Source organism: Burkholderia cepacia ATCC 25416, from assembly GCF_001411495.1.
Classification (GTDB): domain Bacteria; phylum Pseudomonadota; class Gammaproteobacteria; order Burkholderiales; family Burkholderiaceae; genus Burkholderia; species Burkholderia cepacia.
Genome location: NZ_CP012981.1, coordinates 1122299 through 1179969, shown reverse-complemented (window position 1 = coordinate 1179969; position 57671 = coordinate 1122299). Strand labels below are relative to the sequence as shown.

The following is a 57671-nucleotide window of genomic DNA, read 5'->3' as shown; positions in this document are numbered from 1 at the left end:
TGCGCACCCCCATGCCGGGGATATGGCGCAGGTCGTCGATCGTCTCCGGCGCGTTGCGTGCGATCTCGGCGAGCGTCGCGTCGTGGAAGATCACGTAGGCCGGCACGCCGTCCGTCTTCGCCGTTTCCGCGCGCCACGCGCGCAGCGCATCCCACCTTGCGCGCTCGCGCGTGCCCATGCCGGCCGTCGGGTCGACGCGCGTGCCGCTGCGGCCCGACGACTGGCGCGTGCGCTGCGGCTTCACGTAGCGGCGCAGCGTGACCTTCTCCTCGTTCTTCAACACCGGCTTCGCGGCCTCGGTCAGCACGAGTGCACCGAAGCCGCCGTGATCGACGGCCAGGTAGCCGTACGCGACGAGCTGCCGAAATATCGCGCGCCACTCGGGCTCCGACAGCGACGCGCCGATCCCGAACGTCGTCAGCTGGTCGTGGCCCCGCTGCAACACCTTCTCGGTGCGCCCGCCGCGCAGGATCTCGATCAGGTGGCTCGAGCCGAAATTGAAGCCGCTCGCGCGCTGCGCGCGGAACACGCACGACAGCGCCATCTGCGCCTCACGCGTCGCGTCCCACGAAGCGGGCGGCTCGAGGCACGTATCGCAGTTGCCGCACGGCTTGCTCTCCTCGCCGAAGTAGTTCAGCAGCCGCACGCGGCGGCACGAGATCGTCTCGCACAGCCCGAGCAGCGCGTCGAGCTTCGACGTCTGGACGCGCTTGTGTGCGTCGTCGGCATCCGATTCGTCGATCATCTTGCGCTGCTGGACGACGTCGCCGAGCCCGTACGCCATCCACGCATTCGCGGGCATCCCGTCGCGGCCGGCACGGCCCGTTTCCTGGTAGTAGCCTTCGACGCTCTTCGGCAGATCCAGGTGCGCGACGAAGCGCACGTCCGGCTTGTCGATGCCCATGCCGAACGCGATCGTCGCGCACATCACGATGCCTTCCTCGCGCTGGAACATTTCCTGGTGCTTCTGCCGCACCTCGAACTCCATCCCCGCGTGATACGGCAGCGCACGCACGCCTTGCGCCTTCAGCCATTCGGCCGTTTCCTCGACCTTGCGACGCGACAGGCAATAGACGACACCCGCATCCGTCGTGCCGTCGGCATTCGTGTGTTCGGCGCGGATGAAATCGAGCAGCTGCGATCGCGCGTTGTCCTTTTCGACGATCCGGTAGCGGATGTTCGGGCGGTCGAAGCTCGACACGAACACGCGTGCGTCGTCGAGCGCGAGACGGTGGATGATCTCGTCGCGCGTGATCGCATCGGCCGTCGCGGTCAATGCGATGCGCGGCACCGACGGAAATCGCTCGTGCAGCACCGACAGCTGGATGTATTCCGGGCGGAAATCGTGCCCCCATTGCGACACGCAGTGCGCTTCGTCGATCGCGAACAGGCCGATCTTCGCGCGCTCGAGCAGGTCGAGGAAGCGCCCCGTCATCAGCCGTTCGGGCGCGACATACAGCAGGTCGATTTCGCCTTCGCGCAGCGCCCGCTCGGTCGCCGCGGCCTCGGCGCCCGACAGTGTCGAGTTCAGGTACGCCGCGCGCACGCCCACTTCGCTCAGTGCGGCGACCTGGTCCTGCATCAGCGCGATCAGCGGCGACACGACGATACCGGCACCCTGCCCGGCCTCGCGACGCAGCAGCGCCGGAATCTGGTAGCACAGCGACTTGCCGCCACCGGTCGGCATCAGCACGAGACAATCGCCGCCGCCGGCGACGTGTTCGACGATTTCGCCCTGCTGGCCGCGAAAAGCGGGATAACCAAATACTTCGTCGAGGATTTCGAGGGCGCGGGACATGAAAGAGGACGGGGACGGCTGGACGATGACCGCAATTTTAACAACCCGCTCGCGGGACGCGGGGCGAATCGTGCGGTTTTGGCCGATCGGCCAGGGTTCGTTCGCGTGCATGACGAGCCTGCCACGACCGCGCCGCAAGTGATTGCAACGGCTTCGGCGGCGCTTGCAGTCGGGCCGCACTTCCGTCGCGAGCAAGCGAGGCCGGCACAGCACAGGCGCGTCATGCACGCGAACGACAGATGAAAAAAAACCGCCCGGCAAAACCGGGCGGTCTCGGTGACAGCGTGGTGAGGCAAGGCGGCTCGCGCCGCCCGCGCTTACTCGGCTGCCGGGTGCTGTTGCGGCTCTTCCGCAGCAGGCGTGCTCGGCGTGCCGAAATCGAACGCTTCTTCCGCTGCGATCTGGTCGAAACGCTCGCGATCCGACGATTCCTTCGCCTTGCGTGCCTTGTGGAACGCGAGACCCGTACCGGCCGGAATCAGACGGCCGACGATCACGTTTTCCTTCAGGCCGCGCAGATCGTCGCGCTTGCCCATGATCGCCGCTTCGGTCAGCACGCGGGTCGTTTCCTGGAACGATGCCGCGGAGATGAACGAGTCGGTCGACAGCGATGCCTTCGTGATACCGAGGAGCACGTTGTCGTACGAAGCCGGACGCTTGTCCTCGGCGATCATGCGATCGTTCTCGTCCAGCATGTCGGAACGCTCGACCTGTTCGCCCGGGATGAAGCGCGTATCGCCGTTGTCGGTGATCTGCACACGACGCAGCATCTGGCGAACGATCACCTCGATGTGCTTGTCGTTGATCTTCACGCCCTGCAGACGATACACGTCCTGCACTTCGTCGACGATGTAGCGCGACAGCGCCTCGATACCCTGCAGACGCAGGATGTCGTGCGGATCGGCCGGACCGTCCACGATCATTTCGCCCTTGTTGACGACCTGGGCATCGTGAACCAGAACCTGCTTTTCCTTCGCGATCAGGAACTCGTGCTGGTTGCCCTCGAGATCCGTGATGACGAGACGCTGCTTGCCCTTCGTGTCCTTACCGAACGACGTCGTACCGGTGACTTCCGCGAGAATGCCGGCATCCTTCGGCGAACGCGCTTCGAACAGTTCCGCCACCCGCGGCAGACCGCCGGTAATGTCACGTGTCTTCTGCGCTTCCGTCGGGATACGTGCGAGCACTTCACCGACCTGCACTTGCTGACCATCCTTCACGGTGATCAGTGCGCCGACCTGGAAGCCGATCTGCACCGCGTGCTCCGTGCCCGGAATCTTCACTTCGTCGCCGTTCGCGTCGAGCAGCTTGACCTGCGGACGCACGCTCTTCGAAGCCTGCGAACCACGGCGCTTCACGTCGATCACGACCAGCGTCGACAGGCCGGTCACGTCGTCGATCTGCTTCGCGACGGTCACGCCTTCCTCGACGTTCTCGAACTTCACCGTACCACCGTACTCGGTGATGATCGGACGCGTCAGCGGATCCCACGTGGCGAGCTGCGTGCCTGCCTTGATCGTCGCGCCGTCGAGCTGCAGCAGCGTCGCGCCGTACGGCACTTTGTGACGCTCGCGCTCGCGACCGAAATCGTCGGTGATCATCGCTTCGCCCGAACGGGAAATGACGATCTGCTCGCCCTTCGCGTTCGTGACGTAACGCATCGTCGCCGTGAAGCGGACGATACCGTTGCTCTTCGCTTCGACCGACGAAGCCACTGCCGCACGCGATGCCGCACCACCGATGTGGAACGTACGCATCGTCAGCTGCGTGCCCGGTTCACCGATCGACTGTGCAGCGATCACACCGACTGCTTCGCCGACGTTCACGAGCGAGCCGCGGCCGAGGTCACGGCCGTAGCACGACGCACACAGACCGTAGCGCGTTTCGCAGGTCAGCGGCGTGCGCACGCGCACTTCGTCGATGCCGAGGCGTTCGATTTCCTCGACCGCCGTTTCATCGAGCAGCGTGCCCGATTCGTACACCGTTTCCTGCGTTTCCGGGTTCACGACGTCCGCAACCGCAACGCGGCCGAGGATACGGTCGCGCAGCGCCTCGACGACTTCACCGCCTTCGACGAGTGCCTTCATCGCCACGCCGTTCGACGTGCCGCAATCGTCTTCCACGACGACCAGATCCTGCGTGACGTCGACGAGACGACGCGTCAGGTAACCCGAGTTCGCGGTCTTCAGTGCCGTATCAGCCAGACCCTTACGTGCACCGTGGGTCGAGATGAAGTACTGCAACACGTTCAGACCTTCGCGGAAGTTCGCGGTAATCGGCGTCTCGATAATCGAGCCGTCCGGCTTCGCCATCAGGCCACGCATACCGGCCAGCTGACGAATCTGAACCGCCGAACCCCGGGCGCCCGAGTCGGCCATCATGTAGATCGAGTTGAACGACTCCTGGCGCGTCTCGTTGCCGTCGCGGTCCGTCACCGGCTCCGTCGACAGCTGCTCCATCATCGCCTTGCCGACCGCTTCCGACGTTGCCGACCAGATGTCGACCACGTTGTTGTAGCGTTCCTGCGCGGTGACGAGACCCGACATGTACTGGCGGTCGTACTCCTTCACCTTCTTCGCGGCGTCGCCGACGATCGTTTCCTTCTGCGGCGGCACGAGCATGTCGTCCACGCAGATCGAAATACCGGCGCGCGTCGCGAGACGGAAACCCGACTGCATCAGCTGGTCGGCAAACACCACCGTCGCGCGCAGACCGCACTTGCGGAACGCCGTGTTGATCAGGCGCGAGATTTCCTTCTTCTTCAGCGGCTTGTTCAGCACCGAGAACGGCAGGCCGTGCGGCAGGATCTCCGACAGGATCGCGCGGCCGACGGTCGTCGCGTACAGCGAAATCTTCGGCACGAACGGCGGCGCGCCTTCCGACGTGTCCTCGTTGTGGACCATTTCGGTGATCCGCACGTTGACGCGCGATGCGAGCTCGACTTCCTTGTTCTCGTACGCGCGGATCACTTCCGACACGCCCGTGAACGACAGGCCTTCGCCCTTGCCGTTGACCGCTTCGCGGGTCGCGTAGTACAGACCCAGCACGATATCCTGCGACGGCACGATCGACGGATCGCCGTTGGCCGGGAACAGCACGTTGTTCGACGCCAGCATCAGCGTACGCGCTTCCATCTGCGCTTCGAGCGACAGCGGCACGTGAACGGCCATCTGGTCACCGTCGAAGTCGGCGTTGAACGCCGCGCAGACGAGCGGGTGCAGCTGAATTGCCTTGCCTTCGATCAGCACCGGCTCGAACGCCTGGATACCGAGACGGTGCAGCGTCGGCGCACGGTTCAGCATCACCGGGTGCTCACGGATCACCTCTTCGAGGATGTCCCACACCACCGGCGTCTGGTTCTCGACTTCCTTCTTCGCAGCCTTGATGGTCGTCGCGACGCCCATCACTTCCAGCTTGTTGAAGATGAACGGCTTGAACAGCTCGAGCGCCATCAGCTTCGGCAGACCGCACTGGTGCAGCTTCAGCGTCGGGCCGACCACGATGACCGAACGGCCCGAGTAGTCGACGCGCTTGCCCAGCAGGTTCTGACGGAAACGACCGCCCTTACCCTTGATCATGTCGGCGAGCGACTTCAGCGGACGCTTGTTCGCACCCGTCATCGCCTTGCCGCGACGGCCGTTGTCGAGCAGCGAGTCGACGGCTTCCTGCAGCATCCGCTTTTCGTTGCGGACGATGATTTCAGGTGCCTTCAGCTCGAGCAGGCGCTTCAACCGGTTGTTACGGTTGATCACGCGGCGGTACAGGTCGTTCAGGTCCGACGTCGCGAAACGGCCGCCGTCCAGCGGCACGAGCGGACGCAGTTCCGGCGGCAGCACCGGCAGCACTTCGAGGATCATCCACTCGGGCTTGATGCCCGAGCGCTGGAATGCCTCGAGGACCTTCAGGCGCTTCGCGTACTTCTTGATCTTCGCTTCCGAGCCAGTGTTCTTCAGCTCGGTGCGCAGCGTCTCGACCTGCTCGTCGATGTTGATCGCGCGCAGCAGTTCACGCACGCCTTCCGCGCCCATTTCGGCACGGAATTCGTCGCCGTATTCCTCGACCTTGTTGTAGTAATCCTCTTCGGTCATGATCTGCCGCGCCTTCAGCGGCGTCATGCCCGGTTCGATCACCACGTACGCTTCGAAGTACAGCACGCGTTCGATGTCGCGCAGCGTCATGTCGAGCACCATGCCCAGACGCGACGGCAGCGACTTCAGGAACCAGATGTGCGCGACCGGCGAGGCCAGTTCGATGTGGCCCATCCGTTCGCGACGCACCTTCGCCAGCGTCACTTCGACGCCGCACTTCTCGCAGATCACGCCGCGGTGCTTCAGACGCTTGTACTTGCCGCACAGGCACTCGTAGTCCTTGATCGGCCCGAAGATCTTCGCGCAGAAGAGACCATCGCGTTCCGGCTTGAACGTACGGTAGTTGATGGTCTCCGGCTTCTTCACTTCGCCGAACGACCACGAACGGATCTTGTCAGGCGAAGCCAGACCGATCTTGATCGCGTCGAAAACTTCTTCCTGTTGGACTTGCTTGAATAGATCGAGCAGAGCTTTCATTGCTTTCTCTCCGTAGTCCGATTAATTGCGGTCGAGATCGATATCGATACCGAGCGAGCGGATTTCCTTCACGAGCACGTTGAAGGATTCCGGCATGCCTGCATCGATCACGTGGTCGCCCTTGACGAGGTTTTCGTACACTTTCGTCCGGCCGGTCACGTCGTCCGACTTCACCGTCAGCATTTCCTGCAGCACGTAGGACGCGCCGTACGCTTCGAGTGCCCACACTTCCATTTCACCGAAACGCTGGCCACCGAACTGCGCCTTACCACCCAGCGGCTGCTGCGTGACGAGCGAGTACGGGCCGGTCGAACGCGCGTGCATCTTGTCGTCGACCAAGTGGTGCAGCTTCAGGTAGTGCATGTAGCCCAGCGTCACGCGACGTTCGAACATTTCACCCGTGCGGCCGTCGTACAGACGGACCTGGTTCTTCGACGGGTTCATGCCGAGTTGTTCAGCGATGTCGTCCGGGAACGCGAGGTCGAGCATCTTGCCCATTTCTTCCTCGGTCGCACCGTCGAACACCGGCGTCGCGAACGGCACGCCTTCGCGCAGGTTCTTCGCGAGTTCGAGGATCTCGTCGTCGGTGAAGCTTTCCAGGTCTTCCTGGCGGCCCGACTCGTTGTAGATCTTCGTCAGGAACACGCGCAGTTCCTCGATCTTCGCCTGACGCTGCAGCATTTCGCCGATACGCCAGCCGAGGCCCTTCGCAGCCCAGCCGAGGTGCACTTCCAGAACCTGACCCACGTTCATCCGCGACGGAACGCCCAGCGGGTTCAGCACGACGTCTGCCGGACGGCCGTCGGCCATGTACGGCATGTCTTCGATCGGAACGATCTTCGACACGACACCCTTGTTACCGTGACGGCCTGCCATCTTGTCGCCAGGCTGCAGACGGCGCTTCACCGCGAGGTACACCTTGACCATCTTCAGCACGCCCGGCGGCAGTTCGTCGCCTTGCGTGAGCTTCTTGCGCTTCTCTTCGAACGCGAGGTCGAACTGGTGACGCTTCTCTTCGATCGAGTTCTTGATCGCTTCGAGCGATGCCGCTGCTTCGTCGTCCGCGAGGCGGATGTCGAACCAGTGGTAGTGGTCGAGGTCTTCCAGGTAAGCCTGGTCGATCTTCGTGCCCTTCGCGAGCTTCTTCGGACCGCCGTTCGCGACCTTGCCCACCAGCATGCGTGCGAGACGCTGGAACGCGTCGCCTTCCACGATGCGCAGCTGGTCGTTCAGGTCGAGACGGTAGCGCTTCAGTTCGTCGTCGATGATCTGTTGCGCACGCTTGTCGCGCTGGATGCCTTCACGCGTGAACACCTGGACGTCGATCACGGTGCCGCTCATGCCCGACGGCACGCGCAGCGACGTGTCCTTCACGTCCGAAGCCTTCTCGCCGAAGATCGCGCGCAGCAGCTTCTCTTCCGGCGTCAGCTGGGTCTCGCCCTTCGGCGTGACCTTGCCGACCAGCACGTCGCCTGCTTCGACTTCAGCACCGATGTACACGATGCCCGATTCGTCGAGACGGCCGAGCTGGACTTCCGCCAGGTTCGAGATGTCGCGCGTGATTTCTTCCGGCCCGAGCTTCGTGTCGCGTGCAACGACGTTCAGCTCTTCGATGTGGATCGACGTGTAGCGATCGTCCGCAACCACCTTCTCCGAGATCAGGATCGAGTCTTCGAAGTTGTAGCCGTTCCACGGCATGAACGCGATCAGCATGTTCTGGCCGAGCGCGAGCTCGCCCAGGTCCGTCGAGGCGCCGTCGGCCAGCACGTCGCCGCGCGAGACCTTGTCGCCCATCTTCACGATCGGACGCTGGTTGATGTTCGTGTTCTGGTTCGAACGCGTGTACTTGATCAGGTTGTAGATGTCGACACCGACTTCACCTGCGACCGCTTCGTCGTCGTTCACGCGAATCACGATACGGCCTGCGTCGACATAGTCGACGACGCCGCCGCGGAACGCCTGAACCGTCGTACCCGAGTCGACCGCGCAGGTGCGCTCGATACCCGTCCCGACGACCGGCTTTTCCGGACGCAGACACGGCACGGCCTGACGCTGCATGTTCGAACCCATCAGTGCACGGTTCGCATCGTCGTGCTCGAGGAACGGAATCAGCGAGGCTGCAACCGACACGATCTGCGACGGCGCGACGTCCATGTACTGGATACGGTCCGGCGTGACCATCATCGTTTCGCCGGCTTCACGCGACGACACGAGTTCGTCGATCAGCGTGCCGTTCTCGTCGATCGCGGCGTTCGCCTGAGCGATCATGTAGCGGCCTTCCTCGATCGCCGACAGGTAGTCGATCTGGTCGGTCACCTTGCTGTCCACGACCTTGCGGTACGGCGTCTCGAGGAAGCCGTACTCGTTCAGGTGCGCGTACAGTGCGAGCGAGTTGATCAGACCGATGTTCGGACCTTCCGGCGTTTCGATCGGGCACACGCGGCCATAGTGGGTCGGGTGCACGTCACGAACTTCGAAGCCTGCCCGTTCGCGCGTCAGACCGCCCGGGCCCAGTGCGGAAACACGGCGCTTGTGCGTGATTTCCGACAGCGGGTTGGTCTGGTCCATGAACTGCGACAGCTGCGACGAACCGAAGAACTCGCGGATCGCCGACGAAATCGGCTTCGAGTTGATCAGGTCGTGCGGCATCAGGTTTTCGCTTTCGGCCTGGCCGAGGCGTTCCTTGACCGCGCGCTCGACACGCACGAGACCGGCGCGGAACTGGTTTTCCGCCAGTTCGCCGACGCAACGCACGCGACGGTTGCCGAGGTGGTCGATGTCGTCCACTTCGCCCTTGCCGTTGCGCAGCTCGACGAGGATCTTGATCGTCGCGAGGATGTCGTCGTCCTGCAGCGTCATCGGGCCGGTGATCTCGTCACGGCTGACGCGGCGGTTGAACTTCATGCGACCGACCTTCGACAGGTCATACGCTTCTTCGCTGTAGAACAGACGATTGAACAGGGCCTCGACCGCTTCTTCGGTCGGCGGCTCGCCCGGACGCATCATGCGGTAGATCGCGATGCGCGCGGCCGTCTTGTCGGTCGTTTCGTCGACACGCAGCGTCGACGAGATGTACGGGCCCTGGTCCAGGTCGTTCGTGTAGAGCGTCTGGATGTCCTTGATGCCCGCTTCGCGCAGCTTCTCGAGCACGCTTTCCGTGACTTCGTCGTTCGCGCTCGCGATCACTTCGCCGGTGTCGCCGTCGACGACGTTCTTCGCCAGCACGCGGCCGAGCAGATAGTCTTCCGGCACCGAGATGAACTTGGTCTTCGCGGCTTCGAGATCGCGAATGTGCTTCGCGTTGATCCGCTTGTCCTTCTGGACGATGACCTTGCCATCACGATCCGTGATGTCGAAACGCGCGACTTCACCACGCAGGCGCTCGGGCACGAACTCGAGTTGTGCGCCTTCGTCCATCAGCGTGAAGTTGTCGAACACGAAGAAGTTCGCGAGGATCTGTTCCGGCGTCAGGCCGATGGCCTTCAGCAGGATCGTGACCGGCATCTTGCGGCGACGGTCGACGCGGAAGTACAGGATGTCCTTCGGATCGAATTCGAAGTCGAGCCACGAACCGCGGTACGGAATGATCCGTGCCGAGAACAGCAGCTTGCCCGAGCTGTGCGTCTTGCCCTTGTCGTGTTCGAAGAACACGCCCGGCGAACGGTGCAGCTGCGAGACGATGACACGCTCGGTGCCGTTGATGACGAACGAGCCCGTCGGCGTCATGAGCGGAATTTCGCCCATGTACACTTCCTGCTCTTTCACTTCCTTGACGACCGGCTTGTTCGGCGATTCCTTGTCGAGGATGACAAGGCGGACCTTCGCGCGCAGCGCGGAGCAGTACGTCAGGCCGCGCTGCTGGCATTCCTTGATGTTGAATGCCGGCGCGGACAACGCGTAGCTCACGAACTCGAGGCGCGCGAAGCCGTTGTGCGAAACAATGGGAAATACCGATGTGAACGCGGCCTGCAAACCTTCAGGCTTGCGTTGCGTGGCCGGCACATCGGCTTGCAGAAACGTGCTGAATGATTCAAGCTGGGTAGCCAGCAAGAAAGGAACTTGGTGAACGATGGGGCGCTTCGCGAAACTCTTGCGAATGCGCTTCTTCTCGGTGAAGGAATATTGCATACGATCTCCGAATCACGGCGGGTGCTATCGAGGCGGAATACCTGGACGTTTCAAACCCGAGTGTTCACCGACTGAGACCCGATGGCCGTCCGACGGCTTGAACGAGCCGAGAAGCTTGGTGGTTGGCCGCTACCAACCGCTGGCTGACGGCAGCGGATGCCTGTGTTGCCCGCTACCCGACCAAACTTGCCTTCTGCAGTCGCTTCAGAAGACAAAGAGAACCGCCATTCGTGACCAATCACAACGATCAGGCGGTTTTCTTTGGCTTCTGGGGCCGATTATTCGGGCTCCCGAATGAGTGCCAGAATAACGTCCCCACAAAGCACAAAAAGGCCGGCGGTGAAAATACCGCCAGCCTTCGCACAGCGCGCCGAAACTTACTTGACTTCGACCTTCGCGCCAGCTTCTTCCAGCTTCTTCTTGGCTTCTTCAGCAGCAGCCTTGTCGACGCCTTCCTTGACAGCCTTCGGTGCGCCGTCAACGACGTCCTTCGCTTCCTTCAGGCCCAGGCCCGTCAGTTCGCGAACTGCCTTGATGACTGCAACCTTGTTGCTGCCTGCTTCAGCCAGAACGACCGTGAATTCGGTCTTCTCTTCAGCAGCAGCAGCAGCGCCGCCGCCTGCCGGGCCAGCGACTGCCACTGCAGCTGCCGACACGCCAAACTTCTCTTCGAACGCCTTGACCAGTTCGTTCAGTTCCAGAACGGTCATCCCTTCGACTGCTGCCAGGATGTCTTCTTTTGCGATTGCCATTTGAAATACTCCTAAATTGAATTCGGATACAGCCAGCGATCAATGACGCTGATGCACGTTCGATTACGCAGCTTCCGCTTGCTTCTTCTCTGCCAGCGCGGCCAGGGCACGCGCGAAGCCCGAAACAGGCGATTGCATAACGAACAGCAGCTTCGAGAGCAGTTCTTCGCGGCTCGGGATGCTTGCCAGCGCTTGCACGCCAGCCTTGTCCATCACCTTGCCATCGAACGAACCAGCCTTGATGACCAACTTGTCATTGCTCTTGCTGAAGTCGTTGACGACCTTAGCAGCAGCAATTGCATCTTCCGAGATGCCGTAGATCAACGGGCCAGTCATCTGCTCTGCCAGCGGAGCAAACGGCGTACCTTCAACGGCGCGGCGCGCCAGCGTGTTCTTCAACACGCGCAGGTAAACCTGTTGCTCACGCGCTTGCGCGCGCAGCTTGGTCAGATCGCCAACCGCAATTCCACGATACTCAGCCAGCACAACGGTCTGGGCCTTCGCGACTTGCGCGGAAACCTCAGCGACGACGGCTTGCTTGTCTTCTCTATTAAGCGGCACGGTTAGCCTCCAGAAACGATACGTTCGGCACGAAACCTCACGTACCTCGTTCAACAACGGCGTCCGACCTCGTTAGGAGTATTTCCACCTCATGCCGCGAATCGCTTCACGGCCTGCGGCTTCACCACTGCAAAACTTTTTCGGGTTCGCCATCTGCGTTGGCTTGAATTAAGGGATCACCTGACTGCTGCGCCCCACCAACGGTCTTTGATAACCGGTTGCCCGCCCTGCTGCACGAACAACCGCCCAAAGCCCATGTAGGCCGCTTCGCGAACGAAGCGGCCCGAAATCTTGCTTACTGTGCTGCCAGCGTAGCCTGGTCGACACGCACGCCGACGCCCATCGTGCTCGACAGTGCGATCTTGCGCAGGTAGACGCCCTTGCTCGTTGCCGGCTTTGCCTTCTGCAGCGCTTCGATCAGCGCCGACAGGTTCGAACGCAGTGCGGTCGGCTCGAACGATGCACGGCCGATGGTCGCGTGGATGATACCGGCCTTGTCGACACGGAATTGCACCTGACCAGCCTTCGCGTTCTTGACGGCGGTTGCGACGTCCGGCGTGACCGTACCGACCTTCGGGTTCGGCATCAGGCCGCGCGGGCCGAGGATCTGACCCAGCGTACCGACGATACGCATCGTGTCCGGCGAAGCGATCACGATGTCGAAGTCCATCTGGCCAGCCTTGATCTGCTCAGCCAGGTCTTCCATACCGACGATTTCCGCGCCTGCTGCACGAGCTTGCTCAGCCTTCTCGCCTTGCGCGAACACTGCAACGCGAACCGACTTGCCCGTACCTGCCGGCAGAACGACCGAACCGCGAACGACCTGGTCCGACTTCTTCGCATCGATGCCGAGTTGGACTGCTACGTCGATCGACTCGTCGAACTTCGCGCTCGCGCATTCCTTCACGAGGCTCAGTGCGTCTTCGATCGCGTACAGCTTCTGACGATCAACCTTGGCGGCAAATGCCTGACGGCGCTTGGAGATCTTAGCCATTTACACGCCCTCCACAGTGATGCCCATCGAGCGTGCGCTACCAGCGATGGTGCGAACGGCTGCGTCCAGATCAGCTGCCGTAAGGTCCGGCATCTTGGTCTTCGCGATTTCTTCGGCTTGAGCGCGCGTGATCGAACCGACCTTGTCGGTGTGCGGCTTGCTCGAGCCCTTGTCCACCTTCGCCGCCTTCTTGATCAGGACGGTCGCCGGCGGCGTCTTCATCACGAACGTGAAGCTCTTGTCAGCGAATGCCGTGATGACCACCGGCACCGGCAGACCCGGCTCCATGCCTTGAGTCTGCGCGTTGAACGCCTTGCAGAACTCCATGATGTTCAGGCCGCGCTGGCCCAGTGCCGGACCGACCGGCGGCGACGGGTTGGCTTTACCTGCAGGGATCTGCAGCTTGATAAAGCCGATAATCTTCTTTGCCATTTGTGAACCTCATTGGAACGCCGGAAGGGCGTTCGGTGAGTGATAACGCGCTTTCGCCTCTGGCTACTGACGCTCCTCAACGGCCATGACGCGGGCCGTAAGCGCGAAGGTGGGCAGCCGAGGCTGCCCACCGAATCGGGATCAAACTTTTTCGACCTGGCCGAACTCGAGTTCGACCGGGGTGGATCGACCAAAGATGGTGACCGACACACGCACGCGCGATTTTTCGTAGTTGACTTCTTCGACGGTGCCGTTGAAGTCCGTGAACGGGCCTTCCTTCACACGCACCATCTCGCCGACTTCGAACAGGGTCTTCGGGCGCGGCTTCTCGACGCCTTCCTGCATCTGCGACATGATCTTCTCGACTTCCTTCGGGGAAATCGGGGTCGGGCGGTTACGTGCACCGCCGACGAAACCGGTAACCTTCGCGGTGTTCTTCACGAGGTGCCACGTTTCGTCCGTCATTTCCATCTCCACCAGCACGTAGCCGGGGAAGAATCGACGCTCGGTTACTGCCTTGTGGCCGCCTTTGACTTCGACCACTTCTTCGGTCGGAACCAGGATCTGACCGAATTTGTCCTGCATGCCAGCACGTTCGATGCGCTCCTGAAGCGCACGTTGCACGCTCTTCTCCATACCGGAGTAGGCGTGCACGACGTACCAACGTTTTCCGCTCGGGGATGCCGGAGTATCGCTCATATCATTTCCAACCCAGAATCGCCGAGAAAATCACCCATTCGATCGATTTGTCACTCAACCAGAGGAAAATCGCCATCACGAGCACGAAACCGAACACGACGAGTGTGGTTTGCGTTGCTTCTTTGCGGGTGGGCCAAACGACCTTCCGGACTTCCTTGTACGAATCCTTGGCAAAGGCGATGAGGCTCTTACCAGGGGCGGACATCAGCCCGACGGCCACGCCGGCGATGATCCCTACCGCCAACGCGGCACCGCGGACATACCACTGCTGATTGGCCAGCCAGAAGAAGCCCACGAATCCGGCCAAGACCAACAATACGCCCAGGGCCAGCATCAGCTTATCGCCGGAGGTATTTACAGTTTCGACGGATGGATTCGCCATAACACCTTAAAACAAATGCCACGTAGAACACGTGGCTATTTTTTGGCAGGGGCAGAGGGAATCGAACCCCCAACCTTCGGTTTTGGAGACCGACGCTCTGCCAGTTGAGCTATACCCCTAAACCATACTGGGGCTGGCTGTTGCCAGCCCCAAAACTGTCGATCAACGAATAACTGGCTTACTCGATGATCTTGGCGACGACGCCGGCGCCGACCGTACGGCCACCTTCGCGGATTGCGAAGCGCAGACCTTCTTCCATCGCGATCGGTGCAATCAGCTTCACCGTGATCGACACGTTGTCGCCCGGCATCACCATTTCCTTGTCCTTCGGCAGCTCGATCGAGCCCGTCACGTCCGTCGTACGGAAGTAGAACTGCGGACGGTAGTTGTTGAAGAACGGCGTGTGACGGCCGCCTTCGTCCTTGCTCAGCACGTACACTTCAGCCGTGAAGTGCGTGTGCGGCGTGATCGAACCCGGCTTCGCCAGAACCTGGCCACGCTCCACGTCTTCACGCTTCGTGCCGCGCAGCAGGATACCAACGTTGTCGCCTGCCTGACCTTGGTCCAGCAGCTTGCGGAACATTTCAACGCCCGTGCAGGTCGTCTTCACCGTCGGCTTGATACCGACGATTTCGATTTCTTCGCCGACCTTCACGATGCCGCGCTCGACACGACCCGTCACCACCGTACCACGGCCCGAGATCGAAAACACGTCTTCCACCGGCATCAGGAACGCGCCATCAACTGCACGCTCCGGCGTCGGGATGTACGTGTCCAGCGCGTCTGCCAGGCTCATGATCGCCACTTCGCCCAGCTCGCCCGTGTCGCCTTCCAGCGCCAGCTTTGCCGAACCCTTCACGATCGGCGTGTCGTCGCCCGGGAAGTCGTACTTCGACAGGAGTTCGCGAACTTCCATCTCGACCAGCTCGAGCAGTTCAGCGTCGTCCACCATGTCGCACTTGTTCAGGAACACGATGATGTACGGAACGCCAACCTGACGCGCCAGCAGGATGTGCTCACGCGTTTGCGGCATCGGGCCGTCTGCTGCCGAGCAAACCAGGATCGCGCCGTCCATCTGCGCTGCGCCCGTGATCATGTTCTTCACATAGTCAGCGTGGCCCGGGCAGTCGACGTGTGCGTAGTGGCGGTTAGCCGTTTCGTACTCGACGTGCGCCGTGTTGATCGTGATGCCGCGCGCCTTTTCTTCCGGTGCCGCGTCGATCTGGTCGTACGCCTTCGCTTCGCCGCCGAACTTCTTCGTCAGAACCGTCGTGATCGCTGCCGTCAGCGTCGTCTTGCCGTGGTCAACGTGACCAATCGTACCAACGTTCACGTGCGGCTTGGTCCGCTCAAACTTTTCCTTGGCCATTTTCAACTCCCAAAAGGAATTTCACAGGTTGCGCCGCGCGCAAACAACAAGACACTGACTTTTTACTGCTGGTGCCCATGGGCAGGATCGAACTGCCGACCTCTCCCTTACCAAGGGAGTGCTCTACCACTGAGCCACATGGGCGCTTTACGCTTCAACTTCGCGGTCTGGAGCGGGTGAAGGGAATCGAACCCTCGTCGTAAGCTTGGAAGGCTTCTGCTCTACCATTGAGCTACACCCGCACGGGCCACAAACGATTCCTTACCGCTCACTGCGCTGATATCTTGGTGGAGGAGGTTGGATTCGAACCAACGTAGGCGTAAGCCAACAGATTTACAGTCTGCCCCCTTTAGCCACTCGGGCACCCCTCCGTAGAGAACTGACGATTATGGGGGTACATCGCGCCCCTGTCAAGCACATCCGGAAGATTATTTTCACTCTCTTCCCGATGCCTGCCTGACCACCGATCTCCCGCCCTTGCCCGGCTAAGGCAAGCATGGGTGCTACCGATCAGTGCCATATCTTCGTCAGACTCCGCTTTCAGCGTCGATCTTCATCTGCGCTGAAAACGAAAGACCGCCATCATACGATCTCTTGAGCACTCTGCCAAGCGGGTAGATGCAAAATTTCCGCAAATTTCGTGCCGGGCGGATGCCATGATCTGTTTTAGATACCCCCTGGGAGTCCATAGCTGGTTTCTCGGGTTGCCTGGCCCGACCCGCCAGCGATTGACGTGACACGACTTTCGAACGCTTTCCAGCAATCGCATCATGAGTTTGGGCAACGCTTCCAACCAGAAATCGTGATGGCGACACTGGACTTTGCCAACGTCAGCGACAGGAACAATACCGTCCCGGGCCACCTGCCCGCCCTGGTTCGGAACTTCATGCGTCTGCTTGCTCTTTTTCCGGCCTTCATGATTTTGACCGCACACGCCGCTGGACCGGCAGACGCCCGTGTCGCCCGAGCACGATCACCCGGATCCGTTAGGAGGCTAGCTGATAGCCACGCCCCGGGATGCCCTGGCAGCCGCCGCATCGCTCGTCGCATATGACAGGTTGAAGTCCTCGCGCAATGCCGGGGGCCTAAGTTCGGTATACATCGGGTAGGCCGGGGACCCTCGTGGAGTCAGGATGCGGTCACCCATGCATGGCTGATCAACGATGCACCATGGACGCCATGACCGCCGGCGCCGGTGATAACGCGTCGGCAGACGAATCCTGCAGCCCAGCCTGCATCGACACATTGCAGCCATTTCTTGGCGATGACACACGGCCGTGCCTGGAGCTGCCGCGCAGGTTTGTCCCTGCAATCTCTGCGAACGGTCTGCAGTGCACGGCCCACTGCACTTCGCCGCCGTGCGAACCGACCAACGTCGGCATCTGGCCGACCTATCGCGGCAAATACACGAGCTCCCCCATGCACGTACGATGTTCGCCTCGTGCAGCTGAACACCGATACCTGGGCAGGATTCGGCGCCTGCGCGTTTTCCGCATCGCATTCATCCGAAGACGCGGGAAAGCAGGCCCACGACCTCCACACTTCCACGACCGCTGCGAGCTGCCCGGCATTTCTCGCATCGACCGGGGATCAAGGCCTGAATACGACGCGCCGGTTTACGCCGGGCAATGGCTCCGCACCGATCCGGATACCGCATGCTGGGCGCGATCGACTGACGTCGATGCGGGGGCACGCCCTTCACGTCGATAGGTGAAAGGCGGGACTGCTTTGGCGGCGCCGCCCATTCGCTCATCGAAGAAGTCTACGTGTTTCGGGACGGGCAGCCAGCGCTCACCAAAAGAACCGGCGCGAATTTCTGATGGCATCTGGTTGAGGAATTTGCGTATGTCCGGTTCGCGCTATGCGTCAACGACTTCCGTGTGGCACGCCGGAAGCGTCAATTTTTTTGAACGGGTCGATTTGAGAGAAGATGCGACGAGTTGAGAAACAAACAATCCAAGATCACTACGAGATGTCATCTTGGGCAAAATCCGACTTTGTGCGCTCGATTGGCAGCAGTCACCTGGAGCTTTCGGCAAAAGGACGCCAAACGGCGGATTTGCGCCACTCGTTGCCCAGGTCATCCTGATGGCTCATGTCGGGAACCGCCAGGCGCGACCCTCTGATACGAAATGGCAACAACGATTGTGGGCGGAGAAGTGCTCAATACGCCGAGGAACCGCGCACGATAACCGGCATTCGCGCAGCGGGCCATGCCACTCCAGGTCGTAACCAGCAACGCACGAATCTGCGGCGAGAAGTGGTCAGAAATGCGGCAGAGTCGCGACTCGATCCGATCCCCTCTCCGTGAACAGCAAGTGGATGGATGTTTGGATGGTAGGTCTTGGCCGGCGCCAGCTAGCGGTGCAAGGCCAACCCGATCGGTCGGTCTGATCGCCTTTTGCGTCAGTCTCGCAGAGGCAATCCTGGAGAATCGGCACCCCGGCCCCAGCTCGAGCAGCGTCCTGGCCACCGATCCCGATCACTCGCGCATTTCCATCGCCGGAATGCAAAAACCCCCGCCTTTCGGGCGGGGGTTCTTGGCTTAGGGAGCCTGACGATTACCTACTTTCACACGGGAATCCGCACTATCATCGGCGTAGAGTCGTTTCACGGTCCTGTTCGGGATGGGAAGGGGTGGGACCGACTCGCTATGGTCATCAGGCAAAGAGGGTTGTCCTGCTGGCGTGGCCAACAGAACCAATCTGGGAAGAAGCAGTAATTAGGTTGTGTGTATCACACACGAGAATCCAACATGTCGCTCTGGATCTTGCGGCCGGTGCTTTCACACGGCGCCGATCTACAAGGCAGACTTGTTATAGGATCAAGCCTTACGGGCAATTAGTATCAGTTAGCTGAACGCATTACTGCGCTTACACACCTGACCTATCAACGTCCTGGTCTCGAACGACCCTTCAAGGGGATCTAGTCCCCAGGGATATCTCATCTTAAGGCGAGTTTCCCGCTTAGATGCTTTCAGCGGTTATCTCTTCCGAACATAGCTACCCGGCGATGCCACTGGCGTGACAACCGGTACACCAGAGGTTCGTCCACTCCGGTCCTCTCGTACTAGGAGCAGCCCCCTTCAAATATCCAACGCCCACGGCAGATAGGGACCAAACTGTCTCACGACGTTTTAAACCCAGCTCACGTACCTCTTTAAATGGCGAACAGCCATACCCTTGGGACCGGCTACAGCCCCAGGATGAGATGAGCCGACATCGAGGTGCCAAACACCGCCGTCGATATGAACTCTTGGGCGGTATCAGCCTGTTATCCCCAGAGTACCTTTTATCCGTTGAGCGATGGCCCTTCCATACAGAACCACCGGATCACTATGACCTGCTTTCGCACCTGCTCGACTTGTCGGTCTCGCAGTTAAGCACGCTTATGCCATTGCACTATCAGCACGATTTCCGACCGTACCTAGCGTACCTTCGTACTCCTCCGTTACGCTTTGGGAGGAGACCGCCCCAGTCAAACTGCCTACCATGCACTGTCCCCGACCCGGATCACGGGCCAAGGTTAGAACCTCAAACAAACCAGGGTGGTATTTCAAGGACGGCTCCACCGAAACTAGCGTTCCGGTTTCATAGCCTCCCACCTATCCTACACAGATCGGTTCAAAGTCCAATGCAAAGCTACAGTAAAGGTTCATGGGGTCTTTCCGTCTAGCCGCGGGTAGATTGCATCATCACAAACACTTCAACTTCGCTGAGTCTCGGGAGGAGACAGTGTGGCCATCGTTACGCCATTCGTGCAGGTCGGAACTTACCCGACAAGGAATTTCGCTACCTTAGGACCGTTATAGTTACGGCCGCCGTTTACCGGGACTTCAATCAAGAGCTTGCACCCCATCATTTAATCTTCCGGCACCGGGCAGGCGTCACACCCTATACGTCCACTTTCGTGTTTGCAGAGTGCTGTGTTTTTATTAAACAGTCGCAGCCACCAGTTTATTGCAACCCCTTCACCCTCCTGGCGCAGGCCAGTCAAGCTACAAGGGCGTACCTTATCCCGAAGTTACGGTACCAATTTGCCGAGTTCCTTCTCCCGAGTTCTCTCAAGCGCCTTAGAATACTCATCTCGCCCACCTGTGTCGGTTTGCGGTACGGTCATCGTTAGACTGAAGCTTAGAGGCTTTTCTTGGAACCACTTCCAATTGCTTCGCTCCCGAAGGAGCTCGCGCCACACCCTTGAATTACGCACCCGGATTTGCCTAAGTGCCTTCTCCAATGCAGCGACCGGGACTTCCAACACCCGGACAACCTTCCGCGATCCGTCCCCCCATCGCATCTAACAATGGTGCAGGAATATTGACCTGCTTCCCATCAGCTACGCATTTCTGCCTCGCCTTAGGGGCCGACTCACCCTACGCCGATGAACGTTGCGTAGGAAACCTTGGGCTTACGGCGAGGGGGCCTTTCACCCCCTTTATCGCTACTCATGTCAGCATTCGCACTTCCGATACCTCCAGCACCCTTTACAAGGCACCTTCGCAGGCTTACGGAACGCTCTCCTACCATGCGAGCAAGCTCGCATCCGCAGCTTCGGTATATAGCTTAGCCCCGTTACATCTTCCGCGCAGGACGACTCGATCAGTGAGCTATTACGCTTTCTTTAAAGGGTGGCTGCTTCTAAGCCAACCTCCTGACTGTTTTAGCCTTCCCACTTCGTTTCCCACTTAGCTATATTTGGGGACCTTAGCTGGCGGTCTGGGTTGTTTCCCTCTTGACACCGGACGTTAGCACCCGATGTCTGTCTCCCGTGATTGCACTCTTCGGTATTCGGAGTTTGCTATGGCGGGGTAATCTGCAATAGACCCCCCAACCATGACAGTGCTCTACCCCCGAAGGTGAGACACGAGGCACTACCTAAATAGTTTTCGGAGAGAACCAGCTATTTCCAGGTTTGTTTAGCCTTTCACCCCTATCCACAGCTCATCCCCTAACTTTTCAACGTTAGTGGGTTCGGACCTCCAGTACGTGTTACCGCACCTTCATCCTGGCCATGGATAGATCACCTGGTTTCGGGTCTACGCCCAGCAACTGAACGCCCTATTCGGACTCGCTTTCGCTACGCCTGCCCTATACGGTTAAGCTTGCTACTGAACGTAAGTCGCTGACCCATTATACAAAAGGTACGCCGTCACCCCTTACGAGGCTCCGACTGTTTGTATGCATGCGGTTTCAGGATCTATTTCACTCCCCTCCCGGGGTTCTTTTCGCCTTTCCCTCACGGTACTGGTTCACTATCGGTCGATCACGAGTATTTAGCCTTGGAGGATGGTCCCCCCATCTTCAGACAGGATTTCACGTGTCCCGCCCTACTTGTCGCACACCTAGTTCTTTCATACTGTTTTCGCCTACAGGGCTATCACCTGCTATGGCCGCACTTTCCAGAGCGTTCGGCTAACAATACAAATAAAGAGTGCAAGGCTCATCCCATTTCGCTCGCCACTACTTTGGGAATCTCGGTTGATTTCTTTTCCTGCGGTTACTTAGATGTTTCAGTTCACCGCGTTCGCTTCACATGGCCTATGTATTCAGCCATGGATACTCCAAAAGGAGTGGGTTTCCCCATTCGGACATCTACGGATCAAAGCTTGTTTGCCAGCTCCCCGTAGCTTTTCGCAGGCTACCGCGTCCTTCATCGCCTGTGATCGCCAAGGCATCCACCACATGCACTTGTTCGCTTGACCCTATAACGAGTCTGTCTCATCGACAGTCGCTACAGGTTGAGTTCTCGCGTTGTGCCGTATTCCAATTGAGTCAAACTTAGAGTTCGAATCATCTTGAGATACATCGATACAATCACAACCCGGATAGTTTTCACGTCCATCTCAAGACGCTTCCGCTATCCAAATTACTTACTTCTTCCAGATTGTTAAAGAACGACAGCCGATACTTTCGTACCGCTCTGACTGGCTCAATCGCCAATGCAAAATTCTCGGTTCATCATATGAACCAAGCACTTAGCGTTGGTGATTGGTGGAGGCAGACGGGATCGAACCGACGACCCCCTGCTTGCAAAGCAGGTGCTCTCCCAGCTGAGCTATGCCCCCATTGAGTACAGATACCCTCAGGTGTTAGCCGGTCGGCTTGGGGTACTCGTAAGCGCTAAAGCGCTAACGATCACCGACACGTCAGACAATGGTGGGTCTGGTTGGATTCGAACCAACGACCCCCGCCTTATCAAGACGGTGCTCTAACCGACTGAGCTACAGACCCCTGAGTCTGTCTTTAATTTACAGCCGATAAGCGTGAGCGCTCAACTTTGCGAGATAGCTCTGGAAAGGAGGTGATCCAGCCGCACCTTCCGATACGGCTACCTTGTTACGACTTCACCCCAGTCATGAATCCTACCGTGGTGACCGTCCTCCTTGCGGTTAGACTAGCCACTTCTGGTAAAACCCACTCCCATGGTGTGACGGGCGGTGTGTACAAGACCCGGGAACGTATTCACCGCGGCATGCTGATCCGCGATTACTAGCGATTCCAGCTTCATGCACTCGAGTTGCAGAGTGCAATCCGGACTACGATCGGTTTTCTGGGATTAGCTCCCCCTCGCGGGTTGGCAACCCTCTGTTCCGACCATTGTATGACGTGTGAAGCCCTACCCATAAGGGCCATGAGGACTTGACGTCATCCCCACCTTCCTCCGGTTTGTCACCGGCAGTCTCCTTAGAGTGCTCTTGCGTAGCAACTAAGGACAAGGGTTGCGCTCGTTGCGGGACTTAACCCAACATCTCACGACACGAGCTGACGACAGCCATGCAGCACCTGTGCGCCGGTTCTCTTTCGAGCACTCCCGCCTCTCAGCAGGATTCCGACCATGTCAAGGGTAGGTAAGGTTTTTCGCGTTGCATCGAATTAATCCACATCATCCACCGCTTGTGCGGGTCCCCGTCAATTCCTTTGAGTTTTAATCTTGCGACCGTACTCCCCAGGCGGTCAACTTCACGCGTTAGCTACGTTACTAAGGAAATGAATCCCCAACAACTAGTTGACATCGTTTAGGGCGTGGACTACCAGGGTATCTAATCCTGTTTGCTCCCCACGCTTTCGTGCATGAGCGTCAGTATTGGCCCAGGGGGCTGCCTTCGCCATCGGTATTCCTCCACATCTCTACGCATTTCACTGCTACACGTGGAATTCTACCCCCCTCTGCCATACTCTAGCCTGCCAGTCACCAATGCAGTTCCCAGGTTGAGCCCGGGGATTTCACATCGGTCTTAGCAAACCGCCTGCGCACGCTTTACGCCCAGTAATTCCGATTAACGCTTGCACCCTACGTATTACCGCGGCTGCTGGCACGTAGTTAGCCGGTGCTTATTCTTCCGGTACCGTCATCCCCCGACTGTATTAGAGCCAAGGATTTCTTTCCGGACAAAAGTGCTTTACAACCCGAAGGCCTTCTTCACACACGCGGCATTGCTGGATCAGGCTTTCGCCCATTGTCCAAAATTCCCCACTGCTGCCTCCCGTAGGAGTCTGGGCCGTGTCTCAGTCCCAGTGTGGCTGGTCGTCCTCTCAGACCAGCTACTGATCGTCGCCTTGGTAGGCCTTTACCCCACCAACTAGCTAATCAGCCATCGGCCAACCCTATAGCGCGAGGCCCGAAGGTCCCCCGCTTTCATCCGTGGATCGTATGCGGTATTAATCCGGCTTTCGCCGGGCTATCCCCCACTACAGGACATGTTCCGATGTATTACTCACCCGTTCGCCACTCGCCACCAGGTGCAAGCACCCGTGCTGCCGTTCGACTTGCATGTGTAAGGCATGCCGCCAGCGTTCAATCTGAGCCAGGATCAAACTCTTCAGTTTAAACCTGTTACTGTTTTCGGTTCAGTTAAGAACCGGTCGCTCACTCAAAGCTGACAGGTAAATGAATTACTTCATAAACCTGACTTACTTTAGTGTGAGACTCTTGATACTTTTGCTATCTGATCCGAGGATCAGCTCGCTTTCATCAAGCGCCCACACTTATCGGCTGTTAATTTTTAAAGAGCAATCTGCGAGGAACTTCGTGTTTCCCGACAGCGCTGCGTTTTCAGCAGCAGAGAAGCGAAATTATGAACCGTGTTTCGCAGCTCGTCAACAACTTTTTACACTACATCGTTGCGACTGCGGGGCTCAACTTCCAAGCCAGCCGCGCGCCCGACACTGCAGCACACCACCAGCTTTGCTTCCCTCTCCCGCGCCGCGTTTCCGTTAGCGCGAAAGAGGCGTGATTCTAAGCACCCGCCCCCATCTACGCAAGCCCTTTGTGAAAATATTTTGAAAAGCCCCCGTGCGCTGGCGCGCACCGGGGCTGGGGCTCGGCGGGCCGCCGGTGGCCATCGACCACAAGGGGGCCGGCAACACTTCCCTCTATATATAAGCTCATTACTTGCCGCCCACCGCGGTCTGCAGTTGCTCAATCGGCACCGCGTCGGCCATCGCCGTGTATCCAGCGTCGCTCGGATGAATGCCGTCGCCACTATCGAATCGACGCTGCAGCACGCTCGGGCGCGCCGGATCGCGCAGCACCGCGTCGAAGTCCACTACGCCGTCGAACCCGCCACCGCTCCGGATCCACCGGTTCACCTCGAGCCGGATCGCCTCGCGCCCCGCCGGCAGCCCGGCCGGCGTCAGCGTCGCGCCGAAGACCTTCACGCCCTGACGGTGCGCCGCGTCGATCAGTCGGCGGTAGCCGTCAATCAGCGATGCAGCCGTGACTTGCGTATGCGGGTGGTCGCAATCGAGCCCCGCGCGCGGCGGCATCGCCGCAAAGTTGATGTCGTTGATCCCGATCAGCACGATCGCCGCCTTTACACCCGCGCGCGACAGCGCATCGCGCTCGAACCGCGACGCCAGCGACGTGCCATAGCAAGCCGAATCGCTGAGCAGCCGGTTTCCGCTGATCCCGAGATTCGCGACGCCGATCGATTCCGCGCCCGAGGCGGCCAGCCGACGCGCCAGTGCGTCCGGCCAGCGGCGGTTCCGGTTCACGCTCGAGCGCAGCCCGTCGGTGATCGAATCGCCGATCGCGGCTACGCTGGCGCGCGCGGAACCGGTCTCGACCGCGAGCTCGGTCACCCATGCAAATTGGGTAAAGCGGGTGCGGAACGCGGCAGCCCCCGGATCACTCACGTGCTCGCCCGGCACCGACACATAATTGAACTGGTTCGACACGCGGTGCCAGACCGTCATCCGCTGGTTCGGCCCCATCTGGAGGCTGATCGCATACGGCTGCCCGGCCCTGACGTCGATCCCCACCGGATCGCTTTCGAGTTCCTGGCCCGGCGCAAGCGTCACCGACACCTTGCCGCCGAACCGGACCGGCACGGCCGCGTCGCCGGACAGCGCCGCGCCCTCGCCAGCGCGCGCGAGGCTCGCCGCCTCGACGACGAGGGGGGAACGACCGTATGCATTGCTGACGCGGATCCGTGCGGCGCGCCCCGATACTGTCGGATAGACGATCTGGCGCACGGTGCGACCGGCAACGTCGGGCGCGCGATAAAGCGGCGGCGGTGCGGCAAGGTCGGGAATCGGCTGCAACGCGGTCGCCCACGCGGCAACCCATCCCGCCGGCGCGGCCGAAGCCGACGCCACGAGCGGCGAGACAAAAGCGGCCGCACCCAGCACGGCCGCGGCGATACTGCTTCGGAATGACATCGGCAAAATCCTCGTCGGAAAGCGGGCATTGTGCCGCAGAAGGCGCGGCTCCCGCGTGCCGGCCGCCATCACGCAGCACCATCGCGCCCCGATGTCCCTCGTTTACCCGAGTCTTTCCGCAAATCCGCAAGAAATTTATTAACCGACCGGTCGGTTGGTTTATACTTCGCACACATTCAACCGGACGAGAGCCTCGCCATGTACACGCAATCCCTCGACATCCCCGGCAACGTCGCGCCGCTCGACGCCGCAGCCGAGTCGCCCGAGCAGGCGCGGTTCGATGCGGTCATGGCTGCCGACGGCAAGATCGAACCGCAGGACTGGATGCCCGACGCCTATCGAAAGACGCTGGTCCGCCAGATCTCGCAGCACGCGCACTCGGAAGTCGTCGGCATGCTGCCGGAAGGCAACTGGATCTCCCGCGCGCCGAGCCTGAAGCGCAAGGCGATCCTGCTCGCGAAGGTCCAGGACGAAGCCGGCCACGGCCTCTATCTTTATAGCGCGGCCGAAACGCTCGGGGTATCGCGCGATTCGCTGATCGACGCGCTGCACGCCGGCAAGGCGAAATACTCGAGCATCTTCAACTACCCGACGCCGACCTGGGCCGACGTCGGCGTGATCGGCTGGCTGGTCGACGGCGCCGCGATCATGAACCAGATCCCGCTGTGCCGCTGCACGTACGGCCCGTACGCGCGCGCGATGATCCGCGTGTGCAAGGAAGAATCGTTCCACCAGCGCCAGGGCTTCGACGCGCTGCTGTCGATGATGAAGGGCAGCGACGCGCAACGCGCGATGGTCCAGCAGGCCGTGAACCGCTGGTGGTGGCCGGTGCTGATGATGTTCGGCCCGAGCGATGCCGATTCGGTCCACAGCAACCAGTCCGCGAAATGGGGCATCAAGCGGATCACGAACGACGACCTCCGGCAAAAATTCGTCGACGCGACGGTCGACCAGGCGAAGGTGCTCGGCGTGACGCTGCCCGATCCCGACCTGAAGTGGAACGAAGCACGTGGCCACCACGACTACGGCACGATCGACTGGGACGAATTCTGGCGCGTGGTCAACGGCGACGGCCCGTGCAACAAGGAACGCCTCGCGACCCGCGTGAAAGCGCACGAGGACGGCGCATGGGTGCGCGAAGCCGCCCTCGCCCACGAAGCAAAGCGCCGCGCGCGCGCCGAACAGCACGCCGCCTGAGCGGCACACCATCGAATTCAGGATTCAGGAGAAAGTGATGAACAAGGAATGGCCGATCTGGGAAGTGTTCGTGCGCAGCAAGCAGGGGCTCGACCACAAGCATTGCGGCAGCCTGCATGCCGCCGACGCGTCGATGGCGCTGCGCATGGCGCGCGACGTCTACACGCGCCGCCAGGAAGGCGTGAGCATCTGGGTGGTGCCGTCGTCGGCGATCACCGCGTCGGATCCGAGCGAGAAGGCCGAGCTGTTCGAACCGGCGGGCGACAAGATCTACCGTCACCCGACGTTCTACACGCTGCCCGACGAAGTCAACCACATGTAACGCCCGCGCCATGACGATCACGCCCGAACACCTCTCCTACGTGCTGCGCCTCGCGGACAACACGCTGATCCTCGGTCAGCGCAATGCCGAATGGTGCGGCCATGGCCCGATCCTCGAGGAAGACATCGCGCTCACCAACATGAGCCTCGACCTCATCGGCCAGGCGCGCATGCTGTATACGCATGCGGCCGAGCTCGAGCGCCAGCTCACCGGCGCGACGAAGACCGAGGACGACTACGCGTACTTCCGCACCGAGCGCGAGTTCGCGAACTTCACGCTCGCCGAACTGCCGCATTACGGCCCGCTCGCCGGCACCGCGCACGCCGACAAGGACTACGCGGTGACGATCGTGCGCAACTTCCTGTACTCGGCGCTGATGCTGCACGTGTGGAGCGCGCTGGAAACGTCGACCGACACGCAGCTCGCCGCGATCGCCGCGAAATCGGTGAAGGAAACCCGCTATCACGTGCAGCACGCACGCGAGTGGCTCGTACGCCTCGGCGACGGCACCGACGAATCGCACCGTCGCGCGCAGGACGCGCTCGACTACCTGACGCCGTATACGCGCGAATTCTTCGCCGCCGATGCGATCGACGACGCAGTCGCGGCCGCGGGCATCGCCCCGGCACCGGCCACGCTCGAAGCGGCGTGGCGCGCGGACGTGGACGACGCGCTCGCGGAGGCGACGCTCACGCTGCCGGCCCCCGTGCAGCACGTGACGACCGGCAAGCAGGGCGAGCATTCGGAACACATGGGCTACCTGCTCGCGGAACTGCAAAGCCTCGCACGCCAGCACCCCGGCGCGACCTGGTAACCCCGACGCCACGGAGCCCGACGATGTCCGTCCAGACCGCACCCGCCAACGCCAACGCCGTGCCTGCCGCGCGCCGCGACGATCCGCTGCTCGCCCGCGCATGGGACGTGCTCGAAGCCGTGCCCGATCCCGAGATCCCGGTCGTGTCGATCCGCGAGCTCGGCATCCTGCGCGACGTCCGCCGCGCGGACGACGGCCAGCTCGAGGTCGTGATCACGCCGACCTACTCGGGCTGCCCGGCCATGTCGCAGATCGCCGAAGACATCGCCGCCGCGCTGCAGGCCGCCGACCTGCCGCCGCACCGGATCGAGACGGTGCTCGCGCCCGCGTGGACGACCGACTGGATCACGCAGGAAGCGCGCGACAAGCTGCGTGCGTACGGCATCGCGCCGCCGGTCGGCCAATGCGGCACCGCCGCGCCGCGGGAAAACGTCGTGCGCTTCGTGCCGCGGCCTGTCGCGGCGCCCGCGTGCCCGCGCTGCGGCTCGGCACGCACCGAGCGTCTCGCGCAATTCGCGTCCACGGCCTGCAAGGCGCTGTATCGCTGCGTCGACTGCCGCGAACCCTTCGACTACTTCAAACCCTACTAATCGATATGGCGACCCCGCAATTTCATCCGCTGCGTATCCGCGACGTGCGGCCCGAGACCGCCGACGCCGTGACCGTCTCCTTCGACGTGCCGCCCGAGCTGCGCGACGCGTACCGCTTCACGCAGGGCCAGTTCGTCACGCTGAAGACCCACATCGACGGCGAGGAAACGCGCCGCTCGTATTCGATCTGCGTCGGCACGACGGACTACGACCGTGACGGCGAACTGCGCATCGGCATCAAGCGCGTACGCGGCGGCCGCTTCTCGAACTTCGCCTTCGATACGCTGAAGCCCGGCCACACGATCGACGTGATGACGCCGGACGGCCGTTTCTTCACGCACCTGAACGCCGACCACGGCAAGCAGTACGTCGCGTTCTCCGGCGGCTCCGGGATCACGCCGGTGCTCGCGATCGTGAAGACGACGCTCGAACTGGAGCCCCGCAGCACGTTCACGCTGATCTACGGCAACCGCAGCGTCGACGCGATCATGTTCGCGGAGGAGCTCGAGGACCTGAAGAACCGCTACATGAACCGCTTCGTCCTCTATCACGTGCTGTCGGACGACCAGCAGGACGTCGAACTGTTCAACGGCGTGCTCGACCAGGCGAAATGCGCGGAATTCCTCGGCACGCTGACGCCGGCCGACGCGATCGACGAAGCGTTCATCTGCGGCCCGGCGCCGATGATGGACGCGGCGGAAGCCGCGCTGAAGGCAGCCGGCGTGCCGCAGGCGAAGGTGCACGTCGAGCGCTTCGGCACGCCGCTGCCGCAAGCCGGTGCGCCGGTCGTCGAAATCACCGACCAGACGCCGGCCGCCGACCTCGAAATCGTGCTCGACGGCAAGAAGCGCAAGCTGCGGCTGCCGTACGAAGGCGTGAGCCTGCTCGATATCGGCCTGCGGGCGGGCCTCGCGCTGCCCTACGCGTGCAAGGGCGGCGTGTGCTGCACGTGCCGCGCGAAGGTGCTCGAGGGCGAAGTGCGGATGGAGAAGAACTACACGCTCGAGGAGCATGAAGTGAAGGACGGCTTCGTGCTCACGTGCCAGTGCCACCCGGTCAGCGACAAGGTCGTCGTGAGCTTCGACGAGCGTTGAGCGACGTCGCGTCGCGGCGCCGGACGGTTTCTCGCCGTCACACATCTCGCTTACACTAGGGGCCGCCGGCCGGCTGGACATCGCAACGTCCGCCCGGCCGGCGGTTTTCTTTTGTTGACGACAGGCCGATGAGTACCATTCATGTGATTCAGGGCGGCACCGCCGCCGCGTCGCTGCACGAGGCACTCGCGCAAGCCGGGCGCGACGAGCATGTCGTCGGATTGCTCGACGATCTCGGCGTCGGGCCGCTCAAGGGGGCCGACGAGACGCCCGACACGCGCGCAGCCTTCTGGCAGCGCGTGCTCGGCGACCAGATTCCCGACTGGAACGCAGAGATCGAAGCCGAATTCGCACGCCTCGACCAGCTGGCGACGGAGACGGGCCAGGTGGTGGTGTGGCATGCGCCGAGCGTCGGCGACAAGCTGCTGCTGCGGCGCGTCGCCTATCACCTGCGCAATGTCCCGCAACGCCTGAACGAAGTGCGGCTGTCGGCCGCCGACCTCGATCCGGCGCAGCGCGCGTCGCTGTCGCGCACCGACCAGGCATGCGCGACCGGCATGTTCTCGCCCGCCGAACTGGCGCGCAAGCGTCCGGTGGCCGCGCCGATCTCGGTGCTGCGCATCGGCCGCCTCGCGCTCGAATGGCAGGAGGCGAAGCACCAGAACGCCGAACTGCGCTACTGGGTCAGCAACACGATCAAGAGCGGCCACTATGAAGAACTCGACGCGCTGATCCTCGCGCGCGCGGAAACCGACTGGCTACCCGCGCGGCGCCTCGTCGGCAGCATCATGGCCGACGCCGATCGCGGCGGGCTGTTCGTCAGCGACTCGATCGCCTGGTGGCGCTGCCGCGAACTCGCGGCGGCCGGCCGGCTCGAGCTGCAGGACGACACGCCCGACGCCCTCTCTTCCACGCAGGTGCGCGCGGCCCGCGCGGCCGCCACGCACCGCTAATCTTCCGCATTCGACCATGGCCCGTACCCGAGCGCCCGACCACGAATCCCAGCGCGAGCAGATCCTCGATCTGGCCGCCGACAAATTCGCGCAGACGAGCTATCCGAGCACGTCGATGTCCGATCTCGCGACCGCGAGCGGCACGTCGAAAGCACGCCTCTATCACTATTACGAGAGCAAGGAAGCGATCCTGTTCGACCTGCTCGACCGCTACACGAAACGGCTGATGCTGATCATCGCCGAGGTCGAAGGGGCGAGCCAGCGGCGCGGCCTCAGCGAGCGCGACGCGTTCGCGGAGCTCGTGCGCGCGTTCCTCGCCGAATACGAGACATCGCACAGCCGCCACGTCGCGCTGCTCAACGACGTGAAGTATCTCGAGGACGCGCAGCGTGAAATCGTGCTCGACCGCCAGCGCGACATCGTCGCGGCATTCACGCGACAGCTGGCGCGCGCGTACCCGGACCGCATCTCGAAGGAAAACCAGACTTCCGTGACGATGATGGTGTTCGGGATGATCAACTGGACGTTCACGTGGCTGAAGCCCGGCGGCCGCCTCGGCTACCGCGACTTCGCCGAGCAGGTGATCGACCTGATCGAACGCGGGCTGTCGACGGCCGCCTGATTGCCGCGCAGCAGCAAGCGTTGCGCGATGGGCACACTGCGACCGCCCGCCGCGCGTTTCATATGATGAATTTTAAATCCATTTAAAATCAAATAGATAGCAGATTAACTAAGCGGATTTAGAATTCATCCTCCAGCTCAAACATCGTTAAATACGGGTTTTCCCCAATCAGAGGGCTGACGGTCGGGTAAAATGCTGCTGCATTGCACAACCCGCTGTACGGTCACACATTGAGGAACCCACGATGAACACGCGATTCAACGGCTCTGCCGATGTCGTCGGCACCGCCGGTACTGCGCCGGTTCTCGTCAGGGAACTGGCTTCCAAAGACCGTGAGCAGATGCTCACCCACTTTCTCTCGCTCGACGAAGAGGACCGCCTGCTGCGCTTCGGCCAGATGGTGCCCGACCACGTGCTCGAGAACTATGTCCGTACGATCGACTTCGGTCGCGACACCGTGTTCGGCGTGTTCGACCACGACCTCGAACTGATCGGCGTCGGCCACCTGGCCTACCTGCCGGCCGAGGGCGACAAGCGCACGGCCGAATTCGGCGTGTCGGTGCTCGAAAGCGCACGCGGCCGCGGTGTCGGCTCGAAGCTGTTCGAACGCGCGGCGATCCGCAGCCGCAACACGCACGTGACGACGCTGTACATGCACTGCCTGTCGCGTAACGCGACGATGATGCACATCGCGAAGAAATCCGGGATGCGGATCGAGTATGCGTACGGCGAGGCCGATGCGTACCTGTCGCTGCCGCCGGCCGACCACTCGACGATCATCGCCGAGATGCTGCAGGAGCAGGCCGCGGTGTTCGACTACGCGATGAAGCGCCAGGCGCGCCGCACCACGAAGTTCATCGAATCGCTGATGCCCGCCGCCCTGACGGCGTAACGTCGGCCAGCCGGGCCGCGCCTTCCGCGCGCCCGGCCCCTCCCTCCCCGCCGCGCAACTAGCGCACCGACCGAATCGGCAACGCCGTCGTCTCCTTGAAGCATTCGAGCGAAAAGCTCGTCTTCACGTCGATCACCGACGGGTGATGCAGCAAATGCTCCTGCACGAAGCGGGAGAAATGCGCCATGTCCTCGACCTGCACGCGCAGCAGGTAATCCATGTCCCCCGTCATCGCGTGGCACGCGACCACTTCCGGCCAGGTCTGCACGGCCGCGCGAAACAGCTCCGCATGGGTCGCGCCCGCGCGCGCCGACGTTTCGTCGACCCGTACCGGCGCCGGGCCGCCGCGTTTCTCGAGCCGCACGCTCACGTACGCGAGCAGGTCGAGCCCGAGCTTCTGCGGATTCAGCAGCGCGACATAACCGGTGATCACGCCGATCTCCTCGAGCCGCCTGATCCGCCGCAGGCACGGGCTCGGCGACAGGTTCACGCGCTCGGCGATCTCCTGGTTCGACAGGCGCCCGTTCTCCTGAAGAATCGCGAGAATCCGCCGGTCGATGGCATCCAATTCGGCGTGCGCCATCTTCTGCCCTCCAATGATTATTTCAAGACTGAAAATTGCGCCATCGTAGGTCCGGGCGATCAAGTTCGCAAGTTTACGCTCGCGACTGCCCGCTACACTCTGTCGCACGTACCGATTCGTCGCGCACGCCGCCGCGTGTGCCACGTTCGACATCGAACCAGGCCGGACAGGCGCACGTCGCCGCGGCCGATCGCCCCCACAGGAGACACGCCATGCAGATCCCGAACTGGGACAACCCCGTCGGCACCGACGGCTTCGAATTCATCGAATACACGGCGCCGGACCCGAAAGCGCTCGGACAGCTGTTCGAACGGATGGGTTTCACCGCGATCGCGCGCCACCGCCACAAGGACGTGACGCTGTACCGCCAGGGCGACATCAACTTCATCATCAACGCCGAACCCGATTCGTTCGCCCAACGCTTCGCGCGCCTGCACGGCCCGTCGATCTGCGCGATCGCGTTCCGCGTGCAGGACGCCGCGAAGGCGTACAAGCGCGCGCTCGAACTCGGCGCATGGGGCTTCGACAACAAGACGGGCCCGATGGAGCTGAACATCCCGGCGATCAAGGGCATCGGCGATTCGCTGATCTACTTCGTCGACCGCTGGCGCGGCAAGAACGGCGCGCAGCCGGGCGCAATCGGCGACATCAGCATCTACGACGTCGACTTCGAGCCGATCGCCGGCGCGAACCCGAACCCGGTCGGCCACGGCCTCACCTATATCGACCACCTGACGCACAACGTGCATCGCGGCCGCATGCAGGAATGGGCCGAGTTCTACGAGCGCCTGTTCAACTTCCGCGAAGTGCGCTACTTCGACATCGAAGGCAAGGTGACGGGCGTGAAGTCGAAGGCGATGACGTCGCCGTGCGGCAAGATCCGCATCCCGATCAACGAGGAAGGCTCGGATACGGCCGGCCAGATCCAGGAATACCTCGACGCATACCACGGCGAAGGCATCCAGCACATCGCGCTCGGCGCCAGCGACATCTACCAGGCGGTCGACGGCCTGCGCAGCAAGGAAGTGAAGCTGCTCGACACGATCGACACGTATTACGAACTGGTCGACCGCCGCGTGCCGAACCACGGCGAATCGCTGGACGAACTGAAAAAGCGCAAGATCCTGATCGACGGCGCGCGCGACGACCTGCTGCTGCAGATCTTCACCGAGAACCAGATCGGACCGATCTTCTTCGAGATCATCCAGCGCAAGGGCAACCAGGGCTTCGGCGAAGGCAACTTCAAGGCACTGTTCGAATCGATCGAGCTCGACCAGATCCGTCGCGGCGTCGTGCAGGACAAGGCCTGACGCATCCGGCGGGCGGCTGCTCCGGGGCAACCCGGCAACCCGCCCGATCCGGCGGCACAAAGAAAAAGGGCGGGAATCCGAGGATTCCCGCCCTTTTTGCATTCCGGCGCGGCCCGCCGGCCGCGCGAACGGATCAACGCGCGTTCGCCTTCGACGCGACGGCGCGCTCGGCCGACGGCTGCGCGACGGCGTCCTGGGCCGGCGCGATCTGCTGCATCTGCGCGCCGGCTGCCGCCAGTGCGCTCGCGCCTCGCGCGTGCACCGGGCCGGTCATCGAGAAAAACGCGGCGGACACGATCAGGAAACTCTGGATATGACGTGTGTTCATTGCACCTCCTGTAAAACTGCCGGCGCCTCCCCGATGCGTCGAAACAGACCGACGCGACCGGGCACCTCCGGCAGGCCGACAAGATTAACGGCATTTGCGCGCAGATGAACGCGGCCTTACATGCTTTTACATGATGTAACGCATGATTCAGCCCCTCTTTTACGGTGCGCCGCCGCGGTTCTCCCCGCATTGCAACCGATGGGCGGCGGGTTTGCCCCAGTGCTACCATCGCTTAAAACCGGCGAACATGCCGGCCACTGCCGACGCATCCAAAAGATGCCGACGCAACCGAAGTTTTGGTGATCCCAGACCGGGTGGAGGAGACAGTTAATGAATGCCCCGCTAGACGCAGACCAACGCGCGTCGCTAGAAGCCGCGCTGAAGTCCGTCACGCTTGACGACAAATACACACTTGAGCGCGGTCGCGCGTACATGAGCGGCATCCAGGCCCTCGTGCGCCTGCCGATGCTCCAGCAGGAACGCGACCGCGCCGCCGGTCTCAATACGGCCGGCTTCATCTCCGGCTACCGCGGCTCGCCGCTCGGCGGCCTCGATCTGTCGCTCTGGAAAGCCAAGCAGCACCTGGCGGCCCACCAGATCGTCTTCCAGCCCGGCCTCAACGAAGATCTCGCCGCCACCGCCGTGTGGGGCTCGCAGCAGGTGAACCTTTACCCCGGCGCGAAGCACGACGGCGTGTTCGGCATGTGGTACGGCAAGGGCCCGGGCGTCGACCGCACCGGCGACGTCTTCAAGCACGCGAACTCGGCCGGCTCGTCGCAGCACGGCGGCGTGCTGGTGCTCGCCGGAGACGACCACGCGGCGAAATCGTCGACGCTCGCGCACCAGTCCGAACACATCTTCAAGGCCTGCGGGCTGCCCGTGCTGTTCCCGTCCAACGTGCAGGAATATCTCGATTTCGGCCTGCACGGCTGGGCGATGAGCCGCTACTCGGGCCTGTGGGTCGCGCTCAAGTGCGTGACGGACGTGGTCGAATCGTCGGCATCGGTCGACATCGACCCGCATCGCACCGAGATCGTGCTGCCGACCGACTTCATCCTGCCGGAAGGCGGCCTGAACATCCGCTGGCCCGACCCGCCGCTCGTGCAGGAAGCGCGGCTGCTCGACTACAAGTGGTACGCGGCGCTCGCCTATGTGCGCGCGAACAAGCTCGACCGCATCGAAATCGATTCGCCGAACGCGCGCTTCGGGATCATGACCGGCGGCAAGGCCTACCTCGACGTGCGCCAGGCGCTGACCGACCTCGGCCTCGACGACGAAACCTGCGCGCGGATCGGCATCCGGCTCTACAAGGTCGGCTGCGTGTGGCCGCTCGAAGCGCAGGGCGCCCAGGCGTTCGCGCGCGGCCTCGACGAAATCCTCGTCGTCGAGGAAAAGCGCCAGATCCTCGAATACGCGATCAAGGAAGAGCTGTACAACTGGCCCGACGGCCAGCGGCCGCGCGTGTTCGGCAAGTTCGACGAAAAGGACGGCGCCGGCGGCGAATGGTCGGTACCGATGGGCAACTGGCTGCTGCCCGCGCACTACGAGCTGTCGCCCGCGATCATCGCGAAGGCGATCGCGACGCGCCTCGAGAAGTTCGAGCTGCCGTCCGACGTGCGCGCGCGCATCGCCGCGCGGCTCGCGGTGATCAACGCGAAGGAAATGGCGCTCGCGAAGCCGCACGTGCAGACCGAGCGCAAGCCGTGGTTCTGCTCGGGCTGCCCGCACAACACGTCGACCAACGTGCCGGAAGGCTCGCGTGCGATCGCCGGCATCGGCTGCCACTACATGACCGTGTGGATGGACCGCAACACGAGCACCTTCAGCCAGATGGGCGGCGAAGGCGTGCCGTGGATCGGCCAGGCGCCGTTCACGGACGAGAAGCACGTGTTCGCGAACCTCGGCGACGGCACCTATTTCCACTCGGGCCTGCTGGCGGTGCGCGCGGCGATCTCGTCGAAAGCGAACATCACCTACAAGATCCTCTACAACGACGCCGTCGCGATGACGGGCGGCCAGCCGGTCGACGGCGTGCTGACGGTGCCGCAGATCACGCACCAGCTCGCGTCGGAAGGCGCGAAGAAGATCGTGATCGTCACCGACGAGCCGGAGAAGTACGACAGCCAGAAGGCGCTGCTCGCGCCGGGCGTGCCGATCCATCATCGCGACCAGCTCGACGACGTGCAGCGCGAGCTGCGCGAGATCGAAGGCACGACGATCCTGATCTACGACCAGACCTGCGCGACCGAGAAGCGCCGCCGCCGCAAGCGCGGCACCTATCCGGACCCGGCGAAGCGTGTGGTGATCAACGACGCGGTGTGCGAAGGCTGCGGCGACTGCTCGGTGCAGTCGAACTGCCTGTCGGTCGAGCCGCTGGAAACCGAATTCGGCACGAAGCGCCAGATCAACCAGTCGAGCTGCAACAAGGACTTCTCGTGCGTGAAGGGCTTCTGCCCGAGCTTCGTCACGGTCGAGGGCGGCCAGTTGAAGAAGCCGAAAGCCGTGTCGGTCGACGGCAACGCACTGCCGCCCATTCCCGAACCGACGCTGCCGGACATCGACCGCGCATACGGCGTGCTCGTCACGGGCGTCGGCGGCACGGGCGTCGTCACGATCGGCGCGCTGCTCGGGATGGCCGCGCACCTGGAGAACAAGGGCGTGACCGTGCTCGACGTCACCGGCCTCGCGCAGAAGGGCGGCGCCGTGATGAGCCACGTGCAGATCTCGCACGCGCCGACCGACATCCATGCGACGCGGATCGCGATGGGCGAGGCCGACCTCGTGATCGGCTGCGACGCGATCGTCACGGCCGGCGACGAGTGCACGTCGCGGATGCGGCACGACGCGACGCGCGTGGTCGTCAACAGCGCGCAGACGCCGACCGCCGAGTTCATCAAGAACCCGAACTGGGCATTCCCGGGCCTGTCCGCCGAGAACGACATCCGCGCGGCGGCCGGCGAAGCGGTCGACTTCATCGACGCGAACCGCTTCGCGGTCGCGCTGCTCGGCGACGCGATCTACACGAACCCGTTCGTGCTCGGCTACGCATGGCAGAAAGGCTGGCTGCCGCTCACGCTCGTGTCGCTCGTCCGCGCGATCGAGCTGAATGCGGTATCGGTCGAGAAGAACCGTGCGGCATTCGACTGGGGCCGCCGCGCCGCGTACGACCTGGCGAGCGTGAAGCAGGCCGCGGCCGGCGACGCACGCCCCGCGCAAGGCGCCACGGTGATCGCGCTGCACACGAAGAAGGCGGTCGACGCACTGATCGCGAAGCGCGTGGAATTCCTCACCGCGTACCAGAACGCCGCGTATGCGGCGCGCTATGCGGCGTTCGTCGACAAGGTGCGCGCCGCCGAGCGTGCACTGGCGGACGGCGACACGGTGCAGGAGCAGCTGACTGAAGCAGTCGCCCGCAACCTGTTCAAGCTGATGGCGTACAAGGACGAATACGAGGTCGCGCGGCTGCAGTCCGATCCCGCGTTCCTCGCGCGCCTGTCCGCGCAGTTCGAAGGCGACTGGAAGCTGAAATTCCACCTCGCGCCGCCGCTGTTCGCGAAGACGGACTCACACGGCCATCTGGTGAAGAAGGCGTACGGCCCGTGGATGATGACGGCCTTCCGCTGGCTCGCGAAGGCGAAGTTCCTGCGCGGCACGGGGCTCGACCCGTTCGGCCGCACCGAGGAACGCCGCTCCGAGCGCGCGCTGATCGGCGAGTACGAAGCGCTGATCGACGAAGTGCTGGCCAGGCTGAACGCGGCCAACCGCCCGCTCGCCCTCGAGCTCGCGGCGCTGCCGGACGGCATTCGCGGCTACGGCCACGTGAAGGAGAACAACCTGCGCGCGGTACGCCAGAAGTGGAGCACGCTGCTCGCGAAGTGGCGGGCGCCGGCAGGCGGCCAGTCGCACCAGCAGGTCGCGTGACGGCCGGCCGACGGGCGCGGGCATTCGCGGTTCGAACGCCCGCCCCGGCCGGCGATTCGCAATAAAAAAACGCCACGGAACGCAGGTTCCGTGGCGTTTTTCCTTGCGCCGCGCCTGAAGCGCGACACACGCAGGCGTGGACTTACTTCGTGTTCACGTTCGCGGCGGCAACGGCCGTCATGTTGATGATCCGGCGCACGGTCGCAGCCGGCGTCAGGATGTGGACCGGCTTCGCCGCGCCGAGCAGGAACGGACCGACCGTCACGCCTTCGCCGCCGACCATCTTCAGCAGGTTGTACGCGATGTTCGCCGCTTCGACGTTCGGCATGATCAGCAGGTTCGCTTCGCCCGACAGCGTCGTGCCGGGGAACGCCTGCTTGCGGATCATTTCCGACAGCGCCGCGTCGCCGTGCATTTCGCCGTCGACTTCCAGGTTCGGCGCACGTTCGACGATCAGCTTGCGGGCCTCGCCCATCCGGCGCGACGACGCCGACGGCGCGCTGCCGAAGTTCGAGTTCGACAGCAGCGCGGCCTTCGGCGCGATGCCGAAGCGCTCGATCTCGGCCGCGGCCTGGATCGTCATGTCGGCGAGCTGTTCGGCGCTCGGCAGCTCGTTCACGTACGTGTCGCACACGAACAGGTTGCGGCCCGGCAGCATCAGCAGGTTCATCGCGGCGAAGTGCTCGGCGCCCTTCGCGCGGCCCAGCACCTGCTCGATGAACTTCAGGTGGCTGTGGAACGTGTCGATCATCCCGCAGATCATCCCGTCCGCATCGCCCAGGTGCACGAGCATCGTGCCGATCAGCGTGTTGAACTTGCGCATTGCGGCCTTCGCGACTTCCGGCGTCACGCCGTCGCGCGCGCCGATCTCCTGATACGCCTGCCAGTAGCGGTGGTAGCGCGCATCGTCTTCCGGATCGACGATTTCGAAATCGGTGCCGGCCTTGAGCTTCGAGCCGATCTTCTGCAGGCGCATGTCGACGACCGACGGACGGCCGATGATGATCGGCTTCGCGATCTTTTCTTGCAGCACGAACTGCGCGGCGCGCAGCACGCGCTCGTCTTCACCTTCGGCGAACACGATGCGCGCCTGCTTCTGCTTCGCGGTCGCGAACACCGGGCGCATCACCATGCCGGTGCGGTAGACGGTCGCGCCGAGCTGCTCGCGGTAGGCGTCCATGTCCTGGATCGGACGCGTGGCGACGCCCGAATCCATCGCGGCTTGCGCGACGGCCGGCGCGATCTTGATGATCAGGCGCGGATCGAACGGCTTCGGAATCAGGTAGTCCGGCCCGAATTCGAGCGAGTGGCCTTCATACGCCTTCGCGACTTCCTCGCTCTGGTCGGTTTCTTCCGCCAGTTCGGCGATCGCGCGCACGCACGCGAGCTTCATTTCTTCCGTGATCGTCGTCGCGCCAACGTCGAGCGCGCCGCGGAAGATGAACGGGAAGCACAGCACGTTGTTGACCTGGTTCGGGTAGTCCGAACGGCCGGTCGCGACGATCGCGTCCGGGCGCACGGCCTTCGCGTCTTCCGGGCGGATTTCCGGTTCCGGGTTCGCGAGCGCCAGGATCAGCGGCTTGTCGCCCATCGTCTTGACCATGTCCTGCTTCAGCACGCCCGCGCTCGAGCAGCCGAGGAACACGTCCGCGCCGACGATCGCGTCGGCGAGCGTGCGTGCGTCGGTGGTCGCCGCATAGCGCTGCTTCGACGGATCGAGATTGCCGCGCCCTTCGTAGATCACGCCCTTCGAATCGGCGACGAGGATGTTCGACTTCGTCAGGCCGAGATTGACCAGCAGGTCCAGACACGCGATCGCTGCGGCGCCCGCGCCCGAGCACACGAGCTTCACTTCGGCGAGCTTCTTGCCGACGACCTTCAGGCCGTTCAGGATCGCGGCCGACGCGATGATCGCGGTGCCGTGCTGATCGTCGTGGAAGACGGGGATCTTCATGCGCTCGCGCAGCTTCTGCTCGATGTAGAAGCATTCCGGCGCCTTGATGTCCTCGAGGTTGATGCCGCCGAGCGTCGGCTCGAGCATCGCGATCGCCTCGACGAGCTTGTCGGGGTCGGATTCCGACAGTTCGATGTCGAACACGTCGATGCCCGCGAATTTCTTGAAGAGGCAGCCCTTGCCTTCCATCACCGGCTTCGCGGCCAGCGGGCCGATGTTGCCGAGGCCCAGCACGGCCGTACCGTTCGTGATGACGCCGACGAGGTTGCCGCGCGACGTGTACTTCTGCGCATCGAGCGGATCGGCGTGGATCGCTTCGCACGCAGCGGCGACGCCCGGCGAATACGCGAGCGACAGGTCGAGCTGGTTCGACAGCGGCTTGGTCGGGGTGACCGAAATCTTGCCGGGTTTCGGATTCTGGTGATAGGCGAGTGCCGCCTGCTTCAGTTGTTCGTCCATGATTGACCTGCGAGAGACATGCGAAATATTGACGGTTCAGTACACAGCACCTTGGGCCGCGTCTGCTTGAATCGAGGGGATGGTCGACTGCGAGACGGCACGCAGCGCGCCGGGTCGGCACGCCATCGAACCTTGGCGGATGGCAAGAGGAAAGTACAAAGTACTGAACGATTTCTAAGGGTCGCCTAGTGTACACCCCCTAAATGACCTCCGTTGGTGCAGCGCCGCATCCTCCGCATCAGCGCGAGCGGTCCCGCCCCGTTTGTTTCGCCGGTGGTGAGCCGAGCGGCGAACCCGCGTGAATTCCGCCGAAAACCGGCCTGAATCGGGTAAAATAGCCGGCTACGCGCGCAGCGATGCGATTGGCCCTCCGATCGCGCCCCGGCCCCCAGGGCAGGTTCCCCTTGCTGCGCCACCGGGCCCGCGCCCGCTCTTCGCTCATCACCCAAGGAATGCCCATGACAGGCTACGATCGTCAGTCGATCTCGGATACGACCGCCAAAATCCTGCTCGAAGTGCAGGCAGTGCACTTCAACGCAGAAAAACCGTTCATCTTCACGTCCGGCTGGGCAAGCCCCGTCTATATCGACTGCCGCAAGCTGATTTCGTATCCGCGCGTGCGCCGCGCGCTGATGGAAATGGCAGAAACGACGATCACGCGCGACATCGGCTTCGAGCAGATCGACGCGGTGGCGGGCGGCGAGACGGCCGGCATCCCGTTCGCGGCATGGATCGCGGACCGGATGATGGTGCCGATGCAGTACGTGCGCAAGAAGCCGAAGGGTTTCGGCCGCAACGCGCAGATCGAAGGCCATCTGGAAGAAGGCTCGCGCGTGCTGCTCGTGGAAGACCTGACGACCGACAGCCGCAGCAAGATCAACTTCGTCAACGCGCTGCGCACCGCGGGCGCGACCGTAAACCACTGCTTCGTGCTGTTCCACTACGACATCTTCAAGGAAAGCGTGTCGGTCCTGAAGGACATCGACGTCGACCTGCACGCGCTCGCCACGTGGTGGGACGTGCTGCGCGTCGCGAAGGCTTCGGGCTACTTCGAGACGAAGACGCTCGACGAAGTCGAGAAATTCCTGCACGCACCGGCCGAGTGGTCGGCGGCGCACGGCGGCGCGACGGCCCCGAAGGAATGACGCCGCGCCGGCCCGCAGGCCGGCGTCCTGGCTGAACAAGCCGCCCGCTTCATCGCGGGCGGTTTTTTTTGTCCGCCGATTCGCGCAGCAAACGATCGCGACCATGGGTCGCGGCGTGCATCGCTCATCGAACCCTAATGCTAGACTTGATCCATCGTCGCCATCAGCTGCGCGGGCAACGCACAACGCCAACAACGCCGGAAGCATCGATCCGGCCCACGTGACGGGAGAAGCGCCATATGCGTGTGGATCGCCGGATCACTCCGCCTGCGCCATCGGGTCGCCCGTCGCCGTTCCTTGCCGCCCTCCTCGCTCTCTTCGCCCACCTCGTCCTCCTTTATGCCGCCGCGTTCGCCGCCGTGCCCGCGCATGCAGAAGGCGCGTTCACCGTGACGAGCGACGACCTGACGCCGGGCGGGCGCGTCCGTGCCGCGAACGTGTTCGACCGCGGCGACTGCAAGGGCGGCAACCACTCGCCGCAGCTCGCCTGGCACAACCCGCCGCCCGGCACGCGCGGCTACGCGGTCACGATCTTCGATCCCGACGCGCCGGGGCACGGCTGGTGGCACTGGGCCGTGGCGGGCATTCCCGCGACAGTCACGAGCCTGCCCGCCGACGCGAGCGCATCCGGCTTCCTGCGGCGCATCGGTGCAAGCGAAGCGCGCAACGACTTCGGAATCGACGGTTACGGCGGCCCGTGCCCGCCGCCCGGCAAGCCGCACCGCTATGTGGTCACCGTCTACGCGCTGAAGGGCGACGACCTGCGCGTCGCGCAGGGGCGCCCCGCGCCGATGTTCGAGCACGAGATCGGCACGCTGGCGATCGGCACCGCGCAACTCACGGTCAACTACGGGCAATAACGGGTGACGGGCATCGTCCCCTGCCGCGCGCCGCCGCAATTGCCTGCCGCCGCGCACTGGCGCACTCCGAGCGTATTCCGCGCCCGCGTGTTTTCGCGTCATTTCGGCTTGCTAGACTCGTCGTCACCGGTCGCGGCGCCACGCCGCGCATCCGTCGCGTCGCCGGCCGGCGACGCGTGACCCGGCGTGCCGCAACGGCCGCCGTTCCCGTTCCTTTCCGGAGAACGCCTCATGTCGAACATCGTCATCGTCTATCACAGCGGCTACGGTCACACGCAGAAACTGGCCGAGGCCGTTCACGCGGGCGCGCAGGACGCCGGCGCGACCGTGCGCCTGCTCGCCGTCGGCGACGTCGACGACGCGGGCTGGGCCGCGCTCGACGCGGCCGACGCGATCGTCTTCGGGGCACCGACCTACATGGGCGGCCCGTCGGCGCAGTTCAAGCAATTCGCCGATGCGACGTCGAAAGCGTGGTTCACGCAGAAATGGAAGGACAAGATCGCCGCGGGCTTCACGAACTCCGCGACCATGAACGGCGACAAGTTCTCGACGATTCAATACTTCGTCACGCTGTCGATGCAGCATGGGATGGTGTGGGTCGGCACGAGCCTGATGCCGGCCAACTCGAAGGCGGCCACGCGCAACGACATCAACTACCTGGGCGGCTCGACGGGCCTGCTCGCGCAGTCGCCGGCCGATGCGACGCCCGACGAAGGCCCGCTGCCGGGCGACCTCGAAACCGGGAAGGCATTCGGCCGGCGGGTCGCCGAAGCGACGGCCCGCTGGGTCGCCGGCCGCGTCTGAGCACGCGCCGGTGTGCGTCAAAGGGACACAAGACGGCCCGCCGGCCGTCTTTTTTTCGACCCGCGCGATGCAGGCCCGCCGGATGACGTCTTAAAATGGCGGATTCAGGGCGCGGGCCCCGTTTCATTCAGTGAGAGCGAAATGAGCACCAAAGTTTTTGTCGACGGCCAGGAAGGCACGACCGGCCTCAAGATCTTCGAATACCTGTCGGCACGCAGCGACATCGAGATCCTGCGCATCGATGAAGCGAAGCGCAAGGACGTCGAAGAGCGCCGCCGCCTGATCAACGCGTCGGACGTCACGTTCCTGTGCCTGCCGGATGTCGCGTCGCGCGAATCGGCGTCGCTCGTCGAGAACCCGAACACGACGCTGATCGACGCGAGCACCGCGTTCCGCACCAGCGCCGACTGGGCCTACGGCCTGCCGGAACTGACCCGCGCGCAGCGCGATAAGATTCGCACGTCGAAGCGCATCGCGGTGCCGGGCTGCCATGCATCGGCCTTCGTGCTCGCGATGCGTCCGCTCGTCGATGCGGGCATCGTCGCACCGACGTTCGCCGCGCACAGCTACTCGATCACCGGCTACAGCGGCGGCGGCAAGTCGATGATCGCCGACTACGAAAGCGCGGCGCCGGGCGGCAAGCTCGCGAGCCCGCGCCCGTACGCGCTCGGCCTCACGCACAAGCACCTGCCGGAAATGGCCGCGCACACGGGCCTCGCGAACCCGCCGATCTTCACGCCGATCGTCGGCCCGTTCCTGAAGGGCCTCGCGGTGACGACCTACTTCACGCCCGGGCAGCTCGCGAAACGCGCGACGCCGCAGGACGTGCAGCGTGTGTTCGCCGAGTACTACGCGGACGAAGCCTTCGTGCGCGTCGCGCCGTTCGATGCGGACGCGAACCTCGACGGCGGCTTCTTCGACGTGCAGGCGAACAACGACACGAACCGTGTCGACCTGTTCGTGTTCGGCAACGAAGAGCGCTTCGTCACGGTCGCGCGCCTCGACAACCTCGGCAAGGGCGCATCGGGCGCCGCGATCCAGTGCATGAACCTGAACATCGGCGCGGCCGAGGATGCGGGTCTCAAACGCTGATTCAACATCGCATGCAATGCAAAGCCGGCCACTGGCCGGCTTTTTATTTACCGGTATCACGCAATATATAAAAAAATTACCGATCGCGCATTTACAAATATTTACAAGCTTTCGATTGCGCGATTACCAGTGAATTAATTCCACCCCCTCTTTATCCAGTCAATCCCGAATAGGGATAAACCGGATACCGACCGCTTTAAACGCTGCCGTTATATGCGGGAAGGCTCTTCGCCGGCCTGTCCGGCGTCGCACATTCCCCACTCCGGCAGCTTCAGGCAGCCTGTCGCACGTTTTAATTCTTACTGAATACCGTGTCAGACAAGGATTCAAAACACGATGCCCGTTTCAATCGCCTTTTTTAGACGGGTTCATCAATTGACAGCAAAAATCCAGGCAGCGACATTAGCTCGCACAATTAAACGATTGGAGACAGCGGCATGTCGCACGCCTTATCGAAGGGGGTGGCAACGGCCTTTGCCATTGCCCCTTTCCTGGTTGCATGTGGTGGGGGGGACGGCGGCGCACCCGCGCCGATCAATGCCCCCCAATGTTCCGGATCGAGCTGCGGCACGCAAGGGCCGCCGCCTTCGCAGCCCGTCAACGGCGCGCTGTGCCCGGCCAACGCGGACATCGTGAAGAGCACGTACCTCGGCGGCGCCGGTAGCGGCGAGATCGTCAGCGTCAACATCGACGCCGTGGCGATGACCTACACGCTCAAGTGGCTCGAATCGCCGATTCCGCTCGCGACCGGCACGGTCACGCCGAGCCGCGCCGGCACGACGATCACCGGTGCGGTCATGCACCCGCCGACCGGCACGCTGCCAACCGCCGAGCAGACGCGCTGCGCATTCATCCTCACGCCGGGCACGGGCAAGGCGCCGGGCGGCGCCACGTACTCGACGGCCGCCGACTTCAACCGGGCGAACCCGCCGATGCTGCTGGTCGGCATGGGCGTCGCGGGCGGCGGCATTCCCGGCGCGACGATCCAGTACGACGGGCTGACGATCGCCATCGGCCCGATCGTGGTGGCAAAGGACGTCGGCAAGGTGCCGAACCGCCACTTCGACTTCTATCCGTTCCTCGGCTTCGCGAACACGACGACCGACCTGTCGAAGCTGCCGGGTACGTACAACGCGCTGATCTACCACCTGGTGCCGTCGGGCGACTACGCGACGAAAGGCACGAACTCGAGCGAGACGTTCGATGCGAACGGCGCGTGCACGTCGAGCGGCGCGGGCGGCTGCCAGACGACCGGCGACCCGTGGAAGACGAGCGCGAACGGCGGCTACTTCGACAGCACGAAGGCGCCGCAGACGCTGCCGCAGACGCAATTGCCGATCGTCGGCGCGACCGGCAAGTCGGCCACCGCGCATATGGTGATCGGCCAGCTCAACGGCGCGACGGTGCCGGTGATCGTGCGTACGGGCAACGTGAACCTCGGCACGCCGCCGCTGTATACCGACGCGCAGGTCGACGACGAATCGGGCATCGCGGTGCTCGGTGCGGCAACGGCGATCCAGTCGGGCGCGATCGACGGCGGCTACGCGGGCGCGGACTCGAACTTCAAGTACACGGCGGCCCTGATCCGCGGCAGCAACGCGTCGTTCATCAACCCGAGCACGCAGGTCGAGGAAGACGGCTTCTCGCTCGACTACGGCCAGGCGACGCCGGGCCTGCTGAACGCGACGACGACGCCGAAGCCGCCGCCCGGCACGAACTACCCGTCCGCAACTGGCGTCGTGATCGCGACGGGCGGGCTGTACGCGGCGCTGATCCAGGGCACGGTGAACGGCGGCGTCACGTCGACGTCGGCGAACTCGACGACTTCGTCGACACCGTACTTCGGCGTGGGCGCGCAGATCAGCAAGTAGCGGACGAGGACGCGACGGCGGGCTGGCCGCCGTCGCGTGACGCACGAGCGCGCGGCACGGCGCAAGCAGGACGAGCACAAGCAACAGAAGCGGCCGACAGGGAGCTGGCCGCCGCACAAGACAAATCTGGAGGAGCAACATGAAGCGCAACCTCATTCTGGCGGCGGCCCTTGCCGCCCCCCTTCTTTCTGCCTGCGGCGGCAGCGGCAGCGGCGGCGACAATCCGCCCCCGCTCGTCGAAGACCGGCTCTGCCCTGCCTCGCTCGACTACACCACCGTGTTTACGGGCGGTGCGGGCAGCGGCGAACTCGCCAAGGTCCAGCTCGACACGACCAAGATGACCTGGCAGGTCACCTATGTCGAATCGCCGGTTCCGCAAACGACCGGCACCGTCGTGCCGACCCGCGCGGGCACCGTCGACAGCGGCACGCTCACGCAGGAAACGCTGCTGCCGACCAACAAGCTGAACCAGTGCGCATTCCGCCTGAACGGCGCGAGCCTCGATCCGTCGCGCCCGGCGCGCATCTTCGTCGGCATGGGCGTCGCGGGCGGCACGATTCCCGGCAAGGAGATCCAGTTCAACGGCGTGCTCGGCCAGGCCGCGGTGCCCGACACGAAATTCCCGTACTACCCGTTCATCGGCTTCTCGTCGATCGAAACCGACATCACGAAGGTGGCGGGCACGTACAGTCACACGGGCTTCGGTGAAGTGCCGTCGCAGAACTTCGCGCCGGCATCGATCGACGCGAAGGTGACGATCAACGCCGACGGCACCTGGACCAAGTGCGACTCGACCGGCCAGTTCGCCGGCGGCGCGTGCACGCAGCGAGGCACGAACTTCGTGCAGTCGGCGGACGGCAGCGGCGCATTCCAGTCGAACAACTATGCGAGCCAGCTGAAACCGACGCTGTCGACGACGCCGCAGGGCAAGGCCTTCATGATCGTCGGCAAGCTGCGCAACCAGCTCGTGCCGATCCTCGTGCGCACCGGGGTGGCGAATCCGAACCCGACGCCCGACAGCAACGGGGTGCCGGGCCTCACCGCCGACGACGAATCGAGCATCTCGATCCTCGCGCCGCAGACGGCCATCGCGGCCGGTTCGCAGAACGGTGAATACATCGGCGTCGACAGCCAGTTCGATTACCGGACCACCGCGCTGATCGACAAGCAGGCCACGCTGCTCGATCCGTTCCAGCCGTCGCAGGCATCGCTCGCGACCGCGCTCGACCTGGACTACACGCAGAAGGTGCCGGGCACGGTCACGACAATCCACACGGGTTCGGGCAGCACGTCGCCGACCGGCAAGTTCATCTTCTCGGGCGGCGTGTTCGGTTTCCTCGACAACGCGGGATCGACGCCGTATTTCACGATCGGCGCATTCGTCCAGTAAGCGGAGGGAAATGCCGTGATGAAGAAAACCCTTCTCTGCGCGGCGGCCGGCGCCGCCGTGCTGGCGCCGCTCGCGGCGCACGCGCAGAGCGCCGGCAGCAACGTCGTCACGCTGGGCTGGTTCCACGTGATGCCGCAGCAGAGCAGCACGCCGATGACGACCAACGTCGCACCGACACCGATCAACACGCCGCTGCGGCTGCCGCCGTCGTTCACGTCGCCGGGCACCGGGCTGCACACGAGCGGCGCCGACACCGTCGGCCTGACGGTCAGCCACTTCCTGACCGACCACATCGCGGTCACGTCGGTGGCCGGCGTGCCGCCGGTGTTCAAGGTGTCGGGCCAGGGCACGATCAGGCCGCCCGGCCCGGCCGGCGCGCTCGGCACGCAGAACATCGGGCTCGCGTCGGTCAACCCGATCGTGAAGAGCGTGCGGCAGTGGAGCCCGGCCGTGCTGCTGCAGTACTACTTCGGGCAGGCCACCGCGAAGTTCCGGCCGTTCCTCGGCCTCGGCGTGTCGTACAACTGGTTCAGCGACCTTCAGCTCAACACGAACTTCATCAAGCAGACCCAGGACAACCTCGGCGCGATTCTCGCGGCGGGCGCGGGCAAGCCGGGTACGACATCGGTGGAGGCGAAGGCGTCGTCGTCATGGCAGCCGGTGTTCAACGCCGGCCTGCAGTACAACATGACCGAGCATTTCGGGCTGATCGCGTCGGTGACGTACATCCCGCTGAAGACGACGTCGACGGTGACGATCAAGGCGGCCGACGGCACGGTGCTCTCGGAATCGAAATCGGACCTGAAGGCCGACCCGATCATCAGCTACGTCGGGATGACGTACAAGTTCTGAGCGCCGCGACGGACGACGCATGGCATGCCGCGGCAAAATCGCAGGCAAAAAAAAGCCCGCCTAAGAGGCGGGCTGAATCCATATCAGAGGAGACATGGAGGAGACAGGTGCAATTCTAGCGAATCGGTTTCCGCATTGCAACATTTTCGTAGAGAAAATACGGACTTTCCCTCGAATGCCGACTCTAGATCGCCTTCACTGCATCTGACCCCACCCTGCTTTCCCGGTCGAGCACTTCGCCCAGCGCATCGCGCAGCAGCGCGACGGGCCGCACCAGCCGGCCCGGCAGCGCGCCGTGCACGATCCACACGTTGATCCGCGTCTCCAGTCCCGCCGTTTCCACCACCCTCAGCGCGTCGCGGTGCGCGCTGCGCGCCAGCGCGTTCGGCGCGGCGATGCCGATGCCCGCGCCGCGCGCGACGAGCGACAGCTGCAGCTCCGAGCCGAATGCCTCGACCGCGACGTCGAACGGCAGCCCGGCCGCGCCGAGCGTGCGGCTCAGCGCCGAACGCATCCCGCAGCCGTCCTGGCTCAGCACCCACGGAAAACGCGACAGCATGTCGATCGACAACGGGCCGTCGGGCAGCGGAAAGTCGCGCGCGGCGACGAGCACCGTCGGCTGGGTGCCGAGCAGCGTCGACGTGAACGTATCGGGCAATACCGAACTCGCCGGCACCATCACGGCCGCGACGTCGAGCGTGCCGCGCTCGATGCCCTGCATCAGCGCCGGCGACCAGCCGGCCGTCACGCGCAGCGTGAGGCGCCCGAACGCGTCGCGCAGCCGGTCGATCGGCTGCTCGAGCGCCAGCTCGGACAGGAACGGCGGCACGCCGATGCGCAGCTCGCCGGACGGCTCGCTGTCCGGCGCGCCCGCCGCCATCAGCTCGTCGACCGCGCCCAGCACGTTGCGCGCGAGCGCGTAGACGTCGCGCCCGGCGGCAGTCGGCTTCAGCGGCTTGCTTTGCCGTTCGAGCAGCGACATGCCGAGCAGCGTTTCGAGATTCTGCACGCGCCGCGTCAGGCCCGGCTGCGTCAGGTGGAGCTTCGCGGCCGCGGCGACCATCGACCCGCTGTCGACCACCGCGACGAACGCCTGGAGATCACGCGTATTCAAAACAAACTCGCATAATCATGTTAGAGATATTTCAATTGTCGCATAAACATCAGGCACCTACGATGGGGACTCCTTCGACTCACTCGCCAGGCTTCCGATGAACTGCCCCGCCAACCCTTGCCCCGCCGCCGTCCGCATGCCCGAAAGCACGCCCGCCGGCACGCCGCCCGCGTTGAGCGCGGGCATGACGCTGTTCTTCGCCGCGACGGTCGGCGTGATCGTGATGGACCTGTTCGCCGCGCAACCGCTGACGGGCCCGATCAGCGCCGATCTGCATCTGCCGCCCGGCCTTGCCGGCCTCGTCGCGATGTTGCCGCAGCTCGGCTACGCGGCCGGGCTCGTGCTGCTCGTGCCGCTTGTCGACCTGCTCGAGAACCGCCGCCTGATCGTCGCGACGCTGGCCGTATGCGCGGCTGCACTCGCGCTGCCCGCGTTCACGCGGTCGGGCACCGTGTTCCTGCTCGCCACCCTCGTGGCCGGTGGCGCGTCGAGCGTGATCCAGATGCTCGTGCCGATGGCCGCGTCGATGGCACCCGAGGCGCAGCGCGGCCGCGCGGTCGGCAACGTGATGAGCGGGCTGATGCTCGGCATCCTGCTGTCGCGGCCGCTCGCGAGCCTGATCGCGGGCTCGGTCGGCTGGCGCGGCTTCTATCTGCTGGCCGCGCTTGCGAACGCTGCAATCGCCGTCGTGCTGGCCCTGCGCCTGCCGTCGCGCACGCCGTCGATCACGGCCGGCTACCGCGCGCTGCTCGCGTCGATGGGGCGCCTGCTGGCCGACGAGCCGGTGCTGCGCCGGCATGCGCTGTCGGCCGCGCTCGCGATGGCCGCGTTCAGCGCATTCTGGACCGCGGTCGGGCTGCGGCTCGCGCAGCCGCCGTTCGGCCTCGACCTGCACGGGATCGCATGGTTCGCGTTCGCCGGCGCGAGCGGCGCGATCGTCACGCCGCTCGCGGGCCGCGCCGGCGACCGCGGTCACGGGCCGGCCGCGCAACGGATCGCGCACGGCACGATGCTCGTGGCACTCGCCCTGCTCGGGATCGCGGGTGCGGGCTGGTTCGGCTTCGACGCGCACGCGCATCGCGGCCTCGCGCTCGCGCTGCTGGCCGGCGGCGCGGCGCTGCTCGACGCGGGCGTGATCGTCGACCAGACGATCGGCCGCCGCGCGATCAACCTGCTGAACCCGGCCGCACGCGGCCGCCTGAACGGGCTGTTCGTCGGGCTGTTCTTCATCGGCGGCGCGCTCGGCGCGGCGCTCGCAGGCAGTGCGTGGGCGTGGGGCGGGTGGAGCGCGGTGTGCGGCGTCGGGTTCGCGTTCGCCGGCGCGGCCGCCGTCTTCGGGCGCTCGGCCGGACGCGGCGCCGGCACAGCGGCGTTGACTCGCCCGCGCGCGTGAAGCGAGCCCCAAAAAGCGGAACGCCCCGCCCTCTCGCGAGGGACGGGGCGTTCGGCGCACCGGTGTCGGATCGAAATCAGTGACGGACCAGCGCCATCATCGCACCGAAGCCGACGAACAGCCCGCCCGTCAGCCGGTTGAAGATCTTCGCAACGCTCTGGCTCTTCAGCGTCGCGCCGATGCGCGTGCCGAACGACGCGTAGACGAGATACCAGCTCACCTCGATCACCGCGAACGTGACGACGAGAATGCCGAATTGCGGCAGCGTCGGCTCGGCCGCGTTGATGAACTGCGGCAGCAGCGCGGCCGCGAACAGGATCGCCTTCGGGTTGCTGCCCGCGACCAGGAAACCGTTGCGGAACAGCACCCCGCGCGATCCCGGCGTGGCCTGGCGCGACACGGTTTCGACGTCGGCGGCAGGCTGCTCGTCGTCCACGCGTGCGCGCCACGCCTTCACGCCGAGGTAGATCAGGTAGGCCGCGCCCGCGAAGCGCAACGTATTGAACATCGCCGGCCAAGCCTCGAGCACGGCCCCGAGGCCCGCCGCCGACACCGACAGCATCAGCACCAGCGCGGAGAGGCAGCCTGCCATCGTCCATGCCGAACGCCGCAGCCCGTGGCGCGCGCCGTGCGTCATCACCAGCAGCATGTTCGGGCCCGGAATCGCCGACACGACGAACACCGTCGCCACGAAAAGCCACCACGTATGCAAGTTCATGACTGCCTCTGCCTCGATGCAAGGAAAACGAAACGTCGATTATGCCGGTGCGCCCGACTTCTGTCGCGGGGCGGATCAGCGGCCCGCGCGGCGCAGCGCGACTTCGCCGAGCACCGCGAAATCCTGTTCGCCGCCGCCGTGCGCAAGCGCGTCGAGCAGGTTGTCGCGCACGACGCTCGCCACCGGCAGCGGCACCGACACGGCGTCGCCGGCTTCCAGCGCCAGGCGAACGTCCTTCAGCCCGAGGCGCGCCTTGAAGCGCGCAGGCTCGTAGCGCCGCTCGGCGATCATCGAGCCGTAACCCTCGTAGACGGGCCCCGGAAACACGCTGCCGGTGATCACGTCGAGGAAGTCGCGCATCGCGACGCCGTGCGCGCCCAGCAGCGCGGACGCCTCGCCGAGCGTCTCGATCGCCGACGCGAGCGTGAAGTTCGCGGCGATCTTCGCGACGTTCGCGTGCTGCGGCAGCGAACCGAACCGCCAGGTCTTCTGGCCGATCGCGTCGAACAGCGGCTGCACGCGGTCGATCGCCTCGGCCGGGCCGCCCGCCATGATCGTCAGGCGCGCGGCGGCCGCGACATCGGGGCGCCCCATCACCGGCGCGGCGACGTAATGGATGCCGCGCGACGCATGTGCGTGCGCGAGCGATTCGGCCAGCGCGACCGACACCGTCGCCATGTTGACGTGGATCAGGCCGCGCGGCGCCTGCGCGAGCAGCGCATCGTCGAAGATCTCGCGCGCGGCGGCATCGTCGGCCAGCATCGAGAACACCGCGTCGCCGCGAAACGCGTCGGCCGGCGTGTCGACGATCTGCGCGCCGACCGCGGCCAGCGGCTCGGCGCGCTCGCGCGACCGGTTCCAGACCCGCACCGTGTGTCCGGCCTTCAGCAGGTTCGTCGCGATTGCCTGCCCCATTTCGCCCAGCCCGATAAATCCGAGATCCATTTCCCGCTCCTTCGCTCCGTGAAGCGGGGAGTTAAACACAGATGCGGGGTGCCTGCAGGGCACGCGGCCGGCCATGCGCGGTGCCATACTGCGCGCATGGCGATCGCGACCTTCCGCTTCCACGACGAACTGAACGCGTTTCTCCCGCGCGCGCAGCGCGACCGCGCGTTCGGGCACGCCTGCGCGCGCGATGCGACGGTGAAGCACGCGATCGAGGCGCTCGGCGTCCCGCATACCGAAATCGGCCGGCTGTGCATCAACGACGCGCCGGCCGCGCTCGACCGGCCGCTCGACGACGGCGACCGGGTCGAAGCCTTTCCGGAGCGCGCGCAACCGGCAGCCCGCGGAGTCGCCGCGCCGCCACCGGGGCAATGGCGCTTCGTCGCCGACGCGCATCTCGGCGGCCTCGCGCAACTGCTGCGCCTCGCGGGCTTCGACACCTGCTACGACAACCACTACCGCGACGACGAACTGGCGGCGCTCGCCGCGCGCGAGGGCCGGATCGTGCTGACCCGCGACCGCGAACTGCTCAAGCGGCGTGCGGTCGAGCGCGGCTGCTACCTGCACGCGCTGCAGCCGGCCGACCAGCTGCGCGAACTGTTCGAGCGGCTCGATCTCGCGCCGCACATGCGCCCGTTCCGGCTATGCCTGCGCTGCAACGCCCCGCTGCATCCGCTCGACGCGGCCGCCGCCGCGCCGCGCGTGCCGGCCGGCGTCCGGCAGCGGCACCGGCGCTTCGCCGCGTGCGACGTGTGCCGGCGCGTGTTCTGGGAAGGCTCGCACTGGCGGCGCATGCGCACGGTGGTCGACGCGATGCGCGCGCCGCCGCCCGTCCGGCTCGACGAACCGGGCGAATCGGGCGAATCGGGCGCCTGAAAAAACAAAACCCCGCATGCCGGAGCATGCGGGGTTGGCCGACCGATGACCGGCAACGCCGGCCGTGGCGGCAAGCCGCTCAGTTCTGCGTGCCTGCGTCGTTCGTGCCGGCGGCCGATGCGGCTGCAGCCTTCGCCTGGCCCTTCTTCGAACCGTGGTGCTTCAGCTGGTGCTTCGGCTTGCTGTGATCCTTCTTGGCGGGTGCAGCAGCCGACGTGTCGCCTGCCGGTGCCGATGCTGCTTCCTGTGCGAATGCCGAAACCGATGCGAGCGCGAATGCTGCAGCGATGATCGAAGCGAGCGTCTTCTTCATTGTTCTTCCTTTAGCGGAGAAAAAATCAAACGTACCGGTAAGTAAAGATGCGAGGCATTCGCATCGGAGCCCCAGGCCGCGAGGCCGGCTTCCGCCGTTCCGTCGCGACAAAACCTGACGCACTGGTTCCATAACGCACCGCATTCGCGGCGAGTTGACACGTTGCTTGCACCCTTCGGGTTTCCCCGGAGGCGTACCCGTATTTCCCTGTCCGTGACCGGTTCGGCCGCCGCCGCCGCGGCGCCGCAAACGCGCTCGCACGCCGCCGGGGCGACGCTTATACTGGCGTCCATCCGTCCCTTTCCCCGGAAACCGGATCGCGGCCGGCCCCGATACCGATACGGGGCCGCCGCCGTCTCGAGGCGCTCAAATTGCCCGATCACAATCTGGACAAACTGAAGATCGACCGGCGTCCGCTCGCATCGGCGCCCCGCCCGCGCCGGTGGCCCCGCTATGCGGCCGCCGCCGCGATCGTCGTCGTCGCGATCGCCGCCGGCCTCGCGCTGACCGGCCGGCCGGCCGTCGATACCACCACCGTCACGTCCGCCTACCCGTACCAGAACGACACGCAGCTCAATGCGACCGGCTACGTCGTGCCGCAGCGCAAGGCCGCGGTCGCGTCGAAGGGCCAGGGGCGCGTCGAATGGCTCGGCGTGCTGGAAGGCACGCGCGTGAAGAAGGACGAAATCATCGCGCGGCTCGAAAGCCGCGACGTCGAGGCGTCGCTCTCGCAGGCGCTCGCCCAGGTGAAGGTCGCCCGCGCGAACCTCGGCGTGCAGCAGGCCGAGCTGAAGGACGCCGAAATCGCGTTCCGCCGCACCGCGGCGCTCGCGCCGAAGGGCGCCGTGCCGGCCGCGCAGCTCGACATCGACACGGCCCGCGTGAACAAGGCGCGCGCATCGCTCAGCAGCGACCAGGCCGCGATCGCGTCCGCCGAGGCCAACGCGCAGGCCGCGCAGGTCGCGGTCGACCAGACGGTGATCCGCGCGCCGTTCGACGGCATCGTGCTCGCAAAACACGCGAACGTCGGCGACAACATCACGCCGTTCTCGTCCGCGTCGGACAGCAAGGGCGCGGTCGTGACGATCGCCGACATGGACACGCTCGAGGTCGAGGCCGACGTCGCCGAATCGAACATCGCGAAGATCCGCGCCGAGCAGCCGTGCGAGATCCAGCTCGACGCGCTGCCCGACATGCGCTTCGCTGGCCGCGTGTCGCGCATCGTGCCGACCGTCGACCGCTCGAAGGCCACCGTGCTCGTGAAGGTGCGCTTCGTCGACCGCGACGAGCGCGTGCTGCCCGACATGAGCGCGAAGATCGCGTTCCTGTCGAAGCCGGTGTCGGCACAGGACCGGCAGCCCGTGACGGCCGTGCAGGCGAGCGCGGTGGTCGAGCGCGACGGCCGGCCGGTCGTGTTCGTCGTGAAGGACGACGTCGTGCATGCAACGGCCGTGACCGCCGGCATGCGGATCGGCGAGCTCGTCGCGATCCGCGGCGTGAAGCCCGGCGACACGGTCGTGCTCGCGCCGGGCACGAAGCTGAAGGACGGCGCGAAAGTGACCGTCGCGAAGAAGTAGCGCACGCGTGAACGACGCCCCGCCGCCCCTCGTCGAGCTCAGCCACGTCGCGAAGTCGTACCGGCGCGGCAACCAGATCGTGCCCGTGCTGACCGACATCACGCTCGACATCGGCGAAGGCGACTTCGTCGCGCTGATGGGGCCGTCCGGCTCCGGCAAGAGCACGCTGCTGAACCTCGTGGCCGGCATCGACCGGCCCGACAGCGGCGAGCTGCGCGTGGGCGGGCTCGACATCTCGCTGCTCGCGGAGGCGCAACTGGCCGAATGGCGCGCGGCGAACGTCGGCTTCATCTTCCAGTTCTACAACCTGATGCCGGTGCTCACCGCGTTCGAGAACGTCGAGCTGCCGCTGATGCTCACGCACCTGTCGCGCCGCGAGCGGCGCGAGCGCGTCGAGCTCGTGCTCGACATGGTGAACCTCGGCGACCGCACGAGCCACTACCCGTCCGAGCTGTCGGGCGGCCAGCAGCAGCGCGTCGCGATCGCGCGCGCGCTGATCACCGACCCCGTGCTGATCGTCGCCGACGAGCCGACCGGCGACCTCGACCGCGCGTCGGCCACCGACGTGCTCGCGATGCTGCAGCGGATGAACGCCGAGCTCGGCAAGACGATCATCATGGTGACCCACGACGCGCACGCGGCCGGCGCCGCGCGCTCGCTCGTGCACCTGGAAAAAGGGGAGCTGATCGATGGGCACGCCGGCTGACCGGCTGCGGGAGCGCGCGCGATGTACGTGCTGAAGCTGATCGCGCGCAACGCGCTGCGGCACCGGCTGCGCACGCTGCTGACCGTGCTCGGGCTCACCATCGCGGTGCTCGCGTTCGGGCTGCTGCATACGGTGGTCGACGCGTGGTACGCGGGCGCGGCCGCCGCGTCCAGCGGGCGGCTCGTCACGCGCAACGCGATCTCGCTCGTGTTTCCGCTGCCCGTGAGCTACGAGAACCGGATCCGCGGCGTCGAAGGCGTGACGGCCGTGGTGCGCTCGAACTGGTTCGGCGGCATCTACCGCGACCCGAAGAACTTCTTCGCGAGCTTCGCGGTATCGGACAACTACCTCGACCTGTACCCGGAATTCATCGTGCCCGGGCAGCAGCGCGCCGACTACAACCGCGACCGGCGCGGCTGCCTGGTCGGGCGCCAGCTCGCGGATCAGTTCGGCTTCAAGGTCGGCGACGTGATCCCGCTGAAGGGCACGATCTATCCGGGTACGTGGGACTTCGTCGTGCGCGGGATTCTCGACGGCCGCGACGATTCGACGATCACGCGCCAGCTGGTGTTTCACTGGGAATACCTGAACGAGACGGTGCGGCAGCGCACGCCGAAGCAGGCCGACCAGGTCGGCGTATTCGTGCTCGGCGTCGCGAACCCCGACGACGGCGCGGCGATCGCACGCAACGTCGACGCCGTGTTCAGGAACTCGCTCGCCGAGACGCTGACCGAAACCGAGCAGGCGTTCCAGCTCGGCTTCGTCGCGATGTCGAACCAGATCATCGCGGCGATCCGCCTGGTGTCGTACGTGGTGATCCTGATCATCATGGCCGTGATGGCGAACGCGATGGCGATGAGCGCGCGCGAACGCACGGCCGAATACGCGACGCTGAAGGCGCTCGGCTTCGGCCCCGGATTCCTCGCGCTGATCGTGTTCGGCGAATCGGTCGTGATCGCGGTGGCCGGCGGCGGGCTCGGGATCCTCGCGACACCGCCCGCCGCGAGCCTGTTCAAGCAGGCGGCAGGCGGCATCTTCCCGGTGTTCAAGGTGTCGACCGGGACGGTCGCGCTGCAGGCCGCGTGCTCGGTCGCGGTCGGCTTCGCGGCCGCGATCGTGCCGGCGTGGCAGGCGGCGCGCGTGCGTGTGGTCGAAGGCCTGCGGGCGATCGGATAACGACACGCATGGCCATCCCGCTCAACTACATCGCGCGCAACCTGTGGACCCGGCGGCTCACCACCGCGCTGACCGCCGGCGGGATGGCGCTCGTGATCTTCGTGTTCGCGACGGTGCAGATGCTCGACGCGGGGCTCACGAAGACGCTCGTCTCGACCGGCGAACCCGACAACGCGGTGGTGATCCGCAAGGGCGCCGAAACCGAGATCCAGAGCTCGATCGACCATCAGCAGGCCAATGCGCTCGAGATGCACCCGGCCGTCGCGCCCGGCCCCGACGGCCGGCCGCTCGTGTCGAAGGAAGCGGTCGTGCTGATCTCGCTGGTGAAGACGTCGACCGGCAAGCCGTCGAACGTCGTGATCCGCGGCGTGTCGTCGGCCGGCCTCGCGCTGCGCCCGCACGTGACGCTCGCCGCCGGCCGCATGTTCGCGCCCGGCTCGTCGGAAATCATCGTCGGCAGC

41 protein-coding genes, 6 tRNA genes and 3 rRNA genes (2 of these 50 running past the window's edge) are annotated in these 57671 nt (G+C 64.1%); 23 read left to right on the top strand and 27 right to left on the bottom strand.

The annotated features are described in order from the left end of the window. The 20 genes from recQ to APZ15_RS05210 form a co-directional block, all read right to left on the bottom strand. Positions 1–1798: the 5' portion of a DNA helicase RecQ gene (recQ, locus tag APZ15_RS05305; RefSeq protein ID WP_021161761.1), read on the bottom strand. The gene continues 50 nt to the left of window position 1, outside the view; 1798 of the gene's 1848 nt are visible here — the first part of the coding sequence; it begins with the start codon at positions 1796–1798; its stop codon lies beyond the left edge, outside the window. 317 nt (positions 1799–2115) lie between these two features. Further along, the gene (gene rpoC, locus APZ15_RS05300; protein ID WP_021161759.1) at positions 2116–6363 is read right to left on the bottom strand and encodes a DNA-directed RNA polymerase subunit beta'; all 4248 of its coding nucleotides are present in this window, start codon (positions 6361–6363) and stop codon (positions 2116–2118) included. A 21-nt stretch (positions 6364–6384) separates the two neighbouring features. Then, positions 6385–10491 (bottom strand): DNA-directed RNA polymerase subunit beta, encoded by a 4107-nt coding sequence (gene rpoB / locus APZ15_RS05295; protein ID WP_027788581.1) that lies wholly within the window; start codon positions 10489–10491, stop codon positions 6385–6387. Between the two features lie 377 nt (positions 10492–10868). Beyond that, the gene (gene rplL / locus APZ15_RS05290) at positions 10869–11243 is read right to left on the bottom strand and encodes a 50S ribosomal protein L7/L12 (RefSeq protein WP_021161757.1); all 375 of its coding nucleotides are present in this window, start codon (positions 11241–11243) and stop codon (positions 10869–10871) included. A gap of 63 nt (positions 11244–11306) precedes the next feature. Next, complete coding sequence (rplJ, locus tag APZ15_RS05285; RefSeq protein ID WP_027788582.1) at positions 11307–11804, bottom strand: 50S ribosomal protein L10; 498 nt, start codon at positions 11802–11804, stop codon at positions 11307–11309. 295 nt (positions 11805–12099) lie between these two features. Then, positions 12100–12798, bottom strand: a complete 699-nt coding sequence (gene rplA / locus APZ15_RS05280) for a 50S ribosomal protein L1 (RefSeq protein WP_006482906.1) — start codon at positions 12796–12798, stop codon at positions 12100–12102. Then, positions 12799–13230, bottom strand: a complete 432-nt coding sequence (gene rplK, locus APZ15_RS05275; protein WP_006477201.1) for a 50S ribosomal protein L11 — start codon at positions 13228–13230, stop codon at positions 12799–12801. Positions 13231–13371: 141 nt separating this feature from the next. Further along, on the bottom strand, positions 13372–13929 hold the full coding sequence (gene nusG, locus APZ15_RS05270; protein WP_006400672.1) for a transcription termination/antitermination protein NusG: 558 nt from the start codon (positions 13927–13929) through the stop codon (positions 13372–13374). A gap of 1 nt (position 13930) precedes the next feature. Further along, complete coding sequence (gene secE, locus APZ15_RS05265) at positions 13931–14311, bottom strand: preprotein translocase subunit SecE (RefSeq protein ID WP_006482892.1); 381 nt, start codon at positions 14309–14311, stop codon at positions 13931–13933. Positions 14312–14354: 43 nt separating this feature from the next. Next, positions 14355–14430: transfer RNA gene (locus APZ15_RS05260), tRNA-Trp, on the bottom strand. Between the two features lie 59 nt (positions 14431–14489). Beyond that, positions 14490–15680, bottom strand: a complete 1191-nt coding sequence (gene tuf, locus APZ15_RS05255) for an elongation factor Tu (RefSeq protein WP_006482910.1) — start codon at positions 15678–15680, stop codon at positions 14490–14492. A 69-nt stretch (positions 15681–15749) separates the two neighbouring features. Next, positions 15750–15824, bottom strand: a tRNA-Thr gene (locus APZ15_RS05250). A gap of 24 nt (positions 15825–15848) precedes the next feature. Beyond that, positions 15849–15922 (bottom strand) — tRNA-Gly (locus tag APZ15_RS05245). A gap of 43 nt (positions 15923–15965) precedes the next feature. Next, positions 15966–16051 (bottom strand) — tRNA-Tyr (locus APZ15_RS05240). Between the two features lie 2181 nt (positions 16052–18232). Beyond that, a 5S ribosomal RNA gene (rrf, locus tag APZ15_RS05235) occupies positions 18233–18345 on the bottom strand. A gap of 155 nt (positions 18346–18500) precedes the next feature. Further along, positions 18501–21381: ribosomal RNA gene (locus APZ15_RS05230) — 23S ribosomal RNA — on the bottom strand. Positions 21382–21668: 287 nt separating this feature from the next. Further along, positions 21669–21744 (bottom strand) — tRNA-Ala (locus APZ15_RS05225). A gap of 89 nt (positions 21745–21833) precedes the next feature. Continuing rightward, positions 21834–21910, bottom strand: a tRNA-Ile gene (locus tag APZ15_RS05220). A 63-nt stretch (positions 21911–21973) separates the two neighbouring features. Beyond that, a 16S ribosomal RNA gene (locus tag APZ15_RS05215) occupies positions 21974–23506 on the bottom strand. The 16S, 23S and 5S rRNA genes sit together here with 2 tRNA genes alongside, the layout of an rRNA operon. 561 nt (positions 23507–24067) lie before the next feature. Then, complete coding sequence (locus APZ15_RS05210; protein WP_027788583.1) at positions 24068–25339, bottom strand: SGNH/GDSL hydrolase family protein; 1272 nt, start codon at positions 25337–25339, stop codon at positions 24068–24070. A 198-nt stretch (positions 25340–25537) separates the two neighbouring features. On the opposite strand from APZ15_RS05210, the gene paaA reads away from it, so the two are divergent. The 8 genes from paaA (at position 25538) to APZ15_RS05170 (ending at position 31823) form a co-directional block, all read left to right on the top strand. Then, complete coding sequence (gene paaA, locus APZ15_RS05205; protein WP_027788584.1) at positions 25538–26536, top strand: 1,2-phenylacetyl-CoA epoxidase subunit PaaA; 999 nt, start codon at positions 25538–25540, stop codon at positions 26534–26536. Positions 26537–26573: 37 nt separating this feature from the next. Then, complete coding sequence (gene paaB, locus APZ15_RS05200) at positions 26574–26858, top strand: 1,2-phenylacetyl-CoA epoxidase subunit PaaB (protein ID WP_027788585.1); 285 nt, start codon at positions 26574–26576, stop codon at positions 26856–26858. 10 nt (positions 26859–26868) lie between these two features. Beyond that, positions 26869–27672, top strand: a complete 804-nt coding sequence (paaC, locus tag APZ15_RS05195) for a 1,2-phenylacetyl-CoA epoxidase subunit PaaC (RefSeq protein ID WP_027788586.1) — start codon at positions 26869–26871, stop codon at positions 27670–27672. A 23-nt stretch (positions 27673–27695) separates the two neighbouring features. Beyond that, complete coding sequence (gene paaD, locus APZ15_RS05190) at positions 27696–28262, top strand: 1,2-phenylacetyl-CoA epoxidase subunit PaaD (protein WP_027788587.1); 567 nt, start codon at positions 27696–27698, stop codon at positions 28260–28262. 5 nt (positions 28263–28267) lie between these two features. Then, complete coding sequence (gene paaE, locus APZ15_RS05185) at positions 28268–29356, top strand: 1,2-phenylacetyl-CoA epoxidase subunit PaaE (RefSeq protein WP_027788588.1); 1089 nt, start codon at positions 28268–28270, stop codon at positions 29354–29356. Between the two features lie 128 nt (positions 29357–29484). Beyond that, positions 29485–30309 (top strand): DUF1835 domain-containing protein, encoded by an 825-nt coding sequence (locus APZ15_RS05180; protein WP_027788589.1) that lies wholly within the window; start codon positions 29485–29487, stop codon positions 30307–30309. Between the two features lie 16 nt (positions 30310–30325). Continuing rightward, a complete protein-coding gene (locus APZ15_RS05175; protein WP_011350658.1) occupies positions 30326–30931 on the top strand; it encodes a TetR/AcrR family transcriptional regulator in 606 nt (201 codons plus the stop codon). A gap of 244 nt (positions 30932–31175) precedes the next feature. Next, complete coding sequence (locus APZ15_RS05170; RefSeq protein ID WP_027788590.1) at positions 31176–31823, top strand: GNAT family N-acetyltransferase; 648 nt, start codon at positions 31176–31178, stop codon at positions 31821–31823. 58 nt (positions 31824–31881) lie between these two features. Here the strand turns inward: APZ15_RS05170 and APZ15_RS05165 are convergent, their stop codons facing one another. Continuing rightward, entirely contained in the window at positions 31882–32406 is a 525-nt protein-coding gene (locus APZ15_RS05165; protein WP_027788591.1) for an Lrp/AsnC family transcriptional regulator, read from the bottom strand. Between the two features lie 212 nt (positions 32407–32618). On the opposite strand from APZ15_RS05165, the gene hppD reads away from it, so the two are divergent. After that, positions 32619–33716: a 4-hydroxyphenylpyruvate dioxygenase gene (gene hppD, locus APZ15_RS05160; RefSeq protein WP_027788592.1), complete on the top strand. Its 1098-nt coding sequence runs from the start codon at positions 32619–32621 to the stop codon at positions 33714–33716. Positions 33717–33849: 133 nt separating this feature from the next. Here hppD and APZ15_RS05155 read toward each other — a convergent pair whose 3' ends face one another. Continuing rightward, positions 33850–34044, bottom strand: a complete 195-nt coding sequence (locus APZ15_RS05155; RefSeq protein WP_027788593.1) for a hypothetical protein — start codon at positions 34042–34044, stop codon at positions 33850–33852. A gap of 330 nt (positions 34045–34374) precedes the next feature. On the opposite strand from APZ15_RS05155, the gene APZ15_RS05150 reads away from it, so the two are divergent. Beyond that, a complete protein-coding gene (locus tag APZ15_RS05150) occupies positions 34375–37965 on the top strand; it encodes an indolepyruvate ferredoxin oxidoreductase family protein (RefSeq protein WP_027788594.1) in 3591 nt (1196 codons plus the stop codon). A 142-nt stretch (positions 37966–38107) separates the two neighbouring features. Here APZ15_RS05150 and APZ15_RS05145 read toward each other — a convergent pair whose 3' ends face one another. After that, entirely contained in the window at positions 38108–40378 is a 2271-nt protein-coding gene (locus APZ15_RS05145; protein WP_027788595.1) for an NADP-dependent malic enzyme, read from the bottom strand. A gap of 458 nt (positions 40379–40836) precedes the next feature. Here APZ15_RS05145 and APZ15_RS05140 point away from each other — a divergent pair, with 458 nt between their 5' ends. The 7 genes from APZ15_RS05140 (at position 40837) to APZ15_RS05110 (ending at position 48392) form a co-directional block, all read left to right on the top strand. Then, on the top strand, positions 40837–41523 hold the full coding sequence (locus APZ15_RS05140) for an orotate phosphoribosyltransferase (protein ID WP_011546659.1): 687 nt from the start codon (positions 40837–40839) through the stop codon (positions 41521–41523). A gap of 239 nt (positions 41524–41762) precedes the next feature. Then, entirely contained in the window at positions 41763–42383 is a 621-nt protein-coding gene (locus APZ15_RS05135) for a YbhB/YbcL family Raf kinase inhibitor-like protein (RefSeq protein ID WP_027788596.1), read from the top strand. 231 nt (positions 42384–42614) lie between these two features. Beyond that, positions 42615–43187 carry a flavodoxin family protein gene (locus tag APZ15_RS05130; protein WP_027788597.1) on the top strand — a complete coding sequence of 191 codons (573 nt, stop codon included), beginning with the start codon at positions 42615–42617 and terminating at the stop codon, positions 43185–43187. A 141-nt stretch (positions 43188–43328) separates the two neighbouring features. After that, entirely contained in the window at positions 43329–44279 is a 951-nt protein-coding gene (gene argC / locus APZ15_RS05125) for an N-acetyl-gamma-glutamyl-phosphate reductase (RefSeq protein ID WP_027788598.1), read from the top strand. Positions 44280–44716: 437 nt separating this feature from the next. After that, positions 44717–46150: a DUF2957 domain-containing protein gene (locus APZ15_RS05120; RefSeq protein ID WP_027788599.1), complete on the top strand. Its 1434-nt coding sequence runs from the start codon at positions 44717–44719 to the stop codon at positions 46148–46150. A 139-nt stretch (positions 46151–46289) separates the two neighbouring features. Next, entirely contained in the window at positions 46290–47540 is a 1251-nt protein-coding gene (locus APZ15_RS05115; RefSeq protein ID WP_027788600.1) for a DUF2957 domain-containing protein, read from the top strand. 18 nt (positions 47541–47558) lie between these two features. Next, on the top strand, positions 47559–48392 hold the full coding sequence (locus APZ15_RS05110) for an OmpW/AlkL family protein (RefSeq protein ID WP_027788601.1): 834 nt from the start codon (positions 47559–47561) through the stop codon (positions 48390–48392). A 184-nt stretch (positions 48393–48576) separates the two neighbouring features. Here the strand turns inward: APZ15_RS05110 and APZ15_RS05105 are convergent, their stop codons facing one another. Further along, positions 48577–49506, bottom strand: a complete 930-nt coding sequence (locus tag APZ15_RS05105; RefSeq protein ID WP_027788602.1) for a LysR family transcriptional regulator — start codon at positions 49504–49506, stop codon at positions 48577–48579. A gap of 97 nt (positions 49507–49603) precedes the next feature. Here APZ15_RS05105 and APZ15_RS05100 point away from each other — a divergent pair, with 97 nt between their 5' ends. Then, on the top strand, positions 49604–50899 hold the full coding sequence (locus APZ15_RS05100; RefSeq protein WP_027788603.1) for an MFS transporter: 1296 nt from the start codon (positions 49604–49606) through the stop codon (positions 50897–50899). A gap of 76 nt (positions 50900–50975) precedes the next feature. Here the strand turns inward: APZ15_RS05100 and APZ15_RS05095 are convergent, their stop codons facing one another. Together APZ15_RS05095 and APZ15_RS05090 are read right to left on the bottom strand one after the other, a co-directional pair. Next, on the bottom strand, positions 50976–51617 hold the full coding sequence (locus tag APZ15_RS05095) for a LysE family translocator (RefSeq protein ID WP_027788604.1): 642 nt from the start codon (positions 51615–51617) through the stop codon (positions 50976–50978). A 75-nt stretch (positions 51618–51692) separates the two neighbouring features. Continuing rightward, positions 51693–52637: an NAD(P)-dependent oxidoreductase gene (locus tag APZ15_RS05090; protein WP_226113955.1), complete on the bottom strand. Its 945-nt coding sequence runs from the start codon at positions 52635–52637 to the stop codon at positions 51693–51695. Positions 52638–52658: 21 nt separating this feature from the next. Between APZ15_RS05090 and APZ15_RS05085 the strand changes: the two genes are divergently transcribed. Beyond that, positions 52659–53438: a Mut7-C RNAse domain-containing protein gene (locus APZ15_RS05085; RefSeq protein WP_027788606.1), complete on the top strand. Its 780-nt coding sequence runs from the start codon at positions 52659–52661 to the stop codon at positions 53436–53438. Between the two features lie 79 nt (positions 53439–53517). Here the strand turns inward: APZ15_RS05085 and APZ15_RS05080 are convergent, their stop codons facing one another. Continuing rightward, positions 53518–53751, bottom strand: a complete 234-nt coding sequence (locus APZ15_RS05080) for an invasion associated locus B family protein (protein WP_027788607.1) — start codon at positions 53749–53751, stop codon at positions 53518–53520. A gap of 371 nt (positions 53752–54122) precedes the next feature. On the opposite strand from APZ15_RS05080, the gene APZ15_RS05075 reads away from it, so the two are divergent. The 4 genes in view from APZ15_RS05075 to APZ15_RS05060 are tightly spaced (at most 21 nt apart) and all read left to right on the top strand, a layout consistent with a single transcriptional unit that may run on beyond the window. Beyond that, on the top strand, positions 54123–55328 hold the full coding sequence (locus APZ15_RS05075; protein ID WP_027788608.1) for an efflux RND transporter periplasmic adaptor subunit: 1206 nt from the start codon (positions 54123–54125) through the stop codon (positions 55326–55328). 7 nt (positions 55329–55335) lie between these two features. Next, positions 55336–56034, top strand: a complete 699-nt coding sequence (locus APZ15_RS05070) for an ABC transporter ATP-binding protein (RefSeq protein WP_027788609.1) — start codon at positions 55336–55338, stop codon at positions 56032–56034. 21 nt (positions 56035–56055) lie between these two features. After that, entirely contained in the window at positions 56056–57210 is a 1155-nt protein-coding gene (locus tag APZ15_RS05065) for an ABC transporter permease (protein WP_027788610.1), read from the top strand. A gap of 8 nt (positions 57211–57218) precedes the next feature. Continuing rightward, positions 57219–57671, top strand: partial view of an ABC transporter permease gene (locus APZ15_RS05060; RefSeq protein WP_027788611.1) — the 5' portion only. It continues 714 nt past the right edge of the window; the window shows 453 of its 1167 coding nt (coding positions 1–453); it begins with the start codon at positions 57219–57221; its stop codon lies beyond the right edge, outside the window.

What these genes read in the sequence shown, in the direction of transcription:
- APZ15_RS05120 (WP_027788599.1), top strand. Translation starts at nt 44,717, where the DNA reads ATGTCGCACGCCTTATCGAAGGGGGTGGCAACGGCCTTTGCCATTGCC.
- APZ15_RS05165 (WP_027788591.1), bottom strand. Translation starts at nt 32,406, where the DNA reads ATGGCGCACGCCGAATTGGATGCCATCGACCGGCGGATTCTCGCGATT.
- APZ15_RS05170 (WP_027788590.1), top strand. Translation starts at nt 31,176, where the DNA reads ATGAACACGCGATTCAACGGCTCTGCCGATGTCGTCGGCACCGCCGGT.
- nusG (WP_006400672.1), bottom strand. Translation starts at nt 13,929, where the DNA reads ATGAGCGATACTCCGGCATCCCCGAGCGGAAAACGTTGGTACGTCGTG.
- APZ15_RS05100 (WP_027788603.1), top strand. Translation starts at nt 49,604, where the DNA reads ATGAACTGCCCCGCCAACCCTTGCCCCGCCGCCGTCCGCATGCCCGAA.
- hppD (WP_027788592.1), top strand. Translation starts at nt 32,619, where the DNA reads ATGCAGATCCCGAACTGGGACAACCCCGTCGGCACCGACGGCTTCGAA.
- paaA (WP_027788584.1), top strand. Translation starts at nt 25,538, where the DNA reads ATGTACACGCAATCCCTCGACATCCCCGGCAACGTCGCGCCGCTCGAC.
- APZ15_RS05085 (WP_027788606.1), top strand. Translation starts at nt 52,659, where the DNA reads ATGGCGATCGCGACCTTCCGCTTCCACGACGAACTGAACGCGTTTCTC.
- APZ15_RS05095 (WP_027788604.1), bottom strand. Translation starts at nt 51,617, where the DNA reads ATGAACTTGCATACGTGGTGGCTTTTCGTGGCGACGGTGTTCGTCGTG.
- APZ15_RS05115 (WP_027788600.1), top strand. Translation starts at nt 46,290, where the DNA reads ATGAAGCGCAACCTCATTCTGGCGGCGGCCCTTGCCGCCCCCCTTCTT.
- paaD (WP_027788587.1), top strand. Translation starts at nt 27,696, where the DNA reads ATGTCCGTCCAGACCGCACCCGCCAACGCCAACGCCGTGCCTGCCGCG.
- paaC (WP_027788586.1), top strand. Translation starts at nt 26,869, where the DNA reads ATGACGATCACGCCCGAACACCTCTCCTACGTGCTGCGCCTCGCGGAC.
- APZ15_RS05155 (WP_027788593.1), bottom strand. Translation starts at nt 34,044, where the DNA reads ATGAACACACGTCATATCCAGAGTTTCCTGATCGTGTCCGCCGCGTTT.
- rplA (WP_006482906.1), bottom strand. Translation starts at nt 12,798, where the DNA reads ATGGCTAAGATCTCCAAGCGCCGTCAGGCATTTGCCGCCAAGGTTGAT.
- APZ15_RS05140 (WP_011546659.1), top strand. Translation starts at nt 40,837, where the DNA reads ATGACAGGCTACGATCGTCAGTCGATCTCGGATACGACCGCCAAAATC.
- tuf (WP_006482910.1), bottom strand. Translation starts at nt 15,680, where the DNA reads ATGGCCAAGGAAAAGTTTGAGCGGACCAAGCCGCACGTGAACGTTGGT.
- rpoC (WP_021161759.1), bottom strand. Translation starts at nt 6,363, where the DNA reads ATGAAAGCTCTGCTCGATCTATTCAAGCAAGTCCAACAGGAAGAAGTT.
- rpoB (WP_027788581.1), bottom strand. Translation starts at nt 10,491, where the DNA reads ATGCAATATTCCTTCACCGAGAAGAAGCGCATTCGCAAGAGTTTCGCG.
- argC (WP_027788598.1), top strand. Translation starts at nt 43,329, where the DNA reads ATGAGCACCAAAGTTTTTGTCGACGGCCAGGAAGGCACGACCGGCCTC.
- APZ15_RS05180 (WP_027788589.1), top strand. Translation starts at nt 29,485, where the DNA reads ATGAGTACCATTCATGTGATTCAGGGCGGCACCGCCGCCGCGTCGCTG.
- APZ15_RS05150 (WP_027788594.1), top strand. Translation starts at nt 34,375, where the DNA reads ATGAATGCCCCGCTAGACGCAGACCAACGCGCGTCGCTAGAAGCCGCG.
- APZ15_RS05135 (WP_027788596.1), top strand. Translation starts at nt 41,763, where the DNA reads ATGCGTGTGGATCGCCGGATCACTCCGCCTGCGCCATCGGGTCGCCCG.
- APZ15_RS05210 (WP_027788583.1), bottom strand. Translation starts at nt 25,339, where the DNA reads ATGTCATTCCGAAGCAGTATCGCCGCGGCCGTGCTGGGTGCGGCCGCT.
- APZ15_RS05130 (WP_027788597.1), top strand. Translation starts at nt 42,615, where the DNA reads ATGTCGAACATCGTCATCGTCTATCACAGCGGCTACGGTCACACGCAG.
- paaB (WP_027788585.1), top strand. Translation starts at nt 26,574, where the DNA reads ATGAACAAGGAATGGCCGATCTGGGAAGTGTTCGTGCGCAGCAAGCAG.
- APZ15_RS05090 (WP_226113955.1), bottom strand. Translation starts at nt 52,637, where the DNA reads ATGGCCGGCCGCGTGCCCTGCAGGCACCCCGCATCTGTGTTTAACTCC.
- APZ15_RS05145 (WP_027788595.1), bottom strand. Translation starts at nt 40,378, where the DNA reads ATGGACGAACAACTGAAGCAGGCGGCACTCGCCTATCACCAGAATCCG.
- APZ15_RS05080 (WP_027788607.1), bottom strand. Translation starts at nt 53,751, where the DNA reads ATGAAGAAGACGCTCGCTTCGATCATCGCTGCAGCATTCGCGCTCGCA.
- rplL (WP_021161757.1), bottom strand. Translation starts at nt 11,243, where the DNA reads ATGGCAATCGCAAAAGAAGACATCCTGGCAGCAGTCGAAGGGATGACC.
- paaE (WP_027788588.1), top strand. Translation starts at nt 28,268, where the DNA reads ATGGCGACCCCGCAATTTCATCCGCTGCGTATCCGCGACGTGCGGCCC.
- APZ15_RS05175 (WP_011350658.1), top strand. Translation starts at nt 30,326, where the DNA reads ATGGCCCGTACCCGAGCGCCCGACCACGAATCCCAGCGCGAGCAGATC.
- rplK (WP_006477201.1), bottom strand. Translation starts at nt 13,230, where the DNA reads ATGGCAAAGAAGATTATCGGCTTTATCAAGCTGCAGATCCCTGCAGGT.
- secE (WP_006482892.1), bottom strand. Translation starts at nt 14,311, where the DNA reads ATGGCGAATCCATCCGTCGAAACTGTAAATACCTCCGGCGATAAGCTG.
- APZ15_RS05065 (WP_027788610.1), top strand. Translation starts at nt 56,056, where the DNA reads ATGTACGTGCTGAAGCTGATCGCGCGCAACGCGCTGCGGCACCGGCTG.
- APZ15_RS05110 (WP_027788601.1), top strand. Translation starts at nt 47,559, where the DNA reads ATGAAGAAAACCCTTCTCTGCGCGGCGGCCGGCGCCGCCGTGCTGGCG.